The organism is Caloramator sp. CAR-1 (assembly GCF_030546345.1).
Classification (GTDB): domain Bacteria; phylum Bacillota; class Clostridia; order Clostridiales; family Caloramatoraceae; genus Caloramator; species Caloramator australicus.
Genome location: NZ_JAUONW010000004.1, coordinates 1 through 56,959, shown reverse-complemented (window position 1 = coordinate 56,959; position 56,959 = coordinate 1). Strand labels below are relative to the sequence as shown.

At 32.1% G+C, this 56,959-nt stretch carries 70 protein-coding genes and 1 pseudogene (1 of these 71 cut by a window edge); 49 read left to right on the top strand and 22 right to left on the bottom strand.

Going from position 1 to position 56,959, the window contains the following annotated elements; translation table 11 throughout:
• The 3 genes from Q3V94_RS00760 to Q3V94_RS00750 form a co-directional block, all read right to left on the bottom strand.
• On the bottom strand, positions 1-311 hold the 5' portion of the coding sequence (locus Q3V94_RS00760) for a peptide ABC transporter substrate-binding protein (protein ID WP_303524621.1). Its footprint begins 1,414 nt before the window's first position; 311 of the gene's 1,725 nt are visible here — the first part of the coding sequence; it begins with the start codon at positions 309-311; its stop codon lies off the left edge, out of view.
• A 196-nt stretch (positions 312-507) separates the two neighbouring features.
• Positions 508-1,995: a stage V sporulation protein B gene (gene spoVB, locus Q3V94_RS00755; protein ID WP_303524619.1), complete on the bottom strand. Its 1,488-nt coding sequence runs from the start codon at positions 1,993-1,995 to the stop codon at positions 508-510.
• A gap of 113 nt (positions 1,996-2,108) precedes the next feature.
• Entirely contained in the window at positions 2,109-3,224 is a 1,116-nt protein-coding gene (locus Q3V94_RS00750; protein WP_274766040.1) for an aminopeptidase, read from the bottom strand.
• Between the two features lie 222 nt (positions 3,225-3,446).
• Here Q3V94_RS00750 and Q3V94_RS00745 point away from each other — a divergent pair, with 222 nt between their 5' ends.
• The 13 genes from Q3V94_RS00745 (at position 3,447) to Q3V94_RS00685 (ending at position 15,536) form a co-directional block, all read left to right on the top strand.
• Positions 3,447-4,160 (top strand): zinc dependent phospholipase C family protein, encoded by a 714-nt coding sequence (locus Q3V94_RS00745; RefSeq protein ID WP_303524618.1) that lies wholly within the window; start codon positions 3,447-3,449, stop codon positions 4,158-4,160.
• 16 nt (positions 4,161-4,176) lie between these two features.
• Positions 4,177-4,749, top strand: coding sequence for a flavin reductase family protein (locus Q3V94_RS00740; RefSeq protein ID WP_303524617.1), 573 nt, complete (start codon positions 4,177-4,179; stop codon positions 4,747-4,749).
• 4 nt (positions 4,750-4,753) lie between these two features.
• Positions 4,754-5,248 (top strand): hypothetical protein, encoded by a 495-nt coding sequence (locus tag Q3V94_RS00735; RefSeq protein WP_303524616.1) that lies wholly within the window; start codon positions 4,754-4,756, stop codon positions 5,246-5,248.
• A gap of 2 nt (positions 5,249-5,250) precedes the next feature.
• On the top strand, positions 5,251-6,906 hold the full coding sequence (locus Q3V94_RS00730; RefSeq protein WP_303524615.1) for a B12-binding domain-containing radical SAM protein: 1,656 nt from the start codon (positions 5,251-5,253) through the stop codon (positions 6,904-6,906).
• Between the two features lie 168 nt (positions 6,907-7,074).
• Positions 7,075-7,401 (top strand): V-type ATPase subunit subunit G family protein, encoded by a 327-nt coding sequence (locus tag Q3V94_RS00725; protein WP_274766037.1) that lies wholly within the window; start codon positions 7,075-7,077, stop codon positions 7,399-7,401.
• Positions 7,388-9,280: a V-type ATP synthase subunit I gene (locus Q3V94_RS00720; protein ID WP_303524611.1), complete on the top strand. Its 1,893-nt coding sequence runs from the start codon at positions 7,388-7,390 to the stop codon at positions 9,278-9,280. The genes Q3V94_RS00725 and Q3V94_RS00720 overlap by 14 nt, the downstream gene beginning before the upstream one ends.
• 13 nt (positions 9,281-9,293) lie before the next feature.
• Positions 9,294-9,803, top strand: a complete 510-nt coding sequence (locus tag Q3V94_RS00715) for a V-type ATP synthase subunit K (protein ID WP_008907788.1) — start codon at positions 9,294-9,296, stop codon at positions 9,801-9,803.
• 13 nt (positions 9,804-9,816) lie between these two features.
• Positions 9,817-10,413 (top strand): V-type ATP synthase subunit E, encoded by a 597-nt coding sequence (locus tag Q3V94_RS00710; protein WP_008907789.1) that lies wholly within the window; start codon positions 9,817-9,819, stop codon positions 10,411-10,413.
• 32 nt (positions 10,414-10,445) lie between these two features.
• Positions 10,446-11,432 (top strand): V-type ATP synthase subunit C, encoded by a 987-nt coding sequence (locus tag Q3V94_RS00705; protein ID WP_008907790.1) that lies wholly within the window; start codon positions 10,446-10,448, stop codon positions 11,430-11,432.
• Positions 11,425-11,748, top strand: a complete 324-nt coding sequence (locus Q3V94_RS00700) for a V-type ATP synthase subunit F (RefSeq protein ID WP_008907791.1) — start codon at positions 11,425-11,427, stop codon at positions 11,746-11,748. Before Q3V94_RS00705 ends, Q3V94_RS00700 begins: the two co-directional genes overlap by 8 nt.
• On the top strand, positions 11,748-13,529 hold the full coding sequence (locus tag Q3V94_RS00695) for a V-type ATP synthase subunit A (protein WP_040305699.1): 1,782 nt from the start codon (positions 11,748-11,750) through the stop codon (positions 13,527-13,529). Before Q3V94_RS00700 ends, Q3V94_RS00695 begins: the two co-directional genes overlap by 1 nt.
• On the top strand, positions 13,522-14,907 hold the full coding sequence (locus Q3V94_RS00690; RefSeq protein WP_303524608.1) for a V-type ATP synthase subunit B: 1,386 nt from the start codon (positions 13,522-13,524) through the stop codon (positions 14,905-14,907). The genes Q3V94_RS00695 and Q3V94_RS00690 overlap by 8 nt, the downstream gene beginning before the upstream one ends.
• Complete coding sequence (locus Q3V94_RS00685; RefSeq protein WP_008907794.1) at positions 14,907-15,536, top strand: V-type ATP synthase subunit D; 630 nt, start codon at positions 14,907-14,909, stop codon at positions 15,534-15,536. The genes Q3V94_RS00690 and Q3V94_RS00685 overlap by 1 nt, the downstream gene beginning before the upstream one ends.
• 24 nt (positions 15,537-15,560) lie before the next feature.
• Here the strand turns inward: Q3V94_RS00685 and Q3V94_RS00680 are convergent, their stop codons facing one another.
• The 4 genes from Q3V94_RS00680 to Q3V94_RS00665 all read right to left on the bottom strand — a co-directional run bounded on the left by Q3V94_RS00680 (position 15,561) and on the right by Q3V94_RS00665 (position 17,913).
• A complete protein-coding gene (locus Q3V94_RS00680; protein WP_008907795.1) occupies positions 15,561-15,788 on the bottom strand; it encodes a MoaD/ThiS family protein in 228 nt (75 codons plus the stop codon).
• A gap of 4 nt (positions 15,789-15,792) precedes the next feature.
• Positions 15,793-16,461: a ThiF family adenylyltransferase gene (locus tag Q3V94_RS00675; RefSeq protein WP_008907796.1), complete on the bottom strand. Its 669-nt coding sequence runs from the start codon at positions 16,459-16,461 to the stop codon at positions 15,793-15,795.
• 14 nt (positions 16,462-16,475) lie between these two features.
• Entirely contained in the window at positions 16,476-16,610 is a 135-nt protein-coding gene (locus Q3V94_RS00670) for a hypothetical protein (RefSeq protein ID WP_008907797.1), read from the bottom strand.
• 247 nt (positions 16,611-16,857) lie between these two features.
• Complete coding sequence (locus tag Q3V94_RS00665; RefSeq protein ID WP_008907798.1) at positions 16,858-17,913, bottom strand: hypothetical protein; 1,056 nt, start codon at positions 17,911-17,913, stop codon at positions 16,858-16,860.
• A 110-nt stretch (positions 17,914-18,023) separates the two neighbouring features.
• Here Q3V94_RS00665 and Q3V94_RS00660 point away from each other — a divergent pair, with 110 nt between their 5' ends.
• The 9 genes from Q3V94_RS00660 (at position 18,024) to Q3V94_RS00620 (ending at position 27,492) form a co-directional block, all read left to right on the top strand.
• Positions 18,024-19,199 (top strand): FprA family A-type flavoprotein, encoded by a 1,176-nt coding sequence (locus Q3V94_RS00660; RefSeq protein ID WP_303524603.1) that lies wholly within the window; start codon positions 18,024-18,026, stop codon positions 19,197-19,199.
• Positions 19,200-19,423: 224 nt separating this feature from the next.
• Positions 19,424-19,951: a tetratricopeptide repeat protein gene (locus Q3V94_RS00655; RefSeq protein WP_008907800.1), complete on the top strand. Its 528-nt coding sequence runs from the start codon at positions 19,424-19,426 to the stop codon at positions 19,949-19,951.
• 98 nt (positions 19,952-20,049) lie between these two features.
• On the top strand, positions 20,050-21,210 hold the full coding sequence (locus Q3V94_RS00650) for a hypothetical protein (protein ID WP_303524601.1): 1,161 nt from the start codon (positions 20,050-20,052) through the stop codon (positions 21,208-21,210).
• A gap of 15 nt (positions 21,211-21,225) precedes the next feature.
• Positions 21,226-22,839: a peptide-binding protein gene (locus Q3V94_RS00645; protein WP_008907802.1), complete on the top strand. Its 1,614-nt coding sequence runs from the start codon at positions 21,226-21,228 to the stop codon at positions 22,837-22,839.
• 85 nt (positions 22,840-22,924) lie between these two features.
• Positions 22,925-23,878, top strand: a complete 954-nt coding sequence (locus Q3V94_RS00640) for an ABC transporter permease (RefSeq protein WP_008907803.1) — start codon at positions 22,925-22,927, stop codon at positions 23,876-23,878.
• A gap of 14 nt (positions 23,879-23,892) precedes the next feature.
• The gene (gene opp4C, locus Q3V94_RS00635) at positions 23,893-24,867 is read left to right on the top strand and encodes an oligopeptide ABC transporter permease (RefSeq protein WP_008907804.1); all 975 of its coding nucleotides are present in this window, start codon (positions 23,893-23,895) and stop codon (positions 24,865-24,867) included.
• 22 nt (positions 24,868-24,889) lie between these two features.
• Positions 24,890-25,882 carry an ABC transporter ATP-binding protein gene (locus Q3V94_RS00630; RefSeq protein ID WP_008907805.1) on the top strand — a complete coding sequence of 331 codons (993 nt, stop codon included), beginning with the start codon at positions 24,890-24,892 and terminating at the stop codon, positions 25,880-25,882.
• Positions 25,875-26,843 carry an ABC transporter ATP-binding protein gene (locus tag Q3V94_RS00625; protein WP_008907806.1) on the top strand — a complete coding sequence of 323 codons (969 nt, stop codon included), beginning with the start codon at positions 25,875-25,877 and terminating at the stop codon, positions 26,841-26,843. The genes Q3V94_RS00630 and Q3V94_RS00625 overlap by 8 nt, the downstream gene beginning before the upstream one ends.
• A 250-nt stretch (positions 26,844-27,093) precedes the next feature.
• Positions 27,094-27,492 (top strand): hypothetical protein, encoded by a 399-nt coding sequence (locus tag Q3V94_RS00620; RefSeq protein WP_008907807.1) that lies wholly within the window; start codon positions 27,094-27,096, stop codon positions 27,490-27,492.
• 24 nt (positions 27,493-27,516) lie between these two features.
• Here the strand turns inward: Q3V94_RS00620 and Q3V94_RS00615 are convergent, their stop codons facing one another.
• Both Q3V94_RS00615 and Q3V94_RS00610 read right to left on the bottom strand, forming a co-directional pair.
• The gene (locus tag Q3V94_RS00615) at positions 27,517-29,502 is read right to left on the bottom strand and encodes an ABC transporter ATP-binding protein (protein WP_303524599.1); all 1,986 of its coding nucleotides are present in this window, start codon (positions 29,500-29,502) and stop codon (positions 27,517-27,519) included.
• Positions 29,502-31,247, bottom strand: coding sequence for an ABC transporter ATP-binding protein (locus Q3V94_RS00610; protein WP_303524598.1), 1,746 nt, complete (start codon positions 31,245-31,247; stop codon positions 29,502-29,504). Before Q3V94_RS00610 ends, Q3V94_RS00615 begins: the two co-directional genes overlap by 1 nt.
• A gap of 73 nt (positions 31,248-31,320) precedes the next feature.
• Between Q3V94_RS00610 and Q3V94_RS00605 the strand changes: the two genes are divergently transcribed.
• From Q3V94_RS00605 to Q3V94_RS00570, 8 genes are all read left to right on the top strand, one after another.
• Positions 31,321-31,863, top strand: coding sequence for a flavodoxin family protein (locus Q3V94_RS00605; RefSeq protein ID WP_303524596.1), 543 nt, complete (start codon positions 31,321-31,323; stop codon positions 31,861-31,863).
• Between the two features lie 57 nt (positions 31,864-31,920).
• Positions 31,921-32,841, top strand: coding sequence for a hypothetical protein (locus Q3V94_RS00600; protein ID WP_303524594.1), 921 nt, complete (start codon positions 31,921-31,923; stop codon positions 32,839-32,841).
• 70 nt (positions 32,842-32,911) lie between these two features.
• Positions 32,912-33,076, top strand: a complete 165-nt coding sequence (locus Q3V94_RS00595; protein WP_008907812.1) for a hypothetical protein — start codon at positions 32,912-32,914, stop codon at positions 33,074-33,076.
• A gap of 97 nt (positions 33,077-33,173) precedes the next feature.
• The gene (locus tag Q3V94_RS00590; protein ID WP_303524592.1) at positions 33,174-34,472 is read left to right on the top strand and encodes a helix-turn-helix domain-containing protein; all 1,299 of its coding nucleotides are present in this window, start codon (positions 33,174-33,176) and stop codon (positions 34,470-34,472) included.
• A 15-nt stretch (positions 34,473-34,487) separates the two neighbouring features.
• Positions 34,488-35,756 (top strand): tetratricopeptide repeat protein, encoded by a 1,269-nt coding sequence (locus Q3V94_RS00585; RefSeq protein ID WP_303524590.1) that lies wholly within the window; start codon positions 34,488-34,490, stop codon positions 35,754-35,756.
• Between the two features lie 25 nt (positions 35,757-35,781).
• Entirely contained in the window at positions 35,782-36,393 is a 612-nt protein-coding gene (locus Q3V94_RS00580; protein WP_303524589.1) for a hypothetical protein, read from the top strand.
• 61 nt (positions 36,394-36,454) lie between these two features.
• The gene (locus Q3V94_RS00575) at positions 36,455-36,853 is read left to right on the top strand and encodes a 4Fe-4S binding protein (protein WP_303524587.1); all 399 of its coding nucleotides are present in this window, start codon (positions 36,455-36,457) and stop codon (positions 36,851-36,853) included.
• A gap of 2 nt (positions 36,854-36,855) precedes the next feature.
• Complete coding sequence (locus Q3V94_RS00570) at positions 36,856-38,595, top strand: aldehyde ferredoxin oxidoreductase N-terminal domain-containing protein (protein ID WP_303524585.1); 1,740 nt, start codon at positions 36,856-36,858, stop codon at positions 38,593-38,595.
• Between the two features lie 81 nt (positions 38,596-38,676).
• On the opposite strand, the gene glpX is transcribed toward Q3V94_RS00570, so the two are convergent.
• The 12 genes and pseudogenes from glpX to Q3V94_RS00515 all read right to left on the bottom strand — a co-directional run bounded on the left by glpX (position 38,677) and on the right by Q3V94_RS00515 (position 48,986).
• A complete protein-coding gene (gene glpX / locus Q3V94_RS00565) occupies positions 38,677-39,630 on the bottom strand; it encodes a class II fructose-bisphosphatase (RefSeq protein ID WP_008907818.1) in 954 nt (317 codons plus the stop codon).
• A gap of 116 nt (positions 39,631-39,746) precedes the next feature.
• Positions 39,747-40,562 carry an ABC transporter permease gene (locus Q3V94_RS00560; protein ID WP_303524583.1) on the bottom strand — a complete coding sequence of 272 codons (816 nt, stop codon included), beginning with the start codon at positions 40,560-40,562 and terminating at the stop codon, positions 39,747-39,749.
• Positions 40,552-41,319: an ABC transporter ATP-binding protein gene (locus Q3V94_RS00555; protein ID WP_303524582.1), complete on the bottom strand. Its 768-nt coding sequence runs from the start codon at positions 41,317-41,319 to the stop codon at positions 40,552-40,554. The genes Q3V94_RS00560 and Q3V94_RS00555 overlap by 11 nt, the downstream gene beginning before the upstream one ends.
• Before the next feature lie 21 nt (positions 41,320-41,340).
• Complete coding sequence (locus tag Q3V94_RS00550) at positions 41,341-42,132, bottom strand: ABC transporter substrate-binding protein (RefSeq protein ID WP_303524656.1); 792 nt, start codon at positions 42,130-42,132, stop codon at positions 41,341-41,343.
• 47 nt (positions 42,133-42,179) lie between these two features.
• Complete coding sequence (locus Q3V94_RS00545; protein WP_303524581.1) at positions 42,180-43,817, bottom strand: recombinase family protein; 1,638 nt, start codon at positions 43,815-43,817, stop codon at positions 42,180-42,182.
• An 83-nt stretch (positions 43,818-43,900) separates the two neighbouring features.
• Positions 43,901-44,521 carry a hypothetical protein gene (locus tag Q3V94_RS00540; protein ID WP_303524580.1) on the bottom strand — a complete coding sequence of 207 codons (621 nt, stop codon included), beginning with the start codon at positions 44,519-44,521 and terminating at the stop codon, positions 43,901-43,903.
• Positions 44,522-44,575: 54 nt separating this feature from the next.
• Positions 44,576-45,517, bottom strand: coding sequence for a Kiwa anti-phage protein KwaB-like domain-containing protein (locus Q3V94_RS00535; protein WP_303524579.1), 942 nt, complete (start codon positions 45,515-45,517; stop codon positions 44,576-44,578).
• A gap of 149 nt (positions 45,518-45,666) precedes the next feature.
• Positions 45,667-46,701 carry a PolC-type DNA polymerase III gene (locus tag Q3V94_RS00530; RefSeq protein ID WP_303524578.1) on the bottom strand — a complete coding sequence of 345 codons (1,035 nt, stop codon included), beginning with the start codon at positions 46,699-46,701 and terminating at the stop codon, positions 45,667-45,669.
• Positions 46,702-46,868: 167 nt separating this feature from the next.
• Positions 46,869-47,009 (bottom strand): annotated as a pseudogene (locus Q3V94_RS13635) (ImmA/IrrE family metallo-endopeptidase); the annotation flags it as partial.
• Between the two features lie 44 nt (positions 47,010-47,053).
• Entirely contained in the window at positions 47,054-48,082 is a 1,029-nt protein-coding gene (locus Q3V94_RS00525; RefSeq protein ID WP_303524577.1) for a M48 family metallopeptidase, read from the bottom strand.
• A gap of 15 nt (positions 48,083-48,097) precedes the next feature.
• Positions 48,098-48,547: an ImmA/IrrE family metallo-endopeptidase gene (locus Q3V94_RS00520; protein WP_303524576.1), complete on the bottom strand. Its 450-nt coding sequence runs from the start codon at positions 48,545-48,547 to the stop codon at positions 48,098-48,100.
• Positions 48,548-48,560: 13 nt separating this feature from the next.
• Positions 48,561-48,986 carry a helix-turn-helix domain-containing protein gene (locus tag Q3V94_RS00515; protein WP_303524575.1) on the bottom strand — a complete coding sequence of 142 codons (426 nt, stop codon included), beginning with the start codon at positions 48,984-48,986 and terminating at the stop codon, positions 48,561-48,563.
• 172 nt (positions 48,987-49,158) lie between these two features.
• Between Q3V94_RS00515 and Q3V94_RS00510 the strand changes: the two genes are divergently transcribed.
• Both Q3V94_RS00510 and Q3V94_RS00505 read left to right on the top strand, forming a co-directional pair.
• Positions 49,159-49,398: a helix-turn-helix transcriptional regulator gene (locus tag Q3V94_RS00510; protein WP_303524574.1), complete on the top strand. Its 240-nt coding sequence runs from the start codon at positions 49,159-49,161 to the stop codon at positions 49,396-49,398.
• A 49-nt stretch (positions 49,399-49,447) separates the two neighbouring features.
• Positions 49,448-49,684: a hypothetical protein gene (locus tag Q3V94_RS00505; protein WP_303524572.1), complete on the top strand. Its 237-nt coding sequence runs from the start codon at positions 49,448-49,450 to the stop codon at positions 49,682-49,684.
• A gap of 36 nt (positions 49,685-49,720) precedes the next feature.
• Here the strand turns inward: Q3V94_RS00505 and Q3V94_RS00500 are convergent, their stop codons facing one another.
• The gene (locus Q3V94_RS00500) at positions 49,721-49,939 is read right to left on the bottom strand and encodes a hypothetical protein (protein ID WP_303524570.1); all 219 of its coding nucleotides are present in this window, start codon (positions 49,937-49,939) and stop codon (positions 49,721-49,723) included.
• A 99-nt stretch (positions 49,940-50,038) separates the two neighbouring features.
• On the opposite strand from Q3V94_RS00500, the gene Q3V94_RS00495 reads away from it, so the two are divergent.
• The 17 genes from Q3V94_RS00495 to Q3V94_RS00415 form a co-directional block, all read left to right on the top strand.
• A complete protein-coding gene (locus tag Q3V94_RS00495) occupies positions 50,039-50,251 on the top strand; it encodes a hypothetical protein (protein ID WP_303524569.1) in 213 nt (70 codons plus the stop codon).
• Between the two features lie 89 nt (positions 50,252-50,340).
• Positions 50,341-50,499 (top strand): hypothetical protein, encoded by a 159-nt coding sequence (locus Q3V94_RS00490; protein WP_303524568.1) that lies wholly within the window; start codon positions 50,341-50,343, stop codon positions 50,497-50,499.
• Entirely contained in the window at positions 50,496-50,762 is a 267-nt protein-coding gene (locus tag Q3V94_RS00485; protein ID WP_303524567.1) for a hypothetical protein, read from the top strand. Before Q3V94_RS00490 ends, Q3V94_RS00485 begins: the two co-directional genes overlap by 4 nt.
• Positions 50,763-51,024: 262 nt before the next feature.
• Positions 51,025-51,192, top strand: coding sequence for a hypothetical protein (locus Q3V94_RS00480; protein WP_303524566.1), 168 nt, complete (start codon positions 51,025-51,027; stop codon positions 51,190-51,192).
• Complete coding sequence (locus tag Q3V94_RS00475) at positions 51,193-51,351, top strand: hypothetical protein (protein WP_303524565.1); 159 nt, start codon at positions 51,193-51,195, stop codon at positions 51,349-51,351.
• Positions 51,352-51,503: 152 nt separating this feature from the next.
• Positions 51,504-52,373, top strand: coding sequence for a phage recombination protein Bet (gene bet, locus Q3V94_RS00470; RefSeq protein WP_303524564.1), 870 nt, complete (start codon positions 51,504-51,506; stop codon positions 52,371-52,373).
• A 116-nt stretch (positions 52,374-52,489) separates the two neighbouring features.
• Positions 52,490-52,765, top strand: coding sequence for a LysM peptidoglycan-binding domain-containing protein (locus Q3V94_RS00465; RefSeq protein ID WP_303524563.1), 276 nt, complete (start codon positions 52,490-52,492; stop codon positions 52,763-52,765).
• Between the two features lie 14 nt (positions 52,766-52,779).
• Positions 52,780-53,535 (top strand): phage antirepressor KilAC domain-containing protein, encoded by a 756-nt coding sequence (locus tag Q3V94_RS00460; protein ID WP_303524562.1) that lies wholly within the window; start codon positions 52,780-52,782, stop codon positions 53,533-53,535.
• Between the two features lie 42 nt (positions 53,536-53,577).
• Positions 53,578-54,426 carry a DnaD domain protein gene (locus Q3V94_RS00455; RefSeq protein WP_303524561.1) on the top strand — a complete coding sequence of 283 codons (849 nt, stop codon included), beginning with the start codon at positions 53,578-53,580 and terminating at the stop codon, positions 54,424-54,426.
• 56 nt (positions 54,427-54,482) lie between these two features.
• A complete protein-coding gene (locus tag Q3V94_RS00450; RefSeq protein WP_303524559.1) occupies positions 54,483-54,884 on the top strand; it encodes a single-stranded DNA-binding protein in 402 nt (133 codons plus the stop codon).
• Positions 54,885-54,896: 12 nt separating this feature from the next.
• A complete protein-coding gene (locus Q3V94_RS00445) occupies positions 54,897-55,088 on the top strand; it encodes a hypothetical protein (protein WP_303524557.1) in 192 nt (63 codons plus the stop codon).
• Positions 55,085-55,258: a hypothetical protein gene (locus Q3V94_RS00440; protein WP_303524555.1), complete on the top strand. Its 174-nt coding sequence runs from the start codon at positions 55,085-55,087 to the stop codon at positions 55,256-55,258. The genes Q3V94_RS00445 and Q3V94_RS00440 overlap by 4 nt, the downstream gene beginning before the upstream one ends.
• Entirely contained in the window at positions 55,248-55,427 is a 180-nt protein-coding gene (locus Q3V94_RS00435; RefSeq protein WP_303524553.1) for a hypothetical protein, read from the top strand. Before Q3V94_RS00440 ends, Q3V94_RS00435 begins: the two co-directional genes overlap by 11 nt.
• A gap of 13 nt (positions 55,428-55,440) precedes the next feature.
• Positions 55,441-55,899, top strand: a complete 459-nt coding sequence (locus tag Q3V94_RS00430) for an SAM-dependent methyltransferase (RefSeq protein WP_303524551.1) — start codon at positions 55,441-55,443, stop codon at positions 55,897-55,899.
• Between the two features lie 12 nt (positions 55,900-55,911).
• Entirely contained in the window at positions 55,912-56,202 is a 291-nt protein-coding gene (locus tag Q3V94_RS00425; protein WP_303524549.1) for a hypothetical protein, read from the top strand.
• Between the two features lie 12 nt (positions 56,203-56,214).
• Entirely contained in the window at positions 56,215-56,706 is a 492-nt protein-coding gene (locus Q3V94_RS00420; protein WP_303524548.1) for a hypothetical protein, read from the top strand.
• 15 nt (positions 56,707-56,721) lie between these two features.
• Positions 56,722-56,959: hypothetical protein (locus tag Q3V94_RS00415; protein ID WP_303524547.1), on the top strand; the 238-nt coding region annotated here is incomplete at its 3' end.

The window sequence follows — 56,959 nt, the reverse complement described above, 5'->3', positions numbered from 1 at the left end:
GCAACACCAGGAACGATAACGTCTGATTTATTATCCTTTGTATCAGTCTTTGTTAAGCCTTCAAAAGCGAGTTCAAGAATAGCGTGTGAATAAGTATCTGTTGCCTTTGAAAGGTCAAGAGTTTTAATGTCTGTTCCAAATGGGATGTTTAAGAATTGTTCCTTGTCCATGTTAGTTGGTTTTGAATAGTTGATTTCCTTTAAAGTTACAGTTGTAAAGTTTGTTGCCTTTGCTTGTGCAAATCCAGCTGATGATACAAATAATACAGCAGCAGCAAGGAATGCACTAAGCTTTTTGAAAGTTTTGTTCATTTAGATACCCCCTTTAAGTTATTAATTTATATGAATATAAATTTTAAACTAAATCGTTCACCTCCTTAAGCGTCATGATAAAATACTAGTTATTAATAAATATTCTACAATAATTGAGATAATCCTGCCTTTAGAGGCAAAAAATGTATTAAGATTTGGAAATAATTTAATGTTTAAAATAGTCGAAAAAATGAAATTAAATACTTAAAAATTTGTAAAAAGTTTTAAACGTGATTAAATATAAAATATAAATGGAAAATATATAAGTTATAGGAGTTATGCCGGATTTTAAAAGAATCCAAGAAAGAAAAAGGCAAACAGAAAAGGTCAATAAATGAACTAATATATCTCTTTTAATTTCAAAATTCAACTTTACGCTTAAGTTGATATAAATGAAGTTTAATATTATTCCAACTGTTGCTGACACTATAAAGTTGATTGCATATCCATATATATTGAGGCGTGGAATTGCAATGAATATATAAATTATTACTATATCAATAATAGAAAGAATGAGCGAATTTATCATTACCTGGGTTTGCCTTCCAATGGCATTTAAAATTGAAAAACTTATCATTTCAACGTAAATTATAGGAAGCCCATAGGATAAAGTTTTAATAAGCGGTGCTATTGAACTGTCTTTATAAAATAATAAAGATATTTTGTCTGGAATGCTGTTTAATATGATAAATGTAGATAATGAAAGGATAAGGGCTATTTCGATTGTTTTTTTAATCCTCCTTTTTACAGCTGCAAAATTTTTTAAAACCAAAAATTCTGAAATAGATGGAATAAGAACTATGCTTAAAGAATTTAATATAACGGCAGGGTAGAATATTACATTAAGGGCCATTCCAGATAGCTTTCCAAACATAGATATTGCATCTTCATAGCTAAAACCAGCAACCATAAGGCGTTTGGGAATTAATATTGCAATTAACATGCTAAAAACAGTTGATGATATTCCGTTTATTGCCAATGGTAAGGAGAGCTTTAATGTGTCTACAAGAAGTTGGATAGAATTTTCTGCCTTATCAAAGGATTTATTTTTGAGTTTATAGCTTTGATAAAATATATAAAAAAGCAATAGACTTGTAAACTCACCAGCACTTAAAGCAAGCATCGCAGATGCACAGCTCAGCTCTAAGCTTTTACTTTTGAAGAAATTTATTAATGGAAACATTACAAGTATTCTTATAATTTTTTCAACTATATCGATCAATGCTGGTTCTATCATCCTTTGAATTCCATAGAAGGCACCCTTGTAAACTGATGATATGGAAACTATAATAAGTGCAGGGGTAAAGGCAAGGATGCTATAATAGGTTCTTGAATCCTTTAAGATAAACAATGAAAATTGTTTTGATAAAGAAAGCAATATAGCAGTTATTATAATGGACCAAAAGATTTCGAAGAGTATTATTGTATTAACAGTTTTATAAAGCTCATTTAATTTTCTTTTTGCCTTTTTTTCTGCTGCAACCTTTGATACTGCAATGGTAATTCCGCCACCAGTTATAAATAAAAACATTGTATAAAGGGGCATTACAAGTTGATAAATTCCCATTCCTTTAGGGCCTATTTGGCGCGATAAAATTATTGAAAAAATAAAGTTTAAAGTGCCTGTTATGATGTTGGATAAAACTAAAATAAAGGTGTTTTTATAAAAATCACTAACCTTCATCCTTCACCCTGATAATTTATCTATAAATATTAATATTTTATTCCTTCTTAATTTATACTTATCTTAGAAAAAAAGCGCAATGTTTGGTTAAACAAATCATTGCGCCTTTTAAATTACTTTAAGTTTTCTGGGTTTAATGCTTCAAGCTCAGGTAAAACAAATCTTCCGTCTTTTCTTACAAGAACATCATCGAAGTAAATTTCTCCTCCGCCATATTCTGGAGTTTGGATGTATACAAGGTCCCAGTGAATAGCTGATTTATTTCCGTTGAAGGCATCATCATAGGAGCTTCCTGGAGTAAAGTGGATTGAACCTGCAATCTTTTCGTCGAATAGTATATCCTTCATTGGTTTTGTTATATATGGGTTAACTCCTATTGCAAATTCGCCGACATATCTTGCACCTTCATCTGTATCGAATACCTTGTTTATTCTTTCTGTATTGTTTGCAGTTGCTTTTACTATTTTACCATCTTTAAATTCAAGTCTTATGTTTTCATAAGTAAATCCTTGATATTCTGAAGGAGCATTGTAGGTTATATAACCATTTACGCTGTCCTTAACAGGTGCAGTATAAACTTCTCCATCTGGGATATTCATCTTTCCGTCACATTTTACAACTGGGATTCCTTTGATTGAGAAGGTTAAATCAGTTTCAGGTCCTACAATTCTTACCTTGTCTGTTCTTTCCATAAGTTCTACTAATGCGTCCATTGCTTTGGACATTTTTGAATAATCTAAATTGCAAACGTTGAAGTAGAAATCTTCAAAGGCTTCTGTGCTCATGTTAGCTAGCTGTGCCATTGATGGTGATGGATATCTTAAAACAACCCACTTAGTTTTTGGAACTCTAATTTTTCCATGAACTTCATGCCAGAAGTATTTATTGTAGATACCAAGCTTATCTGATGGAACATCTGATAATTCTGATGTATTGTTTCCTGAACGAATTCCTATGTAGGCGTCCATATCGCTCATTCTTGCAGCTTCATACTTTGCCATCATCTTCATTTGCTCTTCAGTTGCACCCATAAGAAGAGCTCTGTCAACTGTTCTGTTTTTAATAGTTACAAAAGGAATAGCGCCTACCCTGTAAGCTTCTTTAATAAGCTCTGTGACAAGAGGCAGCTCAAGATGAATAGTTTCGATCAACACCTTTTCACCTGGCTGTAGTCTGCAGGAATAGTTAATAAGGTTTCTTGCAAGAACCTTTATTCTTTCGTCTACCATAAAAAGCCCTCCTTAAATTTTTTGTAACAAATATATTATAAACTATTAACAAAAATATTAAAATACCCTCTTTACAAAATGTCGAATTAAGTCTAAAATAATAGAGGTGTGGAAGTCATTACGTAAGGTTTATAATAAATCACCTCTAAGTATCCTCCGAAAAGGAGGATATTTTTTTTATTTGTTTTATAATATAATTGAAAAGAAATTTGAGGTGATGGTATGGAAGCCTTAGAAAAATCCTATGGATTTGTTCTTAAGCATATTTTAAAAGCTGTAAATCCCATTAAAAAGAAAATAATTAAAACGGAGTGTAAGGTCCACAAGTTTATAAATAATCAAGCTATAGAAATATTAAAAAATGATGGTAATGAAGAAGCTTATGATTTTCTCTCTAAATATATGAGGGATATAAATTCAGGGGTTGTTTGGGCTGATCAGGATTTTAAAAGCAGCAATCATTTTTATAATCCTGAAAAAAATAGGGGCCTTTACGGTGCAAGCAACGCCCTAAAGGAGGCAACCTATTATTATACCAAAGCTATTAATTTATATAAGGAAGGGAAAATAAATGCTTCTGCCTTTTATCTTGGATCTTCTTGTCACATCATTCAGGATATGACGGTTCCTCAGCATGTCAATATTAAGCTCTTGGACAGCCATAGAAAATATGAGCTTTGGGTTATAAAGACATATCTTATGCATGATTCCTTTAAAATTGAAAAAGGCGGGATATATTTAAATTCCATAAAGGATTTTATTGAAGAAAATGCGAAGATAGCAATAGAAGCATATATAAAATATAAACATTTGCCCAATAAAGAAGAAAGATATTTTAAAATAACAGAAGAAATTTTAACGCAGGCACAGAAAACGACGGCAGGAATGATGTTGAAATATTTTAACGATGTGACTAAAATAAATAATATAAATTAGCATAAGGAGGAAATATATGCCAAAGATTACTTGGAAACCAGGGACTATGCTCTATCCTGTGCCTGCCGCCCTTATAACATCTAAATATGAGGATAAAGAGAATATAATTACAATATCCTGGATAGGAACCGTGTGTTCTGACCCTCCAATGCTTTCAATCTCGGTAAGGCCTGAAAGGTATAGTTATGAGCTTATTAAAAATTCAGGGGAATTTGTTGTCAATATCCCAAATAGGGAATTAGCCTATGCAACGGATTTTTGCGGGGTAAGGTCAGGGAGGGATGTAGATAAATTTGAATTTTTAAGTCTAACAAAGGAAAAGGCAAGCGTAGTATCTGCCAGCATAATAAAGGAATGCCCTTTGGCACTGGAGTGCAAGGTAAAACAAATAATTGAACTTGGAACTCATCACATGTTTATTGCTGAAATTGTAGCTGTAAATGTAGAAGAAAATTTAATAGATGAAACAGGGAAGCTGCACCTTGATAAGGCAAAACTTTTAATGTATAACCATGGTAAATATTGTGTAACTGGAGAACACATTGGAAAGTTTGGATTTTCAGTAGAAAAGAAAAAGAAAAAAAGGTGATATTATGGGGGATAAACAATATCTTATTGATATTAGCCGCAAGGAATTTAAGGGGGATATTTTGGATATAAGCTATGAAGGTGCTAATTTGATTATTCAAAGTGTTGATGAAGGGTATGAAAAGGATTTTAAAACATTAAAAGACTTAAATGCTGAGCTTGGGAAGTTTGATACGGTGCTTTTTTTTCTATCTATTAATAAATATGGAAGGAAAAATTTAAAAAGGCTTTTAAAGAATCTTAAAAATAATCTTAATGATGAAGCAAGGATAATGATTTGGGATATTAATTATAGAAAACTGTCTCCCTTTGATACATTAAAAGTCAAGGTGATTAAAAAAAATAATAAAATAGAAACTTTAAATGAAACCTTTAGATTTAAAATATTTTCGTTAAATTCAAAAGATGTTGAAAGGATTTTGCTAAAAAATGGATATAAGGTTTTAAAATTAGATGTTGATGGGATTTTATATTACATAGAGGCAATTTACGGAGGATAGAAATGAAGGTATTGTTGATTGCGTTAAATTCAAAGTATGTTCATTCAAATTTAGCAATAAGATATTTAAGGGCCTATGTAAATGAGTTTGATGTAGAAATATTTGAAGGAACAATTAACGAAAATCCATTTAATTTATCCCTTGAGATTGCAAATAAAAAACCTGATGTAGTGGCCTTTTCCTGTTACATATGGAATATTGAAAACACCTTAAAGATATGCGGCATATTAAAGGAAATAAATAAAGATATAACTATAATATTAGGTGGGCCAGAGGTTTCATATGATCCAAAAAATATACTTCAGTTAAATGAGTATATTGATTTTATAATATTTGGCGAAGGTGAAGAAACCTTCAAGGAACTTCTTGAGTATGTATCGGGAAAGGGGAAAGATTTGAAGTCGATAAAGGGTCTAGCCTTTAGATTGGGTGAAGAGATAATTGTAAATGAAGAAAGGCCATTGATTACAAATTTAGATACCATTCCTTTTCCATATGATTTGGAAATTCCTTCAAAAATAGTATATTATGAAGCTTCGAGGGGATGTCCTTTTAGCTGCAAATATTGTCTTTCATCAACAATAAAGGGTATCCGCTTTTTTAGTTTGGAAAGGATTAAAAAAGATTTAAAATATTTAATAGACAATGATGTTAAACTTGTTAAATTTGTAGACAGAACCTTCAATGCAAATAAAAGAATGGCTATTGAGATTTGGGAATTTCTAATTCAAAACTCAAAGGGAACAAAGTTTCATTTTGAAATAGCAGCAGATCTTTTGGATGAGGATTGCTTTGAAGTTTTAAAAAGGGCACCAAAGGATCTTTTTCAATTTGAGATAGGTGTGCAAACTACCAATGAAACAGTTTTAAAAAATATAAATAGGATAATGGATTTCGAAAAAGTAAAAAATAATGTAAAAAGGATTATGAGTATGGGAAATATCCATTGTCATTTGGATCTTATTGTAGGGCTCCCAGGAGAGGATTTTAGTTCCTTTAGAAGGTCCTTTGAGGATGTAATGGATATAAAACCGGATGTTTTGCAAATTGGCTTTTTAAAGGTGCTAAAGGGCTCACCGATTAGCTTTGAGGCAGAGGAGTATGGAATAAAATATTCACCCTATCCCCCTTATCAGGTATTAAAGACAAAGGATTTAAGTTTTCAAGAAGTTGTATTTCTTTTTAAATTTGAAGAGGTTTTTGAAACATTTTATAATTCCCATATATTTGATAATACAATCAGATACTTCTTAAACAAGTTAAATAGCTATGAATTTTTCAGTAAGCTTACCATCTTTTTGGAGGAAAATAATTTCTTTAAATTGAATTTTGATCTTAATGGGAAAACAAAACTTTTGCTTGAATTTTTAAAAAAATATGAGGATGAGGATATAGTAAAGAGCCTTTTGATTCATGACTATTTGTTTACTACAAAGAAAGGGTATCTTCCAGAATTTTTAAAAAGTGATGATGAGATAAACATAAAAGATGTTTTAGCTGAGAATAAGGAAATTATATATGAAAAATTGCGTGTTAAAGATTTCAAATCTGTTTTTGCTGTAAAGGTAAAGGTTGACATAAAGGAAGATTACATATATGGAAATTACATCCTTGTAATTAATTTACTAGATAAGCGATTTTTTTACATCAATATGTAATATTTAAAAATTACAAGAAAATTCGATAAATTAATACTTTAACAATCGATTTATGTAATTTTTTAAAAAATATCAATATTAATAAATTTCTCTATTAAAAAAAATTATAGTATAATGTAATTTGTAAATTATTTATTAATTTTTATCAAAATAAAAGGTGGTGATAACTTGGCACTTGAAGTTGTTAAACAGGTGGCTGAAATTGAAAAGCAGGCTGATGAGATAATTAAATCAGCACAGCAGAAGGCAAATGGTATATTAAAGGCTGCAAAGGAAAAGTATGATTTATTGATCAAGGAAGCAAACCTTAAGGGTAATGAAATTTATAGGGAAACTATAAATAGGTTTGAGGAGGAAGGCAAAGAAGAGGCAAGGCCCATTTATGAGGAGGCAAATAGGACGATAGAAAATATACAAAACATACCTAATGAAAAGATAGAAAAGGCAATTAATATGGTTATTGAGAGGATAGTGAATAGCCATGGCGATAGTTAAAATGAAAAAATTGAACTTAGCTTGTGCTAAGGAAGACAAGGAAAAAATATTAAAACTTCTGCAAAAATTAGGTGTAGTTCAGATAATCGATTTAAAGGATGAACTAGAAGATACTGATTATGAAAAAGAAAAGCCCTCAAACGAAGTAGAATATGAATTTGCAAAAGTTAAGTTTACCTATGAATTTTTAAAGCAATATTCAGAGGAGAAAAAGGGAATTTTTACTCCTAAAAATGTATTAAGCTTTGAGGAATTTGAAAGGCTTGATTCCCATTTAGATTGGGAGGAATATTATAAGGCAGCAAAATTCATCGAGGAGTCGATGAATACAAACAGGACAAAAAAAGGAAAAGTTCTGTCTTTGATCGAACAATATTCAAACTGGGTTAATCTTGACGTCTCAGAAGCTGAATTAAAATCGCTAAAAAATGTTGCTTATTTTATAGGGACGGTAAATAAAAAATATAAAGAACAGCTATTAATAGAGCTTAATGAGACCTTTAAAGAAATTTATATCGAAACAATATTTGAAAAACAAAATGATGTAAATGTATTAGTTCTTGCACATAAAGATAAGTTTAATGAAGTATCAGAAGTTCTAAAAAAATATGGTTTTGCAAAGACTAATTTAGAATTTGACAAAACACCAAAGGAAAAGATATTAGAACTAAATAAAGAAATCGAAAGTTTAGAAGAAGAATATCAAAAGTTAATAGAAAGGGCAAAGGAAGCTGCAAAAAATATCGAAGATGTTGAAAAAATTTACGATTATTTCTATTCTAAACTTCAGCTTGAGCAGGCAAAATCAAAGCTTGTTTTAACCAAAAAGACAGCGGTTTTAACAGGATGGATTCCAGAAGACAAAGTTGATGTAGTAAAAGAAAATGTTCAAAATAAATTTAAACATGTATTCATTGAAGTTGAGGATGCAGAATTTGAAAATGCACCAGTTTTATTAAAAAACAACTGGCTGTCAGAACCCTTTGAGGTTGTAACTTCTATGTATGCACTACCAAAGCCAACAGAGATAGATCCAACACCAATTCTTACGCCGTTTTTCCTTTTATTCTTTGGAATGATGATGGCGGATGTTGGATATGGTATTTTGATGTTTTTGGTAGGAATTTTAGGCCTTAAGTTTACAAACATTGAGGGGGATCTTAAAAAGCTACTAAAGCTTATACTATATTGCAGCATTCCAACAATAGCATTTGGTTTGTTATATGGCAGTTTCTTTGGAGGAATAATTAAACTTAAACCACTATGGGTTGATCCTGTAAATGAACCTATGGAGATTTTAAAATGGTCTATAATTTTTGGTATAGTTCATCTTTATGTTGGGCTTGGAACAAAGGCATATATGTTGATTAAGAACGGAAAAGTTTTAGATGCCTTCTTTGATGTTGGAGCATGGTATTTACTACTTTCAGGGCTTATATGGATGTTCCTCGGCGGAGGAACTATAGCGAAGGTTCTTGCAATATTAGGCGCATTAATAATACTTCTAACCCATGGAAGAGAAAACAAAACCATAGTTGGTAAGTTTTTTGGTGGATTTTACTCATTATATGGTGTTACAGGATATTTAGGTGATGCTCTATCCTACTCGCGCCTTTTAGCTCTTGGTCTTGCATCGGGGCTAATTGGATGGTCCTTTAATCTTCTTATAAGCCTTTTAGGAAAAGGTGTAGTAGTTTATATCTTTGGACCACTGATATTTATAGCAGGACATACATTTAACTTTCTTATAGGAATTTTAGGAACGTATGTCCATACATCAAGATTGCAGTATCTTGAATTCTTCGGCAAATTCTATGAAGGTGGCGGAAAGGCCTTTGAGCCTTTAAAAATAAAAACAAAATTTATAAAAGTAGAATAAGGGAGGAGTTAATATGGAAAACTTTACAACATTCGTTGAATTTTTAAGAGCTTATGGTGGAGCAACTTTAGCATTATTAGGAGCTGCCCTTGCAGCATTAATGGCGGGCATTGGTTCAGCAAGAGGTGTTGGTATCGTAGGTCAAAGTGCTGCAGGCCTTATTACTGAAGATCCAGAAAAGTTTGGTCAATCACTTATATTACAGGTTATCCCAGGAACACAGGGATTTTATGGTTTTATTACAGCTCTAATTGTTCTTTCAAGAATAGGTTTATTAACAGGAGGATTAAAGCCTTTAACATTAGCTCAAGGATTTTATCTATTAATGGCATGCCTTCCAATGGCCTTTGTTGGATATAGTTCAGCAATATCACAGGGTAAGACTGCAGCGGCAGGTATCCAAATACTTGCAAAGAGACCAGAAAAGATGTTTAATGGTGTTATCTATGCCGTAATGGTTGAAACATATGCCGTAGTTGCTTTGATTACTTCAATATTGATGATCGTTAACATAAAGATATGAGGGAGTGCTTAAAATGGCCGGAATTGAAAATTTAAAGGAAAGGCTCTTATCTGATGCCAATGAAAAGGCAGCTAACATAGAAAATGAAGCATCTATGAAGGCGAATTCAACTTTAGAAGAAGCTAAAAGTAAGGCAGATAAAATAATTGAAGAGTTAAAGGAAAAAGCAGAAAGGGACGGAAGGGAAAGAAAGGAAAGAATAATTTCAAAGGCTAAAATGGAAGCAAGGGATATGGTATTAAAGGCAAAACAAGATGCCATTGATAATGTATTTAGACTTGTTGTTGAAAGAATTAATAACATGGATATTGCTTCATACAGAGATCTTTTTAAAAAGCTTATATTAAATAATGTGGAAACAGGAGATGAAGAAATAGTCCTTTCCGTTAAAGATAAGAATAAATTTGATCAAAACTTTTTGTTCGATATAAACAGGGAACTTATGTCAATGGGTAAGCTCGGCAATCTTAAATTTAGCCAGGAAACCCTAAATATAAGTTCAGGATTTATATTAAGAAGAAGGGGACTTGAGATAAACTGCACAATTGAAGCTTTAATTAGGAATTTAAGAGATGAGCTAGAGGCTGAACTAGCAAAACAACTTTTCTAGTTCCTCCATTTAACAAGATAGGAGGGGAAGCAATGGATTTAACTTATTTTGCACAGAGCATTGCAAGGGTTAAGGCTATGGAAACAAAAATGCTCGATAAGGCTAAATTTGAAGCCCTTATTGAGGCAAAGGATTTTAACGAAGCAGTAAGGATGCTTCAGGATACAGTGTATTCTAATTATGATATGAGGGATTTTGAAGTAGGATTAAAGAAGGCCTTAGAGGATCTTTATTCCGAAATGGGGAAAATAAGTCCTTCAAAGGAAGTTGTAGACTTTTTAGCGGCAAGATATGATGCTCATAATATTAAGACATTAATCAAGGCTAAATTCTCAAGCTTTGAGTATGAAAGGCTTCTTTATAACATTGGAACTATTCCTTTAGATTCTCTAAAGTTAATGATCAAGGATGAAAATTTTAGAGATCTTCCATCTACATTGAGAAATTGTATTGAAGGTGCAATTGGGGAATATAAAGCCAATAAAAATCCCCAAGGGATAGATATTACAATTGATAAAGGGATAATAAAATATATGTTTGAAATAGCTGAAAAATCAAAGCTTGAGTATTTGATAAAGATAATAAAGATTATAATAGACATGACTAATATAAAGGCCTTTATAAGAATAAGAGTTCAGGATAGAGAAAGGGAACTTTTTAGAAAAGTGTTTATCGAGGGTGGCAATATAGATATAGACCATTTCCTCAATAGTTTTAACGATTCCCTTGACTCCTTTGGTAACAAGATAATGCATACTGAACATTTTAAGTGGGTAAAGGGTGGTTTAGAGGAATATTTAAAAACAAACGATCTTGGAAGCCTTGAAAAGTATGGTGATAATTATTTGATCGACTTTATTAAAAATTCTAAGTTTGTCTCCTTTGGGCCGGATCCTCTTATAGCTTACATATTAGCAAAGGAGAACGAAATAAGGCTTTTGAGAATAGTTTTAACGGGCAAAAAGAACAACGTAGCACCCGACGTTATAAGGGAAAGGTTGCGTGATATTTATGTATAAGATTGGAGTTGTCGGGGAAAAGGATGCAGTTATAGCCTTTTTATCCCTTGGTATGACTGTTAAGGGGGTTGAAAATGCAAAGGAAGCCCAAATGGCAATCGATGGTATGGCAAGGGAGGGCTATGGTCTTATATTCGTAACAGAAACTATTGCCAAGGAAATAGATGAAACCATAGAAAGATATAAAAACAGCTTTTTACCTGCAGTTATATTAATTCCAGGCGTTCAAGGTAGTCTTGGAATTGGACTTCAAAAAATAAAAGACAATGTTGAAAAGGCTGTTGGAGTAGATATTTTATCAAAGAAGGAAGGTTGATAGTCTTGAAGGCGGGAAGGATTATAAAAGTTTCAGGACCATTAGTTGTTGCTGAAGGCATGGAGCATGCCAAGATGTTCGATGTTTGTAGAGTTGGTAATAAAAGACTTATAGGCGAAATAATAGAAATGCGTGGAGATAAGGCTTCAATTCAGGTTTACGAGGAAACATCAGGTCTTGGTATTGGCGAGCCTGTTGAAACTACTGGTGAGCCATTGAGTGTTGAACTTGGCCCTGGCCTTATCGAAGCGATGTTTGATGGAATTCAAAGGCCTCTTGATAAGATAATGCAGATGGCAGGAGATTTTATAACAAGGGGTATTGACGTTCCAGCCCTAGATAGGGAAAAGAAATGGCACTTTGTTCCTAAAAAATCAGTAGGAGACTATGTTCAACCTGGAGACATATTTGGAACTGTTCAAGAAACAACTTTAATAGAACATAGAATAATGGTTCCATATAATGTTGAGGGAGAAATTGTAGAGATATTAGAAGGAGATTTCACGGTTTTAGATACTGTTGCTAAGGTTAAAAACAAAGATGGCGAAATTGTAAATCTTACAATGATGCAAAAGTGGCCTGTAAGAAAGGGAAGACCATATAAATCAAAGATAACGCCAGAGGAACCACTAATTACTGGACAAAGAATAATAGATACCTTCTTCCCAGTTGCAAAGGGAGGAACAGCTTGTGTTCCAGGTCCCTTTGGAAGTGGAAAGACAGTAGTTCAGCACCAGCTTGCTAAATGGGCGGATGCGGAGATAGTTGTATACATCGGCTGCGGTGAACGTGGCAATGAGATGACTGATGTTTTAATGGAATTCCCAGAACTTAAGGACCCAAAATCAGGGGAGCCATTAATGAAAAGAACTGTTCTTATTGCTAACACATCAAACATGCCTGTTGCTGCAAGAGAGGCTTCTATTTATACTGGTATTACAATTGCAGAATACTTTAGAGATATGGGATATTCAGTTGCAATGATGGCAGATTCAACTTCAAGATGGGCAGAGGCTCTTAGAGAGATGTCAGGACGTCTTGAAGAAATGCCTGGTGAAGAAGGATATCCAGCTTACCTTGCATCCCGTGCAGCACAATTTTATGAAAGAGCAGGAAAGGTTTACTGCTTAGGATCAGATGAAAGAATAGGTGCCTTGACAGTTATAGGTGCAGTATCTCCTCCAGGTGGAGACCTTTCAGAACCTGTAACTCAGGCTACATTAAAAATAGTTAAGGTATTCTGGGGACTTGATGCAAATCTTGCCTATAGAAGACACTTCCCAGCTATAAACTGGCTTTTAAGTTATTCATTATACATGGAAAAAATCGCACCGTATATTGAAAGAATGGGCTTTGAAGGCTGGGGCGAGATGGTTAGAGAAGCCATGAAGATATTACAGGAAGAAGATGAATTGCAGGAAATCGTAAGACTTGTAGGTATAGATGCTTTATCAGAAAAGGATAGACTAACTTTAGAGGCAGCAAAGTCTTTAAGGGAGGACTATCTACATCAAAATGCCTTCCATGAGGTTGATACCTATACTTCACTAAATAAGCAATATAAAATGTTAAAACTAATTTTGGAATTCTACCATCAATCTCAAAGGGCATTAGATGCAGGGGTTTACCTTAGCAGGATATCAAACCTTCCCGTAAGAGAAAAAATAGCAAGAGCAAAGTATGTTCCAGAAAGTGAAATAAACAAGGTGGATGAAATATTCGTAGAACTTAAGGAGCAGATAGAAACTCTTATATCGGAGGGAGGGTTTGTAAATGCTTAGAGAGTATAGAACTATAAGGGAAGTTGCAGGACCATTGATGCTTGTTGATGAGGTTGAAGGAGCACTTTACGATGAAATAGTTGAAATTGAAACCCAAAGTGGAGAAATAAGAAGGGGAAAGGTTCTTGAAATAAATGGAAATAAAGCCTTGATTCAGCTGTTTGAAAGTTCTGCAGGTATAAATCTTCAGGGAAGTAAAGTAAGGTTTTTGGGTAAAACACTTGAGCTTGGCGTATCAATGGATATGCTTGGAAGAGTATTTGATGGTCTTGGAAGACCAAAAGATGGAGGACCTAAAATAATTCCTGAAAAGAAGCTTGACATTAATGGTAACCCATTAAACCCTGTTGCAAGGGACTATCCGTCAGAATTTATTCAAACGGGTATCTCAGCAATAGATGGACTTAACACCCTTGTTAGAGGGCAAAAGCTTCCCATATTCTCAGGTTCAGGTCTTCCCCATGCAAGGCTTGCAGCTCAAATTGCAAGACAGGCAAAGGTTCTAAGTGCTGATAGCAAATTTGCAGTTGTATTTGCTGCAATGGGTATAACATTTGAAGAGGCTGAATTCTTTATATCAGATTTTAAAAAGACTGGTGCTATAGACAGGGCAGTTCTTTTCATAAATCTTGCAAACGACCCACCAATCGAAAGAATTGCAACTCCAAGAATGGCACTAACTACGGCAGAGTATTTGGCCTTTGAAAAGGGAATGCACGTTCTTGTTATAATGACGGACATGACAAACTACTGTGAAGCCCTAAGAGAAATTTCAGCTGCAAGAAAGGAAGTTCCAGGACGCCGAGGATATCCAGGTTATCTATATACTGACCTTTCAACCCTTTATGAAAGGGCAGGAAAAATAAGGGGCAAGGAAGGTTCAATTACACAAATTCCAATCCTTACAATGCCAGAAGATGATAAGACTCACCCAATTCCTGACCTTACAGGATATATAACAGAGGGTCAGATAATTCTTAGCAGAGAGTTTTACAGAAAGGGTGTTAATCCTCCAATAGATGTTTTACCATCCCTATCAAGACTTAAGGACAAAGGAATTGGTAAAGGTAAGACGAGGGAAGACCATGCAGATACGATGAACCAGCTTTTTGCTGCCTATGCACAAGGTAAGCAGGCAAAGGAACTTGCAGTAATCCTTGGTGAGGCTGCACTTTCAGATACAGATAAGCTTTATGCTAAATTTGCTGAGGAATTTGAAAAAAGATATGTAAGCCAAGGGGAATATGAAAATAGAAGCATTGAAGAAACACTAACAATAGGATGGGAGCTCCTATCGATACTTCCAAGAACTGAGCTTAAGAGAATTAGAGAGGAATACATCGAAAAGTACTTGCCCAAAAAAGGGGATGAAATTTAATGAGATTAAATGTCAATCCAACGAGAATGGAGCTTAGCCGTCTTAAAAAGAGGTTAAAGGTTGCTGTAAGAGGTCATAAACTTTTAAAGGATAAACAGGATGAACTTATGAAAAAGTTTATTGACCTTATAAAGAAAAACAATGAATTGAGACTAAAGGTTGAGGAAGAACTTACGAAATCCCTTAAGGATTTTATGATGGCAAGGGCAGTAATGGGGACGGAAGCGTTAGAAGAGGCGATTGCAATGCCGGCTGAAACTATAAAGCTTGATGTAACAAAAAAGAATATAATGAGCGTTAATGTTCCCATTATGAACTTTGTAAGAGAAGGTAGCGAAAATGCAAGCATATATCCTTATGGTTTCTTTGCAACAACTGGGGAGCTTGATGCTGCTATTAAAAAATTATATGATATTATGCCGCATCTTTTAGAGCTTGCAGAGGTTGAAAAGTCCTGTCAGCTTATGGCAGATGAGATTGAAAAGACAAGAAGAAGGGTTAACGCCCTTGAATATGTTATGATTCCACAGCTTAAGGAAACAATAAAATATATTACAATGAAGCTTGATGAAAACGAGCGTGGAACTTTAACAAGACTTATGAAGATAAAGAGTATGATGCAAAAATAAAGGTGGCAAATTGCCACCTTTATTTTATCCGCCACCAATATATGGATAAAATCCAACTGTATCTCCATCCTTTAGTTTTGTGTTAAAATCAGCGTTTTGACCATTAATAGTGCAGTTGAAAACTTCATTTAAAGGCAAGGCTAATTTTTTTATTAAATCATTAACTGTTGCACCTTGAGGAATTTCAATTGTTAAAGTAGAACTACCTGCATATTTAGAGAGCATGGCAAATAATTTGACCGTAACCTTCATGCTTTCACTCCTTAGAACACGACGGACAATCCTTTTGTTTTTCTACATCGATTGTTTCAAAGATATCGTTTTCAATATCTATAAAATAAACTTTGTTTGAAATTTTGCTATTTACATAGTTGTAAATCAAATTAACTGCAAGTCCGGATAAAATTTTAGAAAGATGATTAAGGGCAAAATTGTCTTTATCAAGATTTTTTGATGTTATTATGTCCTTTATACAGTTTATGCAGTGATTTTTATAAGGCGAAACTAGTGTTACAATTCCTGATGTAGAGTTATGATGAACAAATACCATTACTTTTTTGTTTTTTAAACAATAATCATTGATTAAAAGGCTGGTATTAAAATTTGAAGTAGTGTCAACGATAACATTGCAGTCTGAGCAGTAGGCATGGATGTTATGTTCATCTATTCTATCTATGTATCCTTGTAAAAGAACCTCTGAATCTATCTTTTCTAATTTTTCAAAGGCAGCTTCGACCTTAAGGCGGCCAATGTCATTTTCGTCAAATATAGAATGGGTGAAAACATCGGCTTCATTGATTTCGGCATCGTCTATAAATGAAATATTTTTCATCCCCAATCTTGATAAGGAGTCGATTATTGAAGTCCCAACTGAACCGCATCCTATTACGCATATTTTAAAATCGTTACTTATTTTATCGTTCATCTAAAGACCCCCATTTATTCAATTTCAATTCCTTTATAATTAAAAAATGATCCTAAAAGTGGTAAAGAGGCTTTTAAACTAAGTTCAATCCTTTCGCCAATCTTTATCCCTTTTTGAATAAAAATCTTTATATCTTTATAATCAAACACATCATATTTTTCTTCATTTAAAACTACCTTTTTTGCCTCAATCCAAAGGCTTTTTACTTGAGGCCCACCTCATCCACAGCTAGTTTTGATTATTTTAATTTCCAGCTTACCACCTTTATTTAAAATGTAGTTATAAGTTTTATCGTTCATTACAATCTCCATAAAAAGCCTCCTTCCTTATTATTATTTTATCATTACATAATTTTTTTACAACATTAAATTATTTTAAAAGGCACCTCACGGTGCCTTAGTTTTCTATTTTTTTGAATTCATTTATTGCAGCTTTTACAAGTTCAATATCATATCCCCAGGACTTTATTGCATGAATCTTGAAGGATGCTGTATATTTAGTAAGCTCCTGCATTAAAATTTCCTCCTCATAGCCACATCCGCTGCTTGCTAAATTAACAAATAGAATTTCTGATATGCTTTGAGATTTATAATAATCAAAGGAGAATTTTAAATCTTTAGATATTAATATTCCGCTTTCTATAAAACCATACTTTACAAGTCGATCCTTTAACTTTTCTGATGTATTTGTTTTATCATCATATATTAGTATTCCTTTAAATCTTTTAGGAAGGTTATTAATTTTATTAACATAATAGTTAATGAAGATATCTGAGGCGTAGATAGGTCTTGTAAATTTTATTGTTATTCCCCTATCCCTCAAAAATTCTAAATCTACTTCTTTATTTATTTTTGAGTCTATCTCCCTTGAGGTATAGTTGACTATATATATGGTTTTACATCCATCTTTAATGGCAGAATTAATTGCATCTTGAATTTTGGGAACATATCCTTCAAAGGCAATATAAAAGTAGTAGGGTTTATAATTAAGAAGAGATTTTTTAAGTTCTCTTGCCACCTTTAATAATTCATCATTTTTATAATTGGTTCCTATCTTATAGTAAAATCTTTTAATTTTGTAACAAAGAAAGGGTTTTGATAATAAATTTATATTCTTTAAAAAATAATTGGCATAAAAAGGAGTATATTTTTCCATTTCTCCTTCGCTATAGAAAATTACAGCCTTTTTTAGATTATCTAGGTTTGAAAAATTCGGATAAGAACTTTTTTTAGGCATAAATACAAAATAACTGCATAAAGCATAGGAGAAAAAGAAAAATATCATTGCGGCTGGAATATATTTTATATTTATAGTAAAATATTTTCTAGAGAAAACAAATATCAAAATTGAAAATACAAAAATTGCAAATAATAATGGATAATAGGATGTAGGTGATATCAAAATTAAAGTAAAAAGTATCCCCCATAAAATGGAAAATAGTAAAACAACCAAATTTTCACCCCCAAAAATAAACCTCAATTAATTATATGAGTTTGTTTATAAAATTTACTACAATGAGGACTGTAAAATATTAATATTTTAAATATTTAGGAGGTGCATTTATGCAGGCTGTAGAAATTAAAAAAGATGTTTATTGGGTTGGTGCTAAAAATCCAGATCTTAGAGTTTTTGATATCATAATGACAACAAAAAAGGGGACTACATATAATTCATATTTAATTGTTGATGAAAAAGTTGCGCTTATCGATACAGTTAAGGATGGATTTTTTGATGAATTTATAAACAGGATAAAATCTGTAATTGGCGACAGAAAAGTAGATTATTTAATAGTAAATCATACAGAACCTGACCATAGCGGTTCTATAAAGTCGATTTTAAATGAATATCCAGATATAAAAATATATGGTTCAAAGGCAGCTTTAATGTATATTAAGAATATAATAAACAGGGATTTCGATGGAACAGAAGCGAAAGATGAGCTTAATTTAGGGAAAAGAACATTAAAGTTTATCTCAGCCCCTTTTTTGCATTGGCCGGATACGATATTTACTTATGATGAATTTGATAAAATACTTTTTACCTGTGACTTTTTAGGATCCCATTATTGTGATGACAGCATTTTTGACGATGAGGTTGGAGATTTTTCTGATGAGTTTAAATATTACTATGATGTTATAATGGGACCTTTCAAAAAGCATGTTTTATCTGCAATTGAAAAGATAAAGCCCCTTCAATTTGATCTAATTGGAACAAGTCATGGTCCGGTTTTAAGAAAGGATTTGCAAAAATATATAGATAAATACTATGAATGGAGTAAACCAGTTTTAGACATTCCAAAGGATAAATATGCCCTAATCGCCTATGTTTCTGCCTACGGATATACAAAGGAAATTGCGATGGCCATTAAAGAAGGATTAAAGGATGTAGGCTGTGAAGTTGATGTTCATGACATTACTGAACTTCCTTTAGAAAAGCTTGTTGAAAAGGCAGATAAAGCAAAGGCAGTTTTTGTTGGCTCACCAACTATAAACCAGGATGCAGTAAAACCCGTTTGGGATTTTCTTTCATTAGTAAGCCCCATAATCAATAGAGGCAAAATTGCCATGGCCTTTGGCTCCTATGGATGGAGCGGCGAAGGAGTTCAATTGATTACTGATAGGTTAAAGGGATTGAAGTTCAATGTAATTGAGCCAGGATTTAAAGTATGCTTTAAACCAAGTGAAGAGGACTTAAAAAGAGCAAGGGAAATTGGAAGAGAAATAGGAGAAAAGGTATAAGCACCCACAACGGGTGCTTTTATTTTTGTAAAATATTTTAACAATAAGTGAATAATAGAGAAAACTATTAATTTATCTAATAAAACTTTAGCTGTATAATTTGTGACAAAAAATTAAATTTATCAGAAAATTAAGAATATTGACTAATTTGCATAAAGATGCTATATTATTAATTAACAATGCTTTTGGAAAAATATACTAATATTAGAAAATAGGAGGATAAAATGTTAAGCGATTTATATACTGAAGCGTGTGAAGATATGGAAGTAGGGAGATATGAAACTGCAGAGATAAAATTCGAAAAATTGTTACAATTGAATAAAAATGATTACAAAATTTTAAATAAATTGGGTGTTCTGTATACATATAAAGGGGAAAAAGAAAAGGCATTAACCTATTTTAACTTGTCTTTAGACAATAACAGTGAATATGCACCTGCATATGTTAATATTGCAAACATATATCAAGAAGAAGGTCAGATGGAATTAGCAGAGGAGTTTTATTTAAAAGCTATTGAAGTTGATCCTGATTATGCATTAGCATATTACAATTTGGGGGTTTTATATAAAAAAAATGGACAAATAGAATTATGGGTTAAAAATTTTAAACAATACAAAAGACTCTTAAAAAGAGAACAATATAACTACACAAATGTAAAAGAAACAAATGTAAATAAAAAGAAATTTTTAATTATATGGCCTATTCTTATGTTTTTAATTGCTTATGTTTTTTTAATGAGTTTAATGAAGTGAGTTATTACAAGTAAATTATTTGAACAGTATTGTAAATATAGCCAAAAGTCTAAAATTGCTTTTGGCTATTTAAATAAAATAAAAAAGGAGGGGAATCTATGAAAAAAGTTTTAAGTAGCCTACTTATGTTGGTTTTAGCTATTTGCTTTGTAGCTTATCCAATTGTAGGCGCAGCAAGCACTCAAAAAAAGGCTCAACCCGTTAAGGAAGTTGAGTCAGCACTTAAAAAGGGCATTATAGTAGACTTTGGCCCAAACTATGTTGTAATTAAAGAAGCAGGTAAAAATCAAAGATATGCAGTTAATAACAAAACAAAGGTTTATTATCTAGGCAATTTATCAGATATTATGGAAGTAGCTAAAAAAGGTTTAAAGGTTTCATTTAAGGTCTGGCTCAAAAACAATGTTCCGCAATATCTAACGTATTTAGAAATTCCGGCTGCAGGACTAGAAGGACAAGGAATTATAGGAGTGTCATTGATTGACTTTAGAACTAATATAAGCGATGATTCAACTCCACCATCACTAGCTGCACCATCAATTGATGATAGAACTCAATTAGTTAATGGAAATGTTGTTAAAACAACTGATTTAAATCCGGAATTAGAAACACAATTTCAGTTTGTCGATTCGAAAAAATTAAGACTTGGAAGCATAACAGTTATTCCAGGAACATTGAAGGTAAAAGTTGAAGGAAAAGAATATAAACTTATTGATGAAAAGGAAGAATTTACAGCTGATGACCAATATAAGATGGTAGTTAGCAAAGGAGTTACAGATTTAGTATTTAAGGCAGATTTGCCAGCTAAAAATCAATCAGAAGCAGAGACTAAGGTAGAGGTAAGCTATAATAAAAAAGTTTATGAAATAAAAACTGCAGAGATAAACTCATTCCCTATTCATGAAGATGTTTATGTTGAATTGAATGGTAAAGAAACAAGTCTAGCAAAGGCACTTTATAGGGGAACATATTTCTACACCCTTGCAAACGATAATGGAGAAATAGTTTATATAAATGCATTCTACAAGGATGCTGAGGCAGTAGTTAGAAGTATTAAAGGCAACATTATGGAAGTTACTCTAATAAAATATGGAAAAGCTGCATTTGTTGATACAGTTATAATCGAGGATTGGGCAAACATTTCAGACTCAACTGGCGACGTATTAAATCTTAATGATTTAAGAGCTGGAGATAAGATTAAATTCTCAGTTGATCCAGATTCTGGCTATAAAGTTGTTGATATCATAAAAATTAAATAAAAGGGGGGGTAGAAAATGAAAAAAATAAAGCAAGTTATTACTTTACTTTTATTTACTGTAATAATCCTATCAAGCTTTGTTGGAGTAACAAAGGCAAAGTCTGAGCCAATGACAAAAGCAAACACTATTTATTATGCAACCTTCTCAGATCCAATTGATTTAAACCCAGCAATTTCAAGTGATAATGCATCAAGTGAAGTTACAGGCTTCTTGTTTAGAGCACTTTTAAAGAGGGATTGGTCAGGTAAGCTAATACCTGATATGGCAGAGGCTATGCCAACCATTTCAAATGATAATAAAACTATAACCTTTAAGCTCAGGAAAGGAATAAAATGGCATGATGGCACAGAATTAACCTCAGCTGATATTAAATTCTCTTATGAGTTTATTCTTGAACCAAAGGTTGCATCAGTTAGAAGATCCAACTTTATAAATATTGATACAATTGAAACACCAGACAAATATACTGTCGTATTTAAATTAAAGGAACCTGATTCAGCATTATTACCTAATTTTTCATACTATTACATTATTCCAAAGCATATTTGGGAGCCTGAATTACAGAAACTTTTAAACGGAACTTATAAATCAATTAAAGAAAGTAAATATAACAGAGAGCCAATAGGAAACGGACCATATATGTTTGTAGAATGGAAGACAGCAGAAAGAGTAGTATTAAAACGTAATCCAAACTTCTATGATCCACAACCCAAAATCGAGTATATTGTATTTACAATAACACCATCACAGGCAGTTGCGATGGTAAAGACTGAAACTGGTGAAGCTGATTATGTTGTAGTTCCAGAATCAGACGTTGCAAGAATGAGAACAAAATCTAACCTTAATACATTCGTTTACGACAGAGCATCCTTTGACTATATCGTTTATAATTTAAAACACCCGATATTCTCTGATAAGAGAGTAAGACAGGCTATTGCTCACGCATTAAATAAGGAAGCTATGGTAAAGGGTATATATAAAGGTGTTGCAAGCGTAGCTCATAGCTCATACCATCCAAAGCTTTGGGCTTATAATCCTAACGTTAAGCCACTTCAATACAATTTAAACAGAGCAAAGCAGCTTTTAGATCAAGCCGGCTGGAAGGTAGGAAAGGACGGAATAAGAGAAAAGAATGGTCAAAAATTACAGTTTGTTCTCATGACAAACAAAGGAAACATAATGAGAGAAAAGCTTGTAGTTTATATCCAAAATCAATTAAGATTAGTTGGAATAAAAGTTGAACCTAGAATAATTGAATGGAATACCTTCTTAAATAAGTATTACTATGCTGGCAAATATGATGCAGTTCTACTTGGATTTATTACTTCAATCGATGGTGATCAAACTGTTTTATTCCACAGCGATCCTGCAAAGGGAACCTTTAATAGAAATTTCTATAAAAATCCGCAAGTTGATAAACTTTTAGATGATGCAAGAAAAACATTTGATATTAATGAACAGAAAAAATTATATTGGAAGTTACAAGAAATTATAGCTGAAGATCAACCAATAACTTACATTGCATATAGAAAGAACGGATTATCCTTCAATAAGAGGGTAAAGAACGTTAAGGTTGTTGACTTGTTAGGAACCAATGATGGATACATGAGTTGGGAATTACAAAAGTAAAAGAAAATATGTTGTTTTAGTTTAACTATAGATATGGCAAGGTTTCTTGCCATATCTATATTAATGAGAAATGTGGAGGTGGACTATGCTAAAATACGTTGTAAAAAGAATTTTACAGGCTATACCGTTACTTTTCATAATTTCATTAATAACGTTTTTTATAATTAACCTAGCACCGGGCGACCCTATTTATATGTTTATTAATCCAGAGACAGCAAATCCTGTTGATGTAGAAGTTATAAGAAAATCATTAGGTTTGGACAAGCCTATATATATTAGGTATATATTGTGGTTAAAAAATGTTATCCAGGGTGATTTTGGTAAATCATTCCAACATGGCAGACCAGTTCTTGAAATGATTTTAGAAAGATTGCCAAATACTATAACTCTTGCAATTGTATCTACTATTATATCGTTTTTAGTATCAATACCAGTTGGTGTTTATTCAGCAATAAAAAGAAATTCAATTTTGGATTATATGTTTTCAACCTTTGCTTTTATAGGTATATCAATACCGTCTTTTTGGTTCGGACTAATGCTTATTTTATTGTTTAGTTTAAAATTAGGCTGGCTTCCTTCTGGCGGAATGAGGGCAAATTTTGAAGAGTTTGATCTTATTGATCGTTTAAGACACATAATTTTGCCAGCTCTTGTATTGGGTATGGCAAGTATGGCATCGCAAATGAGGCAAATGAGAAGTGCGATGCTTGAAGTTATAAGACAGGATTACATAAGGACTGCAAGAAGTAAAGGTCTTTCTGAAAGGGTAGTAATATTTAAACATGCTTTAAGAAACGCCCTTTTACCGATAATAACAATCATAGGCTTTATTATACCATGGCTCGTAAGCGGTGCAGTTGTTACAGAAACAATTTTTTCTTGGCCAGGTATAGGAAGGCTTTACATTCATGCTACATTTATGAGGGATTATCCTGTAATTATGGGGGTTACTATTATTTCTTCGGTAATGGTAGTAGTAGGTTCAATGGTAGCGGATATATTATATGCATTAGTGGATCCAAGAATAAAATATAACTAAGTGAGGGGATAGAGATGGCAGAAATAAAGCTTAATAATGAAAATAAAAGCGTTGAGCTTGCAGAAAGCTATGAATATAGCGATACCTTTTCAAAAAAGTTTCAAATATTTTGGAGAAGATTTAGAAAAAATAAGATGGCTGTTATAGGACTAACAATATTAATTATTTTATATTCATTAGCAATTTTTGCTCCCTTTATAGCACCTTATGATCCAGCTGGAACAGCGGATGACATTATGTATGTCGATGGTCCGCCAACATTTAGATCATATGTTGGTTATAATGTCAATGGGGAAGAGGTAGTATTTAAACCGAACTTCTTTGGAAGAGATGAGCTAGGAAGAGATGTATTCTCTCGATGCATATATGCAGGAAGAATTTCACTTACGGTTGGTTTTGTTTCAGTAAGTATATATGTTTTGATAGGAACTGTTTGGGGAGCAATTGCCGGCTATTACGGTGGCAAAGTTGATAACATAATGATGAGAATTGTTGATGCCATAATGTCCATTCCTACGATGATGCTTCTTATAACGGTAATGGCAATTTTTAAACCTAATCTTTATAATGTTATGATTGTTATCGGGTTAACGGGATGGACAGGTATCGCAAGATATGTAAGGGCGGAATTTTTAAGTTTAAAAAAGAGGGATTTTGTTGAGGCAGCAAGATGTATAGGAGCAAGTAATACAGCCATAATATTTAGACATATACTTCCAAACGCAATAGCCCCAGTTATAGTTGCAGCTACAATGGGTCTTGCATCAGCAATTTTAACAGAATCTACACTAAGCTTTTTTGGGTTAGGAGTTCAGCCACCGACGCCTTCATGGGGGAATATGCTTACTAACGCACAGGAATTAGAGACAATGGTATCAGCTCCTTGGAAGGCATTTTGGCCGGGGTTATTTATATTCCTCTCTGTATTATCCTTTAATTTCGTTGGTGATGGTCTAAGGGACGCATTAGATCCAAGATTAAAACAGTAAAAATAAGATTAGAGGTGTTGCTATGGAGAAGCTACTTGAAATTAAAAATCTTAGAACATATTTTTATACTGAAGATGGTGTAATTCCAGCTGTTGATGGAGTTGATTTTTATATAAAGCCGGGAGAAACATTAGGCGTTGTTGGTGAATCAGGATGTGGAAAAAGTATAACCTCCATGTCCATAATGAGGCTCATACCAAATCCTCCAGGAAAAATAATGGAGGGTAGCGAAATATGGTTTGATGGCGTTAATTTATTAAACTTACCAGAGAAGGAAATGAGAAGTATAAGAGGAAATAAAATCAGTATGATTTTCCAAGAGCCAATGACATCTTTAAATCCAGTTTACAAGGTTGGGGATCAAATAAGCGAGGCTCTTATACTACATCAAAAGATGTCAAAAAAGGATGCGTGGGAAAAGGCCATTGAGATGCTTAAATTGGTAAACATACCTTCACCGGAAAAGGTAGTAAATGAGTTTCCACACACTTTAAGTGGGGGTATGAGACAAAGAGTAATGATAGCTATGGCCCTTGCTTGTAATCCAAAGCTTTTGATTGCAGATGAACCTACCACAGCATTGGATGTTACAGTTCAAGCACAGATTCTTGATCTTATGAATGAATTAAAAAAGAAGGTTAATGCTGCTGTTATGATGATAACCCATAATTTGGGTGTAGTAGCAGAAACCTGCAATAGAGTAGTTGTAATGTATGCAGGACAGGTTGTAGAAGAGGGCGGCGTAGAAGAAATCTTTGAGAATCCATTACATCCATACACAAAAGGATTGCTAAACTCAATACCTGATGTAAATGGTAAAAAGGGCAAACTAGATGCTATCCCAGGAGTAGTTCCTAATCCATTAAATATGCCAAAAGGCTGTAGATTTGCACCAAGGTGTGATAAGGCAAAGGATATATGTTATAAAGAAAAACCAGAGATCATAAGACTTGGAGAAGAAAGATGTGTAAGATGCTTCTTATATGACGAAAAGGTAGGTGTTAGCAATGGATAAACTAGTTGAAGTATATGGTCTAAAAAAATATTTCCCAATGAAGGGGGGATTTTTTAATAGAACAGTTAATTATTTAAAGGCAGTTGATGGAGTGAGTTTTTTTATAAATAGAGGAGAAGTGCTAGGCGTAGTTGGAGAGTCAGGATGTGGTAAGTCCACCACAGGAAGGACAATATTAAAACTATTAGAACCTACCGATGGAAAGATAGTTTTTGATGGTGAAGATATAACAAAGCTTGAAGGTGAGGCTCTTCGAAAAAAAAGAAAGGAAATGCAGCTTATTTTTCAAGATCCATATTCCTCTTTAAATCCTAGGATGACGGTTGGTGAGATAATTGGCGAACCAATTACCATTCATGAAAAGGTGAGCCGTGCAGAAAAACTTGAAAGGGTTAAGGAATTATTAAATAAGGTTGGCTTAAGCCCTTACCATGTTAGAAGATATCCCCATGAGTTTAGTGGAGGACAAAGACAAAGAATAGGTATTGCAAGAGCTCTTGCCCTTAATCCAAAGTTTATAGTTGCAGATGAGTCGGTTTCAGCCCTTGACGTTTCGATACAGGCACAAGTTATAAATCTATTTGAAGAGTTAAAGGAAGAATTTAAGTTGACTTATATGTTTATTTCTCATGATTTAAGCGTTGTAAGACATATTTCAGATAGAATCTCTGTTATGTATCTTGGAAGAATGGTTGAAATGGCTGAAACTGAGGAACTATTTAATAATCCTATGCATCCTTATACACAGGCATTGCTATCAGCTGTTCCAATTCCCAATCCTAAACTTAAAAAAGATAGGATAATTTTACAAGGGGATGTTCCATCGCCTATAAATGCACCAAAGGGCTGTGTATTCCATACGAGATGTAGATATGCTATGGATGTATGTAAACATTTTGTTCCAGAATTTAAAGAAATCGAAGATGGTCATTTTGTTTCATGTTTTCTTTATGATAAATAGTATAAAAAATGAAAGGAATAAAATTGGACTAGATTGTGATACCCCTTTTAAGTGTTTAACTTTACAAGAGCCCCGGAAGGATTAGAAAAGGTATTGCTCATAAGTTAAAGTATTAGAATTATATAAGTTTATGAGGCAATACCACGAAAGTCCTTTATGGGGCTTTTGTTAATCAAACTTTTTCAACAGGCTGTTTATTTTTTGGTAAATATGAGATAATATAAGTAGATTAATGAAAGGGAGTGTTGATATGATAGACAGAGAAAAGATAATTGAGTTTTTAGAAAATGAAGGACTTAGCGAAATCGATGTTATCGATTATAAGGATGAAGACGTCTTAGTTTTAAACTTCTTCTATACCTTTGATGAGGCAGAGCTTGAAGCTGCAAAGCAGTTTGCAAACGATAATTACGAAGAGGATAATGAGGATGTATGGTATGAAGAATACTTCTTACCATACCTTACTGATATGGCAGCGGATAATATAAGGGACATCGTCGATGATTTAGGAGAAAAGTTTGGGGTTGAAGGTGAATTTGTTCTCTACGAAATGGATAGGGATTATCATAGCGAATGTGAATGCATTTTAGCCCTTGCTGAAAAGGGAAAGGATTTTGACATTGAAGACATTTTAGATGAATTAGAATAAGGCTGCACCTTATAATGTGCAGCCTTATTCTGAAAATTGAAGCTGATAAAGGTTATAATATAGGCCCTTCTTTTCCATTAACTCATCATGGCTTCCTATTTCCCTTATTCTTCCTTTATGCATTACTATTATTCTATCGCAATTTTTTATCGTAGATAATCTGTGGGCTACTATTATGGTTGTTCTGCCATCTGAAATCTTTTTAAGGGCATCCTGGATAAGCCCTTCAGTTTCGGTATCTATATTGGAGGTTGCTTCGTCCAGGACTAAGATTGAAGGATCAAATGCAAGGGCCCTTGCAAAGGCAATAAGCTGCCTTTGACCTTGTGAAAGGGTAGTTCCTCTTTCGTTGACTGGGCTTTCGTATTTTTGGGGCAATCTTTCAATGAACTTATCTGCGTTTACAAATTTGCAAACTTCTATTATTTTTTTATCAGTAATTCTGTTTTCACCAAGTCGTATATTACCTTTTATATCTCCTGTAAATAAAAATACGTCCTGCATAACTGTGGCTATATTTTTCCTTAAGGAATATTTATCATAATCCTTTATATTTATTCCATCTATCAAAATTTCTCCTTTTTGGACATCATATAGCCTGCTTATTAAATTGATTATGGATGTTTTACCAGCACCAGTATGCCCTACTATAGCAATTTTTTCTCCAGGTCTTATTTTAAAGCTTACATCTTTTAGAACATATTCGTCCTTTTTGTAGGCAAACCATACATTTTTGAATTCTATTTCACCTTTAAGCTTTTCAACTTTTATTGCATTTTCTGAATTTGGTATTTTTTCATTCGTATCTAGAAGTGAAAATATTCTTTCGGCGGATGCCATGGCTGATTGGAGTATATCGTATTTTTCGGTTATGTCGTATATTGGTTGGAAAAACTGCTGAACGTATGAAACAAAAACATATAAAACTCCAAAGGGAATAATTTCCTTTAAGACCATTTTACCACCAAACCATACTATTGCTGTTAAGGTCAATGTGGATAAAAAGTCTATGCTAGGCCTGAATATCCCCAAAATTATAATTTGATTTCTTGTTTCTTTGTAATAATCCTTGTTTACTTTTTCAAATTCATCAAAGGTTTTGTCTTCAATATTGAATATTTGGATGGTTTTCATACCTGATATATTTTCGGATAAAAATGCATTTATTTTAGCAAGCTTGGTCCTAACATTTCTATAGGCTTCCCTATCATATTTTCTAAATATAATAGTCAATATAATTATAATAGGAATAAAAAATAGCATAACAAGGGCTAATTTTGCGTTAAGTGTAAACATAGCAATTACTATTCCTGCTAATAGAAAAAAGTCCTTAACAAGATAAACTAAGACTGAGGTATACATTTCGTTTATGGTTTCAACATCATTTGTAACTCTTGTAACAAGGCGCCCGATGGGAGTTTTATCAAAAAATGAAAGGGACAACTCCTCAATGTGTTTAAAAAGTTTTTCCCTAATATTAAATATTATTTTTTGACTTGTTAGATTTAAAATATAAACCTGACCGTAATTAACAAAAAATAATATTAAAGAAACAATAAAAACATATAAAGCTGTTTTGATTATCCCCTTTAAATCATCCTGCCTTATATTTTTTAAATCATTAGATGTTAGCTTTTTTATTTCAAAGGAGTTATTATCCTGATATAATTTATCTTTGATTATAAAACTTTTAGAATAATCGACCTTCCCATAAGCTATGTAATAATCTGTCCCGTCATAAACCAAAGAGACAGTTTTGCCCTTTGGATGAATTCCCTTAAGTATCGTATTATCTTTTATAGTATAATAACTTTTATATCCATTTATATATTGATCAATTGCGTTTTTAATAAGGTATGGTCTTGATAGGTCTAAAAAGACGGCTATAAACATTAATAGAAAAACTAATGCCATTTCTTTTATATAAGGTCTTATGAATTTTAATAATCTTTTCATTAGGACGGAATCATATTCTTTTACAATCGAGTCCTCCAAATTGAATTTATCCATTATTCCGCCTCCTCTAACTTTTCTTCAATCTGCTGTTTTAAATATATTTTCTTATAAAGTCCATCATTTTCTATAAGTTGATTATGGTTCCCGCTCTCTACTATTCTGCCTTCATCTAACACGATTATGTTATCACAATCTTTAATAGCTGAAATTCTGTGTGAAATTACAATTGAAGTTTTTCCTTTCATTACTTCCTTTAAATTTTTTAAAATCCTATTTTCTGTTTTTGCGTCAACTGCTGAAAGACAGTCATCGAAGATAAGGATTTCAGGTTCTTTTATTAGCGCTCTTGCAATTGAAATTCTCTGCTTTTGACCTCCAGATAGGGTTATTCCCCTTTCGCCAACGATTGTTTTGTAACCATCGTTAAAACCTATTATATCCTCATGAACCTCTGCAATTTTGGCATATTTTATTACTTTATCATCGTCAGTCTCATAAAGTGGAAGGGCTATATTTTCTGCAACGCTTTTCGAAAATAAAAAGGATTCCTGAGGAACGAAACCAATTTTTTTTCTTAATATTGAGATTGGAATTTTATTTATGTCGTGCCCGTTTATAAATATTGTTCCATCTTGAACATTATAAAGCCTTATTAAAAGATTAACTAATGTGGATTTTCCACTTCCTGTTTTACCTATAATACCAAGGCTTTCACCTTTTCTTATATGGAGATTTATATTTTTAAGAGCTGGAGACTTAGAGCTTTCATATTGAAAGTTGAGATTATTTATTATTATATCTCCATCTAAAGAGGTAACATTATCAACGTTCTTATCATAAATTTCAATACTTTGATTTAAAACGTTTTCAATTCTTTCCAGGGAAGCATATCCCCTTTGAACTACATTTATGACCCAACCGATTGCCATCATTGGCCATACCAGGCTTCCAAGATACATATTAAAGGCTATAAAATCACCGATAGAAATTATGTTTAAAACAACATAAGAAGCTCCAACGGCAATTAAGATTACAAAGCTCAAATAGGCTAAAAGCTCAGTAAGGGGAAAAAGGATGCCCCAAACCTTAACAAGATTCATATTTGCTTTTAAATATTCCCTATTCTGTTCATTAAACTTTACATATTCATTTGCTTCTTGGGCAAAGGTCTTTATTACTCTAATTCCTGAAAAATTCTCTTGAACGACGTCAGTAAGTTTTGCAAAGACTTCCTGAACCTTTAAAAATCTTTTATGAATGAGTTTACCAAAGTTTGTAGCAACGATAGATACAAGAGGAAGAGGAATTAGTGATATTAAAGTTAGCTTAACATTGATGGACAGCATAATTGATAATGTTATTACCGTAAGGAAAATAGCATCAAACATCATTACTATTCCTTGACCTAAGGACATTCTAAAGGCGTTTAGATCATTTGTAGCAAGAGCCATTAGGTCACCTGTTTTGTTTTTGTTATAGAAATTTATAGAGAGTTTTTCAAGACGAGAGAAAAGCTTATTGCGCAGGTCATATTCTATTTTTCTTGATGTTCCAATAATAAAAATCCTCCAGAAAAATCTTGAAATGGCTATTATAATGGATAATACTATTATTAATAGGAGATTTTTTGCAACTGATATATTGGAAATACTTTTGTTTGCTATGCCATCCGACAGTCTACCTAGAATTCTCGGAGGAATAAGCTGCAGAATATCTACAACAAATAGAGATAAAATGCCAAGGATATATCTTCCTTTATATTTTTTCATATATTTTAACATCATTTTTAATTTTTTCAAATTTATCACCCCCATAAATGGATTATATAATTATTTTAAGAAGATTTCAAATTTTTTGATTTGGAGGTTCAAAATGAAGGTTTTAGTGTTATTTGGAAGTCCTAGAAAAAAACATACTTATGAACTTACAAAGGCTTTTATAGAGGGATTAGAAAAAGATACTGAAGTTGAATTTATAGATACGCCAAAGCTTAATATATCTCATTGTATGGGATGTAATTATTGCTTAAAGGAAATGAAATGTTTTATAAAAGATGATATGGAGGATATTTTAAATAAAATCGAAGAGGCGGATATAATAGTCCTATCCTCACCGGTTTACTTTGGAACAGTAACATCATACCTTAAGGTTTTAATCGATAGATGCCAGCCTCTTTATAATAAACGTTTTGTTTTAAAGGTGGAGGATAAGGTGAAAAAGAAGGGGTTTTTAATATTTACAGCTGGAGGAAAAAACAAAAGGATGATCGATTCTATGAAGCTTGTCACAAAATTTTTTATGCTCTCCTGTGGTGCCGAACTTGTAGATACAATTTATTGTTTAAATACTGATGAGAATGGTTTGGATAAAGAAGCTTTACAAAAGGCCCATATTATTGCAAAGAGCATATTATGAATAAAAAATGGATTTTGTGGATATAATTACATGTAAAATGATTTTTAGGAGGGTCCCATGAAATCCAAAAGATTTTTTAAAAGCGAAATAAAGTTTTTATTAATTTTAATATTGATAATAATCCTTCCTATTATAATAGTAGGCGGAAGTAAATTAAGAAAAAGGGACTTTAAATATTATCTTTTAAATAAAGACTATGATAAATTATACACCTTCATAAGATATCCATCCTTTACAAAAAAGGTCTTTGAAAAATATATGAGTTATAATTTCAGTGGTGATTTTGAAATTATAGAGGATAAAAGGGTTAATGGCTATAGATTTATAACAGTTAAAACGGATAAGGGAGAAAAAATTATATCATTGTCTTTAGAGGATGGAAAAGAATACTGGTTTTTTAACGACTATGCAAATGATTTTTACATTGAAGCACCTCTAAATGCTAAGGTTTTTATAGAAGATATGGTTTATATAAATACAACAGGAAGATTGAAGGTTGAAAAACTTCCTCTTGCCCTTTATGATGTAGAAGCGGTTCTTGAAAATTGCATTCCTTTTAGAAAAAAAATACTTGCAGGACAGAATTTTAAAATTGAGATGAAATTGAAGGAGGAAGCGATAAAGACATGCTTAAAATCCATCGAGGATTACTATAACTTTTATCAAAATAGCATAAACACATTAAAAATCCAGGATATTTCCGTTTTGGATAAAAATAGCGGACTTTATAAAGAGGTTTTGGATGAAATTGCTTGGAACAAAGATTTAGGGAATAAGGTAAAGAAAAAAATATTAAGTTATGAACTAAAAGAGGCAATTTTGGAAAAGGAAAACATAAAATTAAAAATAAAGGAAAAGTGGGAAATAAAAATAGACGATGGGAAAAAGCAGAGCCAAAAATCAGAGGAATATGAAAAATATTATATATTTCTTTATAGCAAACCTAACTTAATTTCCCAAATTATAACAAATAAATAATACTTTTCATGTTTAATATTAAAATAATTACACACTCTATATTTAGAATAATTTGAAGGGAGTGTGTAATATGAGAGGAAGATTCATTAGTGGACTTGCGGCAGGAACTATTCTCGGTGCAATAGCAGGTATGATGATGGTTCCTCAAATGGACTATAGAAATAGAAGAAGGATAAATCGTGCAAGTAGAAGAGTAGAGGAGCTATTAAACGAATTAAGACAAAATTTAAGATGAAAAAGCAGGTTTTCCTGCTTTTTCTTTTTTTTATTTACTAAATAAGTCGACTTGTGTATAATTTATATAAATAAATTGTTAAAAAAGGGGATGTGCTATGGAAGTTTTAACCTTGGGGGAAAAGATAAAATTAAAAAGAAAAGAAAAAAATTTAACATTAAAGGAACTTGCTGGTGATAGAATAACTCCTGGACAAATAAGCCTTGTAGAATCTGGGAAATCAAATCCAAGCATTGAACTATTAGAATATCTTGCAGAAAGGTTAGAAACAGATATAGAGTATTTTTTAGAAAGCGAAGAAAAACAGGCATCAAGGATATGTGAGTTTTATTCAAATATATGTGAATCAGCGATAATATCTGAAAACTATTTAAGAGCAGAGGAGTTAATAGAAAAGGGACTTTTCTATGCACAAAAGTATAATCTTAATTATTATAAAGCAAAATTTGAATATTTTTATGCAAAGATTATGTTTAAGAAAAATGATTTAGAGGGAGCACAGCTTCACTGCTTAAATGCCAATAGCTTGTTTTTAAAATTGGATAATATAGATTATATAATAAAGAGCTTTTTGTTACTTGGACATATAAGCATTATGATGGGATATATAACTACTGCATTAAATTATTTTATTCAGGCAGATGGTATATTGAATGAACATAATCATATAGATGAAGTTTTAAAGGCAAATATACTTTACAATATAGCAATGTGCTACTATAAGTTAGGTAACAATGAACAGGCAATAGCCTTTGCTTCACTTGCAAAGGACAAGCTTGCAGCATTAGAAGATAAAAAACAGTATGGAGAAACTTTAATGCTTCTTAGTATATCATATGCAAAGGAAAATAATTTAAACGAGGCGCTAAGATATGCAAAACTTGCAAAAAAGATATTTTCAATAATAGAGGCAAATAGGGAGATTTCTGATATAGAGATGAATTTGGGGATGCTTTTTTCACAAACAGGTGATGTTCAGCAGTCCTTTGATCATTTAGAAAGGGCATTAAGGCTCAAAATGGAATATAAGGATGCGTCAGTATATGAGGCTTTATTTATATATTGCGATAATTATATAAAGCTAAAGGATTATAATAAGGCACTAGACCTAGTAAATAGAATTTTAAACGATGCTGGAGACAACGAGAAAATTAGAATAAAAGTATATGAATATTTATATCGAATATATGAAGCAAAGGAAGATTATAAAAATATTGAACTTTCACTGCTTGAAGCCGTTAAATATCTTGAGAATCTAGATTACAAAAAGGAACTTGCAGACTTCTATACTCTTCTTGGAAAGTTTTATATGAAATCAAACGAAAAGGAACTGGCATTGAATTTTATAAATAAAGGATTGGAAATTTACAAAGACTTAGGAATAATTTTGACGTAAACGGGTGGTGGGATCATGATTACTATTGGGGAAAAAATAAGAAAAAGAAGAAAGGAATTAGGTTATACATTAAAGGAAGTTGCAGGGGATAAAGTTACAATTGCCCAATTAAGTTCAATAGAGAACGGTAAGAGCAAACCAAGTAGAAAACTACTTGAATATTTAGCAGAAAAATTAAAAGTAGATGTTGAATATTTTACACTAAATGAGGTAGAAGTAACTCATAGGGATTTTAAAAAGATAATTAAAACTGCTTATAGCTTTTTTAATGAAGCAAAATATGATGAAGCCTTACGAGCAATAGAAGATGCCAGATTGATTTTCAATAATCTCTTGAACCATGATAGAGGAGAATATTATAAATTTATAGGGGAATGCTACTACAACAAAGGTGAATATGAAAATGCCTTTGAGAATTTCAATAAAGCGCTGATTAATTTTTCTAAAATTTCTGACTATGACAATATGGCAGACTCTAATATAAAAATAGCAAACAGTTTATATATGTCTAAAAAGTTTCAGATGGCCCTTGCTTATTATAAGAGTGCAGAAAATCTTATTCCATTTGTTAAAGATAATTCTATAATTGCAAGAATATACTATGATCTTTCATTATGTTATTATACATTAGATAGATTTAGATTTTCCAAAGAGTATCTTGATAAATGTTTAGATTTCATTAAGGAAAAGGATTTGTCTTCTAAAACAGATCTTATCCCATATATTAATATGATGGCGGGTATTATCGATCTTAAGGTTGAAAATGTAAGGGAGAGTCTTGAAAAGTTTCAGGAGGCCTTCGAAAAATATAAGCTTAATGGTGATATGATTGGAATGGGAAGGGCTATGAACAATATAGGTATATGTTATATGGAACTTGAAGAATATGATAGGGCTCTTAACTGCTTTAAGGAAGCGATAGACTATAAAGTCATAGGCAACGATGAGGAAATGATGGATCCTTATTTAAATATGATCGAAATTTATGAGAAAAAAGGGGACAAAGAAAATATTTTAACTGTATTAAATGATGCCGAATCCAATTTAATAAAATTAAACGATATATCAACATTAATAGATGTTTATATTTTAAAAATGGAATATTATATAAAAGAAAAAGATTTTGATAAAGCTGAAATATACGGCTTTTTAGCTCTTGATAATGCAGAAAGAATAAAAAATATAGACAAATTGAATAAAATATATATTGCTTTGTCAAAACTTTATAGAATGATAGGAAATGAAAACCTGTCTATTGAATATATGTTAAAGGTAAAAAAGTAGGCCCTTGGCCTTAAGGAGGGGTAATATGGATTTTAATGGGTTTGTTGCAGCTGATTTTGATTTTTTTAAAAAGAAGGATAAATTTACAAAGGAGGAGTATGATAAATTTAGAAATGAAGTAAAGCTTCATTTTAGAAAGTTTTGCTATGAACTTCAAAAGATTTACCATAAAAATACCGATGGTGTTTTAGAACTTGATAAAGAATTTCATGGATTTTCTAAAAAAAGTGAAGAAATTGCGGCATATAACCTTATTAAAGATGATATGAGAATAAAATTTTTTTTAAATAGTGAAAACGTTGGAATATGTTTAGAAATAAAAGATGATAACTTAAAGGATTTTTTAACTAAATATAAGGACGTTATAAAACAATTTCTGTTTTCTAATAAACATGCTTTTATAGAGCTTCAAAATTTGGGAAAAGGCGATAAAAAAACAAGGATTTTAGCCTTAGATTATAGCGAAAAGAATTACGAAGGTTTCATTATGGAATCTAATAAATCCAAAACCCTATTGGTTGGCTTTATATACAACAAAAATGAAGCCATTAAATTAGGTAAAGATATTACAAAACACATACATGAAAATTACTATGAAATCAGCAAAATTAAGGATCTTATGTTGCAAAATAATTAGAAATGTATATAATAAAGAAATGTGGTGTTAAATATTTAACAAACCTACAGGAGGTAAAATTATGCCAAAAGTTCTAAGAGTCGTAGATAGGAGAAGGTGCATTGGTTGTTTATCATGTAGGCAGGCTTGTGCAAGATTAAGGGGAGATTATTCCCCTTCAAATGCAGCATTAGATGTCAAAACTGCTGGCGGAATGTCGGGAGAGTTTATTATAACTATTTGTATGGCATGTGAAGATCCTGCATGTATGGAAGCTTGTAAATTTGGAGCTTTAACAAAAAGAAACGGGGGAGGAGTTGTCTTTCATAAGGATAAATGCACGAAATGTGGTGCCTGTGCAAGGGCTTGTTCTGTAAGCGCTATTAGAATGGATAAGGAAGGGTATCCAATTATATGCACCCACTGTGGTTACTGCACAAGATATTGTCCCCATAGATGTATTGCAACGAAGGAGGTTTAACTATGTTGCATAAAGACTTTATAAGGGTTTTGTATATAGATCTTACTAATGAAGAATATAGGTTTGAAGAACGAAGGGACCTTTTTAAGTATTTAGGTGGAACAGGTGTTGCGGCAAAACTTTTAGAGGAAAATATAAAACCAGAGCTTGATCCCTTAGATCCAGCCCAACCTATTATTTTTGCAAATGGCCCCTTATCCTTTGTTATGCCAGTTTGCACAAAGGTTGTTGCAACGTTTTATTCACCACATACAAGGGAATACGGGGAAAGCCATGCCGGTGGACGTCTTGCAATGGCAATGAGATTTAACAATATTGATGCAATTGTTATTACCGGTAGAGCAAAGCACCCTGAATATCTTGTTATAGATGATAAGGTTCTTTTTAAAGATGCAAGGGCGATGTGGGGGCTTTCAGTTGAGGATACAGGTAAAATTTTAAGACAGCATACTTCAGGAAGCGGTATTAGAAGCTCCATGAGAATCGGACGTTCAGGAGAAAATTTGGTTTCCTATGCTGGGGTTAATGTTGATACCTATAGGCATTTTGGTAGGCTTGGACTTGGTGCAGTATTTGGATCAAAATTGTTAAAGGGTATAGTTATAATTGGGGATGAACCTGTTAAAATACCAAAGGAAAATATGAAAAAATATAGAGAAGTATATGACAGCATTTATGATACCGTAACAAAAACTGATGTTATGGAAAAATATCATGCTGTAGGAACAAGTATAAATGTCCTTCCATTAAATGAAATGAATTCACTTCCATCATTAAACTTACAAACCACAAGATACGAACATGCTGAAAATATTTCAGGTGAAAGATTTGCAAAGGAAGTATTAGTAAGAAAGGTTGCATGCTCAGGATGCCAAATAGGATGCATACATATAGGACAATTTAGAAGAGAGTTTGATGATGGTTATGAATATGAAACTGTTAATGTATCCTATGACCATGAATTGGTTTTTGCCCTTGGCAGCTTTGTTGGCCTCAAAAATCCTGAAGAGGTTTTACAGCTTATCGATGTTGTTGAAAGGGAAGGATTGGATGCAATTTCAACAGGAGTAGCTTTAGGATGGGCAACTGAAGCTTACAAGAGGGGAATAATAACAATTGATGATACATTAATGCCCTTTGAATTTGGAGTGCTACAAAACTATATGGCTGCGGTTCATTATATTGCAACTGGTAAAAATGAGTTTTACAGAGCCCTTGGAAAGGGAGTTGATTTTGCTTCTAAAAAGTATGGCGGACAGGATTTTGCATGCCATCTTGGAGGAAATGAGATGCCGGGCTATCATACGGGATATGGCAGCGTAGTTGGTTTTTCTGTAGGATCAAGACATTCACACCTTGATAATGCAGGTTATTCAATAGACCAGGCAAGAACTAAGGAAGATGATATAGTTAAAAAGATATTTGAAGAGGAATTAGAAAGAAACATATTAACCAGCCTCGTTATATGTTTATTTGCAAGAAAGGTTTATAACAGGGATACGATAATCAAGGCATTAGATGCAGTAGGGATAACATTAACAAATTCAGAACTTACGGAAATTGCAAAGGAAATTTTAAGAACAAAATATAGAATTAAAGAGAAACTTGGTTATTCGCTTGACCAAATAAAGATACCTAAGAGATTTTTTAAAACTATTACTTTAAATGGAAAGCTTGATGAGGAAAAGGCAAACAATATGGTAAAGGAATATAAAGCCATGATAGATGAGCTAATGAAGTAGCAAAATAAAAATACACTCAAGTTAACGGGGGTAAACTTGAGTGTATTTTTATTTTAACTGGTGCTGGTAAGGAGGATTATCTTAGAAAATTTTGTGGATTGTGTTGATAAATCTTACAGTTCCTGTTTTTGCCCTCATAACAACAGATTGGGTCTTTGCTGTATCATTTTGATAGAATACAACTCCCTTTAAAAGGTCACCATTGGTAACTCCAGTTGCTGCAAAATAGACCTCATCGCCTTTAACTATATCATCTATATATAATATTTTGCTAACATCCTCAATTCCCATTTTTATACATCTTTCTTTTTCAGCATCATTGGTTGGATAAAGCCTTGCTTGAAAATCACCACCAAGGCATTTTAACGCAGCTGCAGCTATAACACCCTCAGGTGCACCGCCAATTCCTACCATAATGTCTACACCAGTATCTTCAAAGCCGGTTGCGATGGCTGCTGCAATATCTCCATCGGTTATAAGTTTCATTCTGGCACCGACTTTTCTAACTTCATCCATAAGATGATTATGCCTTTCTCTATCAAGCATTATAACTGTAACTTCATCTATATCTTTATTGAGAGCTTTAGCCACGTTTTTAATATTTTCACTTAAGGGAGCATCTAAACTAACAACTCCCTTTGCCTTTGGACCAACTGCAATTTTTTCCATATACATATCCGGTGCATGAAGAAGATTTCCCTTTTCAGCAACAGCGACGACAGATAGAGCACCAGGTAACCCCTTAGCGATAAGATTTGTCCCATCTAAAGGATCTACGGCTATGTCAAGCTCTATGCTTGTATCATCACCACAGCCTAATTTTTCGCCTATGTAGAGCATAGGAGCTTCATCCATTTCACCTTCACCTATAACAACAGTTCCCCTAACAGGCAAAAGGTCAAACATCCTTCTCATACCATCGACAGCAGCACCGTCTGCTGCGTTTTTGTCACCTCTTCCAAGGTAAATAGCAGACTTTAATGCCGCAGCTTCAGTAACTCTAATAAGTCCTAAGGCTAAATCTATATCTAACATCATTACCTCCTAAAATGATATACTATTTACATTAATATTATATACTAATTAAACATATAATGTCAATTTATTTATCATAAAAAATGAACAGATTATCGTAAAGATAATCTGTTCATTTAATTCTTCCATCCTAAAAATTTGTTTTCAAGTGATGCTACAATAATATACATTATATATGCTGCGATGGATAGGATTATTATGCTGAGCATAACCATATCAAGTTGAGCAACCTGACCACCAAAAACTATTAAGAATCCTAGTCCTTCCTTGGCTACTAAAAATTCACCAACTATTACTCCAACCCAGGAGAGACCAACATTTATCTTGAGGGCGGATATTATAGTTGGAACGCTGGAGGGTAATACAACATATCTTAAAATTTGAAATTTGGTTGCGCCAAAGGTTTTTAAAAGTTTGATTTTATCCTCATCAACCTCTTTAAATCCTGCATGGACAGAAATTATAGTAACGATTAAAGAGATCATGAGGGCGATAATGATTATTGCTGGTCTTCCATTTCCTACCCAAAATATAATTATTGGACCAAGGGCTATTTTAGGCAGGGCGTTTAAAACAACAAGGTAGGGCTCTAATACTTTGCTTAAAAAATCCCACCACCAGAGAATAACAGCAAAAATTGTTCCTATAAGGGTGCCAAGAACAAATCCAACGATGGTTTCATAGCAGGTTACGAATATATGTCTAAAAAGTTCACCATTTTGATAAAGTTTTATTAAGAATTTTATCATCCTTGTTGGCTGGCTTACTAAAAATGGATCGATTATCTTTAATCTTGCTGTTATTTCCCATTGTGCAAAGAATAAAACTAAAATTAGAATCTGAGTAAATATTATTAATGCCTTTCTTTTTTTTACATTCTTTAGGAATATTTCATGTTCCTTCGAATATTCTATTTTATTTTCATTCAACATGAATATCCAGCTCCTTCCATATAAGGTTGAAGTAGTCCTTAAATTCAGGAGCTTCCCTAACCTTAATAGGAGATCTATCTTTTATTGAAAATTTAATTTCCAATATATCCTTAATCCTTGCAGGCCTTTTAGATAAAACTACAACTCTGTCGCTAAGGCTGACTGCTTCAGAAATATCATGGGTAACCATTATTACTGTTTTACCTTCATTTTTAATAATTCTATAAATATCGTCGGATACTGCAAGTCTTGTTTGATAGTCAAGGGCGGCAAAGGGTTCATCTAAGAGCAATATATCAGGATTTAGGGCTAAAGTTCTTATGAGGGCAGCCCTTTGTCTCATTCCTCCAGATAATTGACGGGGATAATAGTTTTTAAAGCTTGAAAGGCCATATTTTTGAAGCATATATTCTACCATTTTTAAGTTATCTCCATTGAGCCTTTTTTGGATCTCAAGTCCAAGGACAATATTTTTATATATGGTTCTCCATTCAAATAGATAGTCCCTTTGAAACATATAGCCAATCTTATTTGAAGGTTTTGTTATTTCTTCATTGTCAATAAATATTTTCCCACTAGAAGGTTTAACAAGGCCTGCTATTACATTTAGAAATGTTGATTTTCCGCATCCCGATGGTCCTACAAGACATAAGAATTCGCCTTCTTTAACATCAAGATTTAAGTTTTTAATGGCCTCTGTTTCACCATCTATGGTATGATAAATGACGCTAATGTCTTTAGCCCTTAGCTTTATCACTATTATCCCCTCCTGATATTACTATTTAATGTTTTCAAGTGCCTTTTCAGCAAATTCAGTGGTAACTATTTTTTCATAGGATGGACGCATTGGAATAAGCTCTCTATTATAGCTTTGAATTATATCCATTAATCTTGATAGAGCTTCCTCTTTTAATATTGGGTCCTTTGACCATGTGTCTTGAGCCTTATATCTTTCAACAACTGTAGTAAGAAGGTCTAAATCTGAGCCTGGGAAAAAGCTTATAACAGCTTCTGCAATTTCCTTAGAAGTATGCTTTTGAACCCAAAGTTGTCCTTTATATATTGCATTGGTGAACTTTTGAATTATTTCTGGATTTTTTTCTACATAAGATTTAGTTGCAAAGAAACAGGTGTATGGGATTTCACCGGATGCTTTACCTATTGATGCTACTATATAACCGCCTCCTTCCTTTTGAAGCATACTTGCTGTTGGTTCAAAAAGGGCAACATAATCCCCTGTCCCTGATTTAAAGGCCTGTGCAGTTGCGGTAAAGGCGATATTTGTTATGATGTTTACTTCTTTATGGGGAGTAAGACCATGGTTTCTGATTACATATTCTAAAGTCATCTCAGGAACTCCACCAGGTCTTCCGCCGATAATTGTTTTACCCTTTAGGTTTTCCCATTTAAAATCCTCTTCCTTTTGCCTTCCTACTAAGAAGGAACCGTCCCTTTTAGTAAGTTGTGCAAAAAGAATGGCATAGTCTTCCCTTCCTTGATTGTAAAGATATATAACTTGTTCAGGACCGCAAAAGCCTATGTCGGCATTTCCTGATAAAACCTGTTGCATTGTTTTGTCTGCAACCACAACAAAAACACAAAAGATTATATATTAAATTAATTAGATGATCTCCTTCTAACTTTCCCATTCGGTAATTCTTTTTTACTACCTTTAAAATTAATCTCTATAGTTTCAGTATCTCCATACCAAACAATATTATCAACAACTGCTTTTATTAATTGACGCTTTGTGTTTATATCCACATAATCATAAAACTTTTTTATATTATTTAAACTATCCACAATGTTTTTGATAAATTGTTCCTTGTCAAATGTTTCATCTAGAGAAGTCGTTAATTCTTGTATTCTTTTATTTAACTTTGAATTTTCTTGTTTTAATGCTTGTATTTCTTCTTGTATAGTATCAATCACGTTATCATCTAAAATAGCCATCTTTCTTATTAAGCCTTTAATTATTTTTTCATTTTCTTCTATTTGTTTTTGAAGATTATTTATTTCTTTTTTAATAGTATTAGTATTCGATAGTAAGCTTTTGTCTATTGCTAATTCTTTTAAGATGATTTCTGGGTTAATATTCTTCAGATAATCAACTACATATTCCTCAGCCTTATATGCATTAAGCATTTTATTTGTGCATCTATTAGAAGCTCTATTTTTTAAATTGCACCTATAATATCTTTCCATATAGTCGTATTTTTTATTATAGTGGCTCCAGGAAGCCATTCCGCTGCCACATTCACCACAAATAATCATACCAGATAATAAAAATTTATTTCCTGTGCCTGAGCGTGGTGAAGATTTTTCTTTATTTTCTTTGATTATCTCTTGACACTTTAACCAAACATCAGAGGGAATAATTCCTTCGTGTTCTCCTACTGCAATGATCCATTCATTGATAGGTTTATCTTTTTTACCACCTTCACGCTTGTTATAGACCATTAATCCATTTTTACCATTAGGTTTGCCGCAAACTTTAGCACCTTGTTTTTTAAACCAATTCAATATCTTATCATCAGCAATACAATAGACAGGATTTATTACTATTTGCTCTACAGTAGCTCTTGAAAATTCTCCACCATTTTTGCCTTTAAAGTGATTTTTGCATAAGTAAGTTGCAACTGAATTAAAACCTCTTTTTTCAAGATATAAATCATATATAAGCTTTACTGTTTCAATTTCTTCTGGAACTATACTTAATTTATACATTTTTCTATTTTTACCATCTTCAGTTTTATAAATAATTGGTTCTGACTTGTAACCTAGTGGGGGAGTGCCACCGAGCCAGCGACCTGTTTTGGCAAGTTCAAGCATATTATCTTTAATTCTTTCTGCAATGGTTTCTCTTTCAAGCTGGGCAAAAACGGCAGCAATGTTCATCATTGCTCTCCCCATTGGAGTAGAAGTATCAAACTGCTCTCTAATAGAGATAAAGTCTATGCCTTGAGAAAGCAAAAAATTAATTGTAGTAGAGAAGTCAGCAACATTTCTGCTAAATCTATCAAGACGATAACAAACAACCACATCAAATTTTTTGGCCTTGGCATCTTTAAGCATCTTTTGAAATTGTGGTCTATTTATATCTTTACCTGAAAAACCTTCATCTTCATAAACAAGAATGGATTCTATATTTTTAAAGTTTTTTTCTATAAACTCTTTACACATTATAACTTGATTTTCAACAGAATCACCTTTTTCTGTGAATTTAGATTTTCTTGAATAAATGGCAAATTTCACACTTAAACCCTCCTAAAATTAACCAGCTCACAAAAATGTGAGCTGGAGTGGAATTTTGATGACTTTATATCAATGTTTGGGACTTATTTGTAAATATATATCCCATTAACTATATGATGCAATGATAATATTGTTCCTTCATTTTTTTTCATTTCCTTATGAGTAATTTTTGAAAGTATAATGATAGTTTCTTCTTTTTCATTGTTGACTAAATAAATATTATATTTAAAAAGTAAATATAAAGTTGGATTAATGTATATAAGATTATTTTTTATAAAGAAAAAAGCAATAAATATTAATAATAAAGTAAAAACTAATAAAGATTGAATATTAGCTTTAGAAAAATCGGAAAAGATTGAATTAACAAATGTAAAAATATAGATAATATAAAAATTTAATATTTCAATAGTATTATTTTCTCTGATAGATATTATTTTTTCATTCATTTTATAACCTAAATTAGCTTTTAAAACAATAAAAAGTAGAAATAATATTATAAAAGATAAAATCATTAACAAAATTATTATTAGGCAAGAAAAATAAGGTTGAACAAAAATAAAATAAAGGTCACTAATTTTCTTTACATTAGTAAATTTTAATATAAAGTCTCTTAAATTAGACAAATTAATATTTAAAATAATTAAAAATATGAACATAGGAACAATAGAAGAAAGAAAAAGAATAAGTTTACCTAATTTACTCATATTAATCACCAATTTAATTATAACACACAATTCAAAGATAGAACATATGTTCTTTTATAATTCTAATCTCTTTTTTACCTGAGTTAAAAACTTTTCTCCATTGTAGATAGAAATATTGTAGTCATTTGAGATAAGATTTAATATTTCTCCTAACGCTGATACGTCATTATAAACAATTTGATTATTTTCGTTTAACTCGAAATTCAGGTTTAAATCATTAATTGCATTTTTGATATTTTGACGAATATTTTCATCATTAATACATTCTATAAATTTATCAATTGAGCCGTCTTGTTCCATTTTGAACAACTTTTTGATTAATTTATTTCGAGAACTGATGTCTTCCCTAAATTGATCAATACCATTTATTAAATTATTATTTTGTAATTTATTTAAAATTTGATTAACAGTTTTAGTATACTCATTCATAAATGAAAAAATGATTTCAAAATTATATTTTGAAAATACATATGTCTCATTTGGAGTAATTATGCAATCTATCTTTTCATCAAAAACAAATGATTGATCTTGTATTTTATCAAGCCCATCATTTTTAAATATCCATAAAAATTTATTTTTTAGTGTATAGTTACTATTTGTTTTTTTAACTAATATAACATTTTGATTTTCATTTGTAAAAATAAAAGCATATGCTATTGAATTAGAAATTTTATCATGAAAAATAGAACTATTTATGTTGTTCACATCATTAATATTTCCAATAGAAGTTAATAGGTTATTTATACATTGATAATCTTGATTATTTAAGTAATATAATGTTTCATCTAAACTAGCTAATGGATTAAATTCTTGTATTGAAAAATTAGAGAAAATACTAATATAACTTGTAAAGAGATTCTTAATTTCTTCGTGTAAAGTATTTTTTAAAATTAATTTAGTTACATCAAATGTGGGGTCTTTTGATGTTTTATTAATAATGGCAAAAGTTATTTGATTTGAGTTTTTTATATGTTGAATAACCTCTTGTATATTCATAAAATTATTATCCCTCCATTTCCTTTGGCACATCAAAATATAGAGCTATTTGTTCAAGTGGAAAAAATTAGCGTATGAGTAGAAGCTCAGTAGGAATACAGAAAATTGCAGCAATTTGCTCTAATAATGTTTTAAAGCCTCAATTTATGCTAATTTACAAATCCATATATATATTCTTTATACTCTTTTTCAGCTTCTTGCAATGATTCAATGTTCCACATATCTTCTAGTCCAAAGAATTTAAGAGCTTCTTCAAAAGTTGTTACTTTATATCCTTTATTTCTTAAAGTATCAACACAAGATTTAGTTCTATTTGTATAGTTGAATATAATTGCGAACTTTGCATTTTTACTTGATGATTTATAATATCTTCCACCATGTTCATTACAAATTTCTGCTATTTTTTCTTCGATTTTATAGAAATCTTCCCATGTTCCTATTTTTTCATTCATTCCTGATTTATGAGCAATAAAACATTTATAAATATCTTCATCGATTGGATCATATGTAGGTATTTGAGACATATACTCTTCTCTTTTCTTTTTACAATAATCTAAGTATATTTGAGCTGTAACTAATGTATCATCATAAGCTCTATGACTTTCTAAATTTAATTGTAAGTATTTTTTTATAGTTTCTAACTTGTAATTAACTAATCGAGGATAAATTTCACGAGCAATATTAAGAGTATCAATAAATTCATTATTTACAGTATCCTCACCATAAGTATATAAAACTGCATATTTCAAAAATTTAGCATCAAAAGGGGCATTATGTGCGACTATAGGCAAATCACCTATAAACTCTAGTAAATTAGGTAAGACTACTTGTAAGGTAGGTTTATTTTTAACCATAGCATTTGTAATCCCATTAATCATGGTAATTTCTGAAGGTATTTTTATTTTGGGATTAATAAGAGTGTGAAATTCATCAACTTTTATTCCATCTTTATATTTAAGTGCCGAGACCTCAATTATTTTATCGGTTTCTGGATAAAGACCTGTCGTTTCAAAATCGAGCACAATAAATTCATTATAGATTTTTTTAGTAAATATAGGATCGTTTATTGTAGTAGATTTATTTTTTATACTATAACTAACATTAAAAGGCAAATTTTTATTTGAATTCCCATTACCTGTTTCCTTTTTAGAATATTCACCATATTTAAAAAGCTTATTAGTCAATTTAAAACCATATCTAAAAGAAAAATAGATGGTTAATAAAAAAGCAAGAAATTCAATGATAGGATTTTTTATGCTATTTACAATTGCTATTCCAAATGCTAATAAATAGAAAGAAAAAAATAATCCAAAGAAAATTCGGAAAGCGTTTCGCATATACCCCAACTCCTTTATCTCATATTCAAAACCTCAATTGGCACATTAAAAATAGCGGCAACTTGCTCCAATGGATATTCTGAGTATTGCTTCAAAATGTCATCGGGAATTAGTAGATATGAGCTGAATAGATTTGCTTCACGTTCTAACTTGTTTGTGCTGAATAGAGTGCTATTGAATTAACACTCCCTAAAAATTATTAGTTCTTTTTTCGAGGCTTATAAACGTAGCCTTTTTCTTTTTTGTTCAAAAAATCTTTTAACGAATTATCAATTACAACTTTAAAAGTATCATCTATAAAATACGAATCATCAAATTCACTTTTTACTTTTTTAGGTTTATAATATGGCGTTTTTTTAGCTTGCTCTAAGAGTTTAATAGCTTCATCTATTTGCCCTAATTTTGCATAAATTTGTGCGATACGAACATAGCCAGAAGGCATAGCTGGATCCATTTTATTAGCTAACTTGTAACATCTTAAAGCATTGTCAAAGTCATATTCTCCTTCATAACATTTACCCAAATCGCTATATATCCAAAAAAGATCTATTTCCAAGGTTTTTTCTACAAATTTTCCATCTCGATTAACATACCCTTTTTCATAACTATCTTCAGTAGGATTTATAAGATACTTTTCTAAATATTTAATTGCTTCTTTTCTGAATCTTGCTCCTTTCCAAACATAAGCTCTCCCAACGATTAAATAAGCTACAGGGGTATCAATATCTTTGCATAGCTCAATAATTTTATCTAAAATCTCATGCCTATCTTTAGCTTCTTTAATAATTTTTTCTGCAGTTTTGTTTAATTGTGAATTAGAATTTCCAAATCCAACACTTAATTTTAAACTATTAAATAAAATTTTAGCGAGTTCAAGTTTTGCATTATTAGATAAATTATTTAAATTGATTTTTTTGCTTGTGTTACTGTAATTTGGGGATATATTACTACCTTTTTTATCATTGTATTTTTCTTCTTGTGATGAGATATTTATTGATTTGTTAGCAAATACATTTAGTATTTTTGTTATAAAATTTAAGCTTTTACCTGATTTAACATTAGGATTAGTAATAGTATCATAAATACAACCACATTCACATGAAACTGGTAAATTTAAAATGAAACCTTCTTTGGAGGGAAAACAAGTATTTTTGGGTATGTATTTAATACTTCTACAATTTAGGCATTCTGCAACAATAAAATCATCATTTACCTTTATAAACTTCATATTCCCCAACCCCCTTTAATAATACTTTTTCCAATTAAACTTATATTCTACCAATTCTTTAGGCACTTCAAAATAAGCAGCTATTTGCTCAACTGTCATATTTTCAAATTGATATTTATCTAATTCTTTTTCATTTATTAGTAGTTCTGCAGCAAATCTATTAGCTTCAACTTCATATTTGCCACGAGGGAAAAGAGTGTATTCATGAAGAAATATTTCTGAATTGCTGGAGTGATATAATGCATGGCCGAGTTCATGAGCTATAACGATTAATTGATGTGTATATGGGAGATTAGAATTTACTACTATAAACTTTTTCCCCAATGCCTTTTTAAAAAATCCCATTGTTTTATTAAAAGGCCTTTTTATGACAACAATACCCATTTCCCTTGCTAATTTTTCAGGGTTACGGGTGCCATATTTTTGCACTAAGTGTTTTACTCTTGCATGCATATTTTTAACCATAGGCACCCTCCTATTAATCTTTTTTCTTTTTTCTCATAGCTTTAGCCATCCAAAATATTTCATTCATAGTTTCGAGGATAGCTTTTTTATCTGCTTCATCAATTTCATCATTCATAAAGAAAGCCTCATTAATTGTTTTAATGTATTCAAGATATTGTTTTTTATCTCTTGCAGTTACTTTGTGTGGATAGTCTGGTGTTGGTTGTATGTCAACAGTTGTTTTGTTTTGGTTTCTTATGTCTGTTTTGCCAAGTAGATAGTCAACGGATACGTTGAATATTTCTGCAATTTTCAAAAGCATGTCTTTATCAGGAAACCTATTGCCATTTTCCCAATTTGATATAGCAACCTTACTTACATTTAGCAATTTACCCAATTCAGAACCTGTCATCTGTTTTTCTTTTCTAAGCTGTCTTAATCTTTCACCAAAAGTTTGCATAATGGAAACCCCCTTTATTTGTAATTATAAACCTTATTTAAAAATATTAAAATATTAGTTATCAAAATGAATATTTTTTTTAAAATAATAAAAAAATAATGTTGACAGTTAACAAAATGATAACTATAATAATAATTGAAAGTTATCTTTACGAAAACGAGGAGGTGATGATATGAATAAAAAATTAATTGCATATAGAAACATGCTAAGATTAACTCAAGCTGATATGGCAAAACTGTTGAATATAACTCAAACAAGTTATTCATTCAAAGAAAATGGTAAAGTTCCATTCAAACAAGATGAAATGATTAAAATCACAAAATTTTTCAAAGAGAAAATACCAGAAATAACAATGGATGAAATTTTTTTTGAGGAAGAAGTTAACAAATTGAAAACTTTATCCACAGCCTAACAATAGTATATGCAGTTAAGGTAAAGATTAAAGAAGGGAGGTGTGGTAGATGGAAAAGACTTATATTGAGCAGAGAATAGAGGAATTAGAAAAAAAGATGACAGAAATTGAGAAAGCACAGCAACAACCTCAAGTAACTTTAGAAAAAGTTATTAAACATTATATTGACCTTTATAATTACGCTGCAAATAACATCGGTAGGTTAGATGAAACTGACATTGAATGCTTAAAGCTCATGGTAGAGATTAATAAAAATTTAATGAATTTGATAAAAGAGGGTCAGTAGTTTTGAATTTGATAAGAGAGGCTCAGTAGTTTTAAATTACCATCCTTCAGGTTTGTTTACAGTCCCAATTTTCGGTTTGGAAGTTTTACTTAATTTTGAAGTTGCTTTTAAAAATTTGTTATAAACTTCTGAGTATGTTTTACAAATATTGAGTATAGCTTCTTCATCGGCATCCAAAAGATTTATATCTTTTAAAAAACCTGCATTAACAAAGTAAATAGTAGTTAAAGCTTTTGCCATTTCATCATTTGACATACTATCAACCCCTAAAAAGAGCCTCTCTTATCTAATAAAAATTATTCTGCAAGAAAAAGGAAATTCCTGCAAAAAAGAATACAAAGGAGGTGCGGGAGAATGAATGAAAAAATTTTACCTAGTATAAAAGTTATAAAACTTAAAGGGAAAGATTGTTTTGAATCTCAGAAATACAGGGTATTAATTAATGATATTGATTTTAGCTCATATGTTTCTGAAGTATCGGCTTCACTTTCAGCAAATAACACTTATATAACTGAAGTAACATTGAAACTAATAACTACTGACTTTCATTGGATTGATGAAGAATAGCCGATCTGTAGATAAATTTCTACAAGAAAGAGGGAAATCCTGCAAAGATAAACTACTCTGCTTCATATACTTTACAAGGGGGGATAAACATGAAACCCGAGGATGTAAAGATAATTATCGAAGGTGATATTGAGATAGCACGTATCAACCTTACAAAGGCAGTCGCACAATTGACAAAAAAGAAGTTTACAGATAATGAGATAGCTTACTTAATTACAAAATTACAGGAAGGAGGTGCGGGAGAATGAACTTAGAGCAAAGATTAGCAGAGCTTGAAAAAAGAATTGAAATATTAAAAATAGTGGCTGAACTTGAAAAGAAAGCTCAGCCAGACATAATTAAGAGGCTAGACCGCATTGCTTATTGGCTACAAATTATTTGTCAGTATTTTCTTCCAAAACAGAGTTTTCAAGAAGTTTTAAAATTCTTGCAAGAAGTTGAATCTGCGCAAAATCGCCTTGGTTACATCGAGCAAGAGAATGAGCCCCTACACGACAATCATCAGTTGTAATACCCAATTTACTACAAAAATTAATATGTTCACATTCTTCCTTGTGGTTGAAATCAGTAACATTAATTTCTGGCATTTTTAATTCGGGCATTTGTATTTTAGGTATGTTGATTTGCATAATCTCACCTCCTTTCTATATAGGAATTCTACTATGAGAAGGGAAATCCTGCTTAATGTTAGCAAAAGAATAAAAATACATGGACAAGATAAGAAACGACATAGCCAAGCATAAATTTATACAAATGAGAATTGGGGTGATGACATGGCGATAAAGGTTATTGCCAACTATCCACCTGGTGGACCCAAAGAAGTTGAAGAAATGCTATCAAAAGCAGTAGCTGACGTTTTGAAAAGAATATTAACCCCTGAACAAAAGGAATTGCTTATAACGCAACTTGAAGAAAAAATTGCTAAAGAGGGGGTGCTATAAATGATTAAAGTAGTTATTCCAAAGGATACTGAAAAATTGCAAAAGCAGATAGCAGCACTTGAATATCAAATACAGCATGACACAAGCGAAAAAAACAGAGCAATACATCAACAAGCATTGGAAGATTTGAAAAGAGAATTACAAAGGAGGATAAAGTGAGATGTATGAACATGACATAACAATCAAGATTATAGACAGCGACCAAGTAATAGCAGAATTGCTTAAACATTTCAAGGACTGGCAATTGATTGAGTCACTCATTAATATTCTTGGGAAAGAAAAAATTGAAGAATATCTAAGGAGGTAAGGTTATGACAAACACGTTAATCGTTAAATACGAAACTGATAATGGAGTTGTTCAGTTAAGTCCAGAAATAGTTAGAAGATATTTAGTTAGTGGGGATTCAAGCAAAGTCACAGATCAAGAAATTATGATGTTTATAAAACTTTGTGAGTATCAAAAATTGAATCCTTTCTTAAGAGAAGCATACTTAATCAAGTTTGGGAATGAACCAGCAACTTTAGTCACAGGTAAAGAAACATTTACAAAGAGAGCTGCAAAATCAAAGTTATGCAATGGTTATGAAGCAGGAGTTGTAGTTCAAAAGAAAGATGGAAGTATTGAATATAGAAAAGGAACATTAGTAGCTCCTAATGAAACACTAATAGGCGGATGGGCTAAGGTGTATAGAAAAGATTGGAACACGCCATTAGAAACAAGTGTAAGCCTTTCTGAATATGAAAGAAGAACAAAAGATGGAAAGCTAATGAGTAATTGGGCGAAGATGCCTGCAACAATGATTAGAAAAGTAGCTTTAGTTCAAGCATTAAGAGAAGCATTACCCGAAGAATTCCAAGGATTATACAGTCCGGAAGAAATGCCTGTTGATGATAGCAAGTTACCACAGAAGCCAGTAGAAATTAACGCTGAATATGAAGTTAAAGATGAACCAGAAGTAAAAATGATAACAACAGAGCAAAAAAAGAAGATTTGGGAACTTGCTCAATCTAAAGGAATGAACGCTGACGAGTTAAAGTTGTTCTTACTCTCTACAATAGGCAAAGAAAGCAGCAAAGAGATGACTTTTGTAGAAGCTGAAACAGTATTGAAAGAACTTGAGCAATATCACAAGGAAGAAGAAATTGAACTAAAAGATGAAGGAATATTATTTGAAGGATAATAGAAAAAGCCCTGTGCGAGAGGGCTCTTTCAAAGACCGTTAGGGATGGGAGCGGCAACTCCCTTCCCCTCAATTATAACATATGATTATTAAGTTTTAAATGGGGGTTGAAAAACTTGAAAAAGAAAGGTTTTACTTTTTTAGCGATTTTGGTCGCTACTTCCACTGTTATTAGTATATCCACTTCATTTATGAATTATCCCAAGAAAAAAGAAAAATTTCAAAGGTTTGAAACATACGTAGTGCAACAAGGGGATACTCTTTGGAGCATAGCGAAGAAATACACAAATGGGGATCCAAGAAGGCTTATATATGAAATCAGAAAACACAACGATATATCACCAATTATAAGACCAGGGCAGGCTATTGAAATACCTATTTTGAACAAATGATGGGAGGGTTCAAAATGAATGAGTTGCAAGTGTTTAAAAATGACTTGTTTGAAATAGCTGTTAAGTTGGAAAATGGAGAAATTCTATTTGATGCAGAGAAAGTAGCAAAATGTTTAGGAATTACACAAAAGAAAAATGGAATTGAATATGTTAGATGGGAAAGAGTTAATGAGTATTTAAAGGTTTCCCCACAAGTGGGGAAGGGAAGTTTTATCCCTGAACCAGCAGTATATAAGTTAGCTTTTAAAGCAAATAACGAAGTAGCAGAGAAATTTCAAGATTGGTTAGCCATAGAAGTAATACCTACTATACGCAAACATGGAGCTTATCTAACACCACAGAAGATAGAAGAAGTCCTACTTAATCCAGATACAATAATCCAGCTTGCAACACAACTTAAAGAAGAACGAGCAAAAAGAATAGAAGCAGAACAAAAAATTCAAATTTTACAACCTAAAGCAGAATTCTTTGACGCAGTTGCTGGAAGCAAGGATGCAATAGATATGAATAGAGCCGCAAAGTTGATATATGAAGAAACAAAGCTTGGAAGGAATAAGTTATTTAAATTCTTAAGAGAAAAAGGAATATTAATGAAAGACAATATACCATATCAAGAATACATTGATAAAGGATATTTCAGAACAATTGAGCAAAAATATAACAAACCAGATGGGACAACATGTATTTATATAAAGACTTTAGTTTATCAAAAAGGATTAGATTTTATAAGAAGGCTTTTAAAAAATGATGGTTTAATCAAAGCAAGCTAACTGGAGCAGGGCCTCCTGCTCCACATACAAAGGAGTGATTAAATGGACAAGTTCGAAGTGCAAAGGGAATGGCATTACACAATAGTTGAAAATCACGTATTGAAGTCTAAACTAAGTGCAAATGCAAAACTCTTATATGTAATACTTTGCATGTATGCAAATAGGGATAAGGAATGCTTTCCTAGTTATGAAACACTATTAAATGATACTGGAATAAAATCAAGAGCAACATTAGCAAATGCAATAAAAGAGTTAATAGATAAAGGTATTTTAGAAGTTATAAGCGGTAAAGAAGAAGGCAAAAGTAATGTTTATATCATAAAAGATAACCCATTAAATTGGGTAGGGTGTTCACGAAATGAACAGGGGTGTTCAATAGATGAACAGGGGTGTTCAATAGGTGAACAGGGGGGTGTTCACGAAATGAACAGGGGGTGTTCATCTACTGAACACGAACTAAAACCATATAACAATAACCAATATAACTATAACCATATAACTAAAGATGATGATGAGAAGCAGCAGCAATTCCAAAAAGTTTTAGATGTATTTAATAACAATATACATTTAATGACAAGCATAGAAGCACAAAAGATACTTGATTGGTTAGATGATGTTGAAGCAGATGTAATTATATTAGCAATAGAAGAAGCGGTTATGAATAACAAACGCAGTTTTAATTATATTAACAAAATACTGAATACTTGGTTTAGTCAAGGACTAAAAACAAAAGCAGATGTAGAAGCTCATATAAGAGATTGGAAAAACAAACAAAATAGTAACAACACTCCTAATCATTCTCGCAATTATTTCAATAGTTATGGTGGACAAAGGAAATACGATATTAAGGAGCTTGAAAAGCTCCTTTTGGCAAGGCGGGAAATGCAATAAAAGGGGAGGATGTGATGCTATTAATAAGTATTTTATAGAGATAAAGGAGGCTAAACATGAATAAAGTTTTACTCATCGGCAGGTTAACTGCCGACCCAGAACTAAGATATACAGCTCATACAGGCATAGCAAATTGCACATTCACATTAGCAGTAGATAGGCCATACACAAATGCAGAAGGAAAGCGAGAAGCGGACTTTATCCCTGTTGTTTGCTGGAGAAAGCTTGCTGAAAATGTTGCTAATAACCTAACTAAAGGAAGGCTTGTTGCCATATCGGGTTCTATACAAACGAGAAAGTATCAGGCCCAGGACGGGACAAACAGGTATGTTACTGAAGTTGTTGCAGACGAAGTGAAGTTTTTGGATAGACCGAAAACCGACAATAATCAGACAATAAATCAACAAGAAACCAACGAGTTTATGCCTGTATTTGATGATGAGAATACACCATTTTAGGGGGGATAATAAATGAAAATCGGTGACAAGGTGATAATTAAGCAGAATTATAACAAAGTTGATGAAAGAGCGAGAAAATCAAAACAATTACAAGTACAAGGTAGGGTAATAGACATAAAAGAACATTTCTTTATAGTGCAGACTAAAAATTACAAGGAATGTTTTAGTTTTCACGATATTGGCAGCAAGGTGATTTTGCAATGAGAGGTGGATATAGGGTAGATAAAAGAATAAAAGCGGATTTAATGGATATAAGGCAAGTGCTAAGCATAGTTGAGGAGCTGATAACAGATAAATATGCACTTATGAGGGTAAGGGCAGCAAAGAAAATCATTGATAAATACATTGAAGGTGGGGGATACAATGAAAAATGAGGAATCAAGGGAACTAAGAAAGCAAGTCATAGCACTTGCAACAGCATTGGCATTGCAAGAAACAGAAAGAACAGGGGAGGATTATACAAAGGCTATAAACAGAGCATTAGACGAGGCGTGCAAAAGACTAGGTGTTAATCATAAGGATTTTATAAAAATGTTCATTTAGGGGGAGTGTTTATATGGGTAAACCCATATTGGATGTATGTTGTGGAAGCAAAATGTTTTGGTTTGACAAAAATAATCCAAACGTAGTTTTTATGGATATAAGAGAAACAGAAGAAGTATTATGCGACGGAAGGAAATTGATTATAAAACCTGACATTATAGGAGATTTTAGGAACATTCCGTTTCCAGATAATACCTTTCGTTTAGTAGTATTTGATCCACCGCATTTAATAAAAATAGGTGAAAATTCATGGATGGCCAAAAAATATGGAAAATTATCAGAAGACTGGGAAAAAGATATTAAACAAGGATTCAATGAATGCATGAGGGTATTAGAACAATACGGTGTGCTAATTTTCAAGTGGAATGAAGAGCAGATAAAGTTAAAACAAATATTAGAGATAATTGATTACAAACCGCTTTTTGGCAACAAACGAGCTAAAACACATTGGTTAGTTTTTATGAAACTTTAAGGAGGCATAAAGATGGAACTACTAATTTTAAAAAAGGATGACACTTATGTTTCAATACTCAACAAAGCTAAAGAAGAAGTAGATGAGCTATGGGAGGAGCTTTTTAAATATGAAATAGACAATATAGACAACAAAGAAGAAATTGCAGCCGAAACTCTTGACGTCATACAAGTTTGCATTGGATTGTTGGACAAGCTTGAAACAGAGGGTATGAACATCAGAAAAGCAGTAGAAAAGCATAATTTGAAATTGCTGAATAGGGGCTGGAAATACAAGAAGGTTATACATATAGACATTGAATAGGGGGACAAACATATGAAAGAATGCGAAGTTAAAGAGAACTGTATAAGTTTCACACAAGGCAAATGTTGGATATGTGAAGATTACAGCCTATATTGGCCAGAGGATAAAAGAATCTTCTGTAAAAGACAAATAAGACAAAGAGAAGAAAGGAAGTTGGCCAAGAAAATGAAAAAGGAAAGTGAAGCGAGTAAGAGAGGAAAGAGAGCGAAAAGAAAAGGCTATACAGGAGAGAGAGAAGTAGTGGAGCTTTTAAATAAATATGGGATACAGGCCGAGAGAATTCCTCTCTCAGGAGCTTTAAAAACAGACAAATATTCATGTGATGTGATATGTAAAATTAAAGATACTGAAAAAAGAATTGAAGTTAAGAGAAGAAAGTCAGGCTTAAACACAATATACAAGTGGCTTGAACAAGATAAAAACAGCAATATGCTTTTTATGAGACAGGATAATAAAGGCTGGATAGTATGCATGACATTAGAGGAGTTTTTATCAATTTTGTAAAAAGGGGGATTTTGTATGGGCAATATGATAAGAAAAATGCAAAGACAAGCTATACAAAATAGATTAAAACAGCAAGGGACAAATGCACTTATGAAAGCAGCAGCAAATGCAGCAGAAGAAAGGGCAAAAGAATTAGCAACAAGAGCAGTTGAAGATTACATAATTGCAGTAAGTGATGCTTTAGAACATGTGTTAAGAGAAAAATTAGGTTTTGGAGATAAGAGATTAGCAGAGTTTGCAGCAGCTTTAAATG

Bases quoted from the DNA above. Each gene is read 5' to 3' on its own strand.
- spoVB (WP_303524619.1), bottom strand. From the start codon at position 1,995: ATGAAGGTTAGTGATTTTTATAAAAACACCTTTATTTTAGTTTTATCC.
- Q3V94_RS00750 (WP_274766040.1), bottom strand. From the start codon at position 3,224: ATGGTAGACGAAAGAATAAAGGTTCTTGCAAGAAACCTTATTAACTAT.
- Q3V94_RS00745 (WP_303524618.1), top strand. From the start codon at position 3,447: ATGGAAGCCTTAGAAAAATCCTATGGATTTGTTCTTAAGCATATTTTA.
- Q3V94_RS00740 (WP_303524617.1), top strand. From the start codon at position 4,177: ATGCCAAAGATTACTTGGAAACCAGGGACTATGCTCTATCCTGTGCCT.
- Q3V94_RS00735 (WP_303524616.1), top strand. From the start codon at position 4,754: ATGGGGGATAAACAATATCTTATTGATATTAGCCGCAAGGAATTTAAG.
- Q3V94_RS00730 (WP_303524615.1), top strand. From the start codon at position 5,251: ATGAAGGTATTGTTGATTGCGTTAAATTCAAAGTATGTTCATTCAAAT.
- Q3V94_RS00720 (WP_303524611.1), top strand. From the start codon at position 7,388: ATGGCGATAGTTAAAATGAAAAAATTGAACTTAGCTTGTGCTAAGGAA.
- Q3V94_RS00715 (WP_008907788.1), top strand. From the start codon at position 9,294: ATGGAAAACTTTACAACATTCGTTGAATTTTTAAGAGCTTATGGTGGA.
- Q3V94_RS00710 (WP_008907789.1), top strand. From the start codon at position 9,817: ATGGCCGGAATTGAAAATTTAAAGGAAAGGCTCTTATCTGATGCCAAT.
- Q3V94_RS00705 (WP_008907790.1), top strand. From the start codon at position 10,446: ATGGATTTAACTTATTTTGCACAGAGCATTGCAAGGGTTAAGGCTATG.
- Q3V94_RS00700 (WP_008907791.1), top strand. From the start codon at position 11,425: ATGTATAAGATTGGAGTTGTCGGGGAAAAGGATGCAGTTATAGCCTTT.
- Q3V94_RS00690 (WP_303524608.1), top strand. From the start codon at position 13,522: ATGCTTAGAGAGTATAGAACTATAAGGGAAGTTGCAGGACCATTGATG.
- Q3V94_RS00685 (WP_008907794.1), top strand. From the start codon at position 14,907: ATGAGATTAAATGTCAATCCAACGAGAATGGAGCTTAGCCGTCTTAAA.
- Q3V94_RS00680 (WP_008907795.1), bottom strand. From the start codon at position 15,788: ATGAAGGTTACGGTCAAATTATTTGCCATGCTCTCTAAATATGCAGGT.
- Q3V94_RS00675 (WP_008907796.1), bottom strand. From the start codon at position 16,461: ATGAACGATAAAATAAGTAACGATTTTAAAATATGCGTAATAGGATGC.
- Q3V94_RS00660 (WP_303524603.1), top strand. From the start codon at position 18,024: ATGCAGGCTGTAGAAATTAAAAAAGATGTTTATTGGGTTGGTGCTAAA.
- Q3V94_RS00655 (WP_008907800.1), top strand. From the start codon at position 19,424: ATGTTAAGCGATTTATATACTGAAGCGTGTGAAGATATGGAAGTAGGG.
- Q3V94_RS00650 (WP_303524601.1), top strand. From the start codon at position 20,050: ATGAAAAAAGTTTTAAGTAGCCTACTTATGTTGGTTTTAGCTATTTGC.
- Q3V94_RS00645 (WP_008907802.1), top strand. From the start codon at position 21,226: ATGAAAAAAATAAAGCAAGTTATTACTTTACTTTTATTTACTGTAATA.
- Q3V94_RS00640 (WP_008907803.1), top strand. From the start codon at position 22,925: ATGCTAAAATACGTTGTAAAAAGAATTTTACAGGCTATACCGTTACTT.
- opp4C (WP_008907804.1), top strand. From the start codon at position 23,893: ATGGCAGAAATAAAGCTTAATAATGAAAATAAAAGCGTTGAGCTTGCA.
- Q3V94_RS00630 (WP_008907805.1), top strand. From the start codon at position 24,890: ATGGAGAAGCTACTTGAAATTAAAAATCTTAGAACATATTTTTATACT.
- Q3V94_RS00625 (WP_008907806.1), top strand. From the start codon at position 25,875: ATGGATAAACTAGTTGAAGTATATGGTCTAAAAAAATATTTCCCAATG.
- Q3V94_RS00620 (WP_008907807.1), top strand. From the start codon at position 27,094: ATGATAGACAGAGAAAAGATAATTGAGTTTTTAGAAAATGAAGGACTT.
- Q3V94_RS00615 (WP_303524599.1), bottom strand. From the start codon at position 29,502: ATGGATAAATTCAATTTGGAGGACTCGATTGTAAAAGAATATGATTCC.
- Q3V94_RS00605 (WP_303524596.1), top strand. From the start codon at position 31,321: ATGAAGGTTTTAGTGTTATTTGGAAGTCCTAGAAAAAAACATACTTAT.
- Q3V94_RS00600 (WP_303524594.1), top strand. From the start codon at position 31,921: ATGAAATCCAAAAGATTTTTTAAAAGCGAAATAAAGTTTTTATTAATT.
- Q3V94_RS00595 (WP_008907812.1), top strand. From the start codon at position 32,912: ATGAGAGGAAGATTCATTAGTGGACTTGCGGCAGGAACTATTCTCGGT.
- Q3V94_RS00590 (WP_303524592.1), top strand. From the start codon at position 33,174: ATGGAAGTTTTAACCTTGGGGGAAAAGATAAAATTAAAAAGAAAAGAA.
- Q3V94_RS00585 (WP_303524590.1), top strand. From the start codon at position 34,488: ATGATTACTATTGGGGAAAAAATAAGAAAAAGAAGAAAGGAATTAGGT.
- Q3V94_RS00580 (WP_303524589.1), top strand. From the start codon at position 35,782: ATGGATTTTAATGGGTTTGTTGCAGCTGATTTTGATTTTTTTAAAAAG.
- Q3V94_RS00575 (WP_303524587.1), top strand. From the start codon at position 36,455: ATGCCAAAAGTTCTAAGAGTCGTAGATAGGAGAAGGTGCATTGGTTGT.
- Q3V94_RS00570 (WP_303524585.1), top strand. From the start codon at position 36,856: ATGTTGCATAAAGACTTTATAAGGGTTTTGTATATAGATCTTACTAAT.
- glpX (WP_008907818.1), bottom strand. From the start codon at position 39,630: ATGTTAGATATAGATTTAGCCTTAGGACTTATTAGAGTTACTGAAGCT.
- Q3V94_RS00560 (WP_303524583.1), bottom strand. From the start codon at position 40,562: ATGTTGAATGAAAATAAAATAGAATATTCGAAGGAACATGAAATATTC.
- Q3V94_RS00550 (WP_303524656.1), bottom strand. From the start codon at position 42,132: ATGCAACAGGTTTTATCAGGAAATGCCGACATAGGCTTTTGCGGTCCT.
- Q3V94_RS00540 (WP_303524580.1), bottom strand. From the start codon at position 44,521: ATGAGTAAATTAGGTAAACTTATTCTTTTTCTTTCTTCTATTGTTCCT.
- Q3V94_RS00535 (WP_303524579.1), bottom strand. From the start codon at position 45,517: ATGAATATACAAGAGGTTATTCAACATATAAAAAACTCAAATCAAATA.
- Q3V94_RS00525 (WP_303524577.1), bottom strand. From the start codon at position 48,082: ATGAAGTTTATAAAGGTAAATGATGATTTTATTGTTGCAGAATGCCTA.
- Q3V94_RS00520 (WP_303524576.1), bottom strand. From the start codon at position 48,547: ATGGTTAAAAATATGCATGCAAGAGTAAAACACTTAGTGCAAAAATAT.
- Q3V94_RS00515 (WP_303524575.1), bottom strand. From the start codon at position 48,986: ATGCAAACTTTTGGTGAAAGATTAAGACAGCTTAGAAAAGAAAAACAG.
- Q3V94_RS00510 (WP_303524574.1), top strand. From the start codon at position 49,159: ATGAATAAAAAATTAATTGCATATAGAAACATGCTAAGATTAACTCAA.
- Q3V94_RS00505 (WP_303524572.1), top strand. From the start codon at position 49,448: ATGGAAAAGACTTATATTGAGCAGAGAATAGAGGAATTAGAAAAAAAG.
- Q3V94_RS00500 (WP_303524570.1), bottom strand. From the start codon at position 49,939: ATGTCAAATGATGAAATGGCAAAAGCTTTAACTACTATTTACTTTGTT.
- Q3V94_RS00495 (WP_303524569.1), top strand. From the start codon at position 50,039: ATGAATGAAAAAATTTTACCTAGTATAAAAGTTATAAAACTTAAAGGG.
- Q3V94_RS00490 (WP_303524568.1), top strand. From the start codon at position 50,341: ATGAAACCCGAGGATGTAAAGATAATTATCGAAGGTGATATTGAGATA.
- Q3V94_RS00485 (WP_303524567.1), top strand. From the start codon at position 50,496: ATGAACTTAGAGCAAAGATTAGCAGAGCTTGAAAAAAGAATTGAAATA.
- Q3V94_RS00480 (WP_303524566.1), top strand. From the start codon at position 51,025: ATGGCGATAAAGGTTATTGCCAACTATCCACCTGGTGGACCCAAAGAA.
- Q3V94_RS00475 (WP_303524565.1), top strand. From the start codon at position 51,193: ATGATTAAAGTAGTTATTCCAAAGGATACTGAAAAATTGCAAAAGCAG.
- bet (WP_303524564.1), top strand. From the start codon at position 51,504: ATGACAAACACGTTAATCGTTAAATACGAAACTGATAATGGAGTTGTT.
- Q3V94_RS00460 (WP_303524562.1), top strand. From the start codon at position 52,780: ATGAATGAGTTGCAAGTGTTTAAAAATGACTTGTTTGAAATAGCTGTT.
- Q3V94_RS00455 (WP_303524561.1), top strand. From the start codon at position 53,578: ATGGACAAGTTCGAAGTGCAAAGGGAATGGCATTACACAATAGTTGAA.
- Q3V94_RS00450 (WP_303524559.1), top strand. From the start codon at position 54,483: ATGAATAAAGTTTTACTCATCGGCAGGTTAACTGCCGACCCAGAACTA.
- Q3V94_RS00445 (WP_303524557.1), top strand. From the start codon at position 54,897: ATGAAAATCGGTGACAAGGTGATAATTAAGCAGAATTATAACAAAGTT.
- Q3V94_RS00440 (WP_303524555.1), top strand. From the start codon at position 55,085: ATGAGAGGTGGATATAGGGTAGATAAAAGAATAAAAGCGGATTTAATG.
- Q3V94_RS00435 (WP_303524553.1), top strand. From the start codon at position 55,248: ATGAAAAATGAGGAATCAAGGGAACTAAGAAAGCAAGTCATAGCACTT.
- Q3V94_RS00430 (WP_303524551.1), top strand. From the start codon at position 55,441: ATGGGTAAACCCATATTGGATGTATGTTGTGGAAGCAAAATGTTTTGG.
- Q3V94_RS00425 (WP_303524549.1), top strand. From the start codon at position 55,912: ATGGAACTACTAATTTTAAAAAAGGATGACACTTATGTTTCAATACTC.
- Q3V94_RS00420 (WP_303524548.1), top strand. From the start codon at position 56,215: ATGAAAGAATGCGAAGTTAAAGAGAACTGTATAAGTTTCACACAAGGC.